Origin of the sequence: Prosthecobacter sp., assembly GCF_014879935.1 — a bacterium.
Taxonomy (GTDB): Bacteria; Verrucomicrobiota; Verrucomicrobiia; order Verrucomicrobiales; family Verrucomicrobiaceae; genus Prosthecobacter.
In genome coordinates, this window is sequence record NZ_JACSRD010000124.1 from 57,672 (window position 1) to 103,400 (window position 45,729).

A 45,729-nucleotide genomic window follows, 5' to 3' on the forward strand; every position below is an offset into this window, starting at 1 on the left:
TTGCGCTGCTAACGCAGCTCTGGGGAACCTCAAAATGACCATGAGACTCTTCCTTCTGCTTCTTTCGGCATTCGCCATTCCTCATTCATCATTTTCGGCGCAGCCGAACATCCTCGTCATTCTCGCCGATGACCTCGGCTACGGCGATGTGCGTTGCTACAACGCCGAGGCGAAGGTCCCGACGCCGAACATCGACAAGCTCGCGGGCGAGGGCATGCGCTTCACGGATGCGCACAGTCCGGCCACGGTTTGCACGCCGTCGCGCTACAGCCTCATGACGGGACAGATGGCCTTTCGCGTGCCGGGCGGCGGCACGGTGTTTCAGGGCACGGGCGGGCCATCGTTGATCGCACCGGGAAAGCTCACGCTGCCGGGGATGTTGAAGAAGCAGGGCTACGCCACCGCCGCGGTCGGCAAATGGCACATCGGGCTCACGTTTCGCGATCAGGCCGGTGAGGCGATCCACTCCGGCGAACGCGCCGCCGTGCAGCGCATCGATTACTCGCGCCGCATCGAGGGCGGACCGCTCGATCATGGTTTTGACCAGTTTTTCGGCACTGCCTGCTGCCCCACCACCGAGTGGCTTTACGCCTTCATCGACGGCGATCGCATCCCCGTGCCGCCCACCGGTCCCATCGACAAATCGAAGCTCCCAAAGCATCCGTATGCGAATGATTGCCGCGCCGGCTTCATCGCACCCGACTTCCCGATGGAGGAGGTGGATCTCGTTTTCTTGAAGAAGAGCCGCGAGTTCATCGCGCAGCACGCACGCACTTCGCCAAAGCAGCCTTTCTTCCTCTACCATGCCACACAGGCCGTGCATTTGCCGTCCTTCGCCGCGCCGGATTTCCAAGGGAAATCGAAAGCCGGGCCGCATGGCGACTTCATCGCCGAGTTCGACCACATCGTCGGCGAATTGATGCGCGAACTCGAAACGCACGGCCTCGCCGACAACACGCTCGTTTTACTCAGCAGCGACAACGGCCCCGAAGTCGCGAGCGTCGTCCACATGCGTGCCGATCACGCCCACGATGGTGCCAAACCGTGGCGCGGCATCAAACGCGATGCCTGGGAAGGCGGCCACCGCGTGCCTTTCATCGTGCGCTGGCCCGGAAAGGTCAAAGCGGGCACCACCAGCGATCAAACCCTCTGCCTCACCGACATTCTCGCCACCGTCGCAGCCATCACCGGCACCGAATTGCCCCACGATGCCGCCGAAGACAGCTTCAACCTGCTCCCCGCCCTCGAAGGCACCGCCACCGCTCCCATCCGGCCGTATCTGCTCACCCAAGCCTTTGCCGGTCAGCGCACCCTTTCGATTCGTCGCGGTAATTGGAAATACATCGCCCACCGCGGCTCCGGCGGAAACAACTACGACAGAGGCGAACTGAAGCCCTACGCCCTACCCGACACCGATCCCGAAGCCCCCGCTCAACTCTACGACCTCGCCACCGATCCCGGCGAGACGACGAATCTTTACTCCAAGAAGCCGGAGATCGTGAAGGAGCTTCAGGCGTTACTCGAACAATCGAAAACCACCGGTCGCAGCCGGTCCTAGGCACCGGTTGCGAATGTGGTGCAGCCGTCCCGGCTGCCTCCGTCCGCTCCGAATCGGCCATAAATGGACTGAATTAGACTGGAAAATGGACATTCGGCCTTCGCTCTGCTCACCAGCGCCATGCTGAGCACTCTGCTGGAGGCACATGGGTCTGGTGTTTCTTACGAGGAGGCGGTAGCCGCCAATTCTGCAACAGGCTGTTGTAGAATCGCGTAACCAAAATGGCCACAGCTTGTGGCCAAATTGAAGGGCTTGTCACTCAAAGAGCAATTCTGCGACAGGCCGTCGCAGAACTTAAAGGCAAGACGGTAACCAAACGAGCCCCTTTAGATTCTGCCACAGCTTGTGGCAGAATTGTCCGGAATCATCATAGACGATGCTTATTCGGGCCACTCACTAATCCGCTGCCATGCTCGCTGTAGTCCGATCTGATAAGCATCACGGTTCGGTTGCCTTGCGAGCACGTTTGCAGTTCCCAAGGCTTTGTCAGGCCAAGAATGAAGGCGCTTTGCCAGTCCAATTTCTTTGGCGGCTTGCTTCATAGCTCCTAGTGCGCCAATCGCATAGTCCTGCCAAGCTTCGCGAGTCGCGAACACTTCGGACCGAAGCTTGATCCCGAGGCTTCGAGCATGAGATGCGATGCGCATTACATTGTCTGCCCGAATATTGATTGGCTCATGAAAAATCGTGATCGGATCGACTTCGCGAATGGCTTCAAGCGTGTTACGAAAGTCGTTCACATCACATTCAGGGTAGGTGGGGGCTATTGCGACATAGACATTCAATCCTGAGGCTTTCGCGGCAGCCAGAGTCTCGAGCCGCTTCGACGGTGCCGGAGCATGTGGTTCGTAGATGCGGGCCAGATCGTTGCGCATAGTCGGGAGGCTCATGCCAAACAAGAGGCGGCTTCCGAATGACTTGAAGAGATCAAAGTCTTGCTTCGCGAGAGGACTCCGCGTGAGTATCCGAACGCGAAGGCTTGAATGATCCCTGATCAGTTCAAGTGACCGAGTGATCAGATAGCGAGCAGCAGCCATGAGCTGACGCTGCCTGATTGGATTAGGATGGCGAATCGTCTGATATGGATCGGTGGTTGAGCAATACATGATTGCCCGGTTCCCGTCTGGATTGAGCTGACTCTTTGGCGTTTCTTCCGCCGCCCTGAGCGAGGAAAGGAACTTCTTTTCGTCCCACCGACGTAAAAGAACGTATTCGCCCCATTGAGCGTCTGGATCCTCGATTCCGTGCCGTTCAAGGAGGGCACCCATTTTGATTGTCGCCGCACTGGGCACATAGCAGAACCGGCATGCATGCGAGCAACCAATCGCGATGTTGAATGACCAGTTGGAGAGGCTTTTGTGGATGAAATTGTTGGGTTGAATCGTCGCTGGCACGTCCCAAAAGTCCACCGGCTCCCGTTCGGGAGACGGAAACAGGTCGTGATTTATGACCTTGATGGGATTCCGGGCTGTCAAAGTAGCTGGCATGGAGAGTTAGGGTCTGAGGACGTCGTTGGCTATCTTCACTGCGGTCGCATTCTTTGCAGCAAAGCAAAGCAGATAGAGGCTGGTGCCAGAATCATTGCAGAGTTCGAGCGGATTCGGCGCCACATGCTCAAACACAGTCTTGAGACGTTCGTTGAAGTAACGTCCAATAGACTTGATCGTCGCCACCTTTTGAGTCGATGACGAAATGCCGAATAAATCAGATTCGGACTCTTCTTTGTAAAACTCAGGACGCCAAACGGACTCTGGAACACCCAGAAACGCATCCAATCTCCGCTTCCATGCCTCAGGGATGTCGCCGTGCTTGGGAAGCATACGATTGACGCCAATTCCTGCCGGAAACAGCAGCCACATATCTATGGCGTTGGTCTCAGCCACAGCGCGAATCGTGTCCCAGGTAACCTGCATTCCGAATGGGTAGAGAAACAGCACGGCCCGGCGATTGCGCCAGTTCCATGTCGAGCAGATTTGCTGAATCTCAGCATTTGCATCTCCAGCTCTTGGCTCGATGCGATCTGCGAGGCTCGGATAGTCCGCCTTGAGTTTTGCCAGTTCGGCCGCTTTGGCCTGATCCTTCTCGATGAAAACATAGCGCATGAATGCGGGCATCGTCTCAAGAGCCAGCCGCACCGAACTACCGAGGAACGCTTGGGTTTCGCTGGATGCTACTTCTGGCAGCAACTCGGCGAATGAGTCCTCGCTCGCTTCTGTGTCTTTTGGTGTGTTGTAGCCGGTTCCAGCAAATGCGTCGATGTAGCAATACTCACACCACGTTTGCCTCTTCATGATCTGCACATAGGCATGCAGATACTTGCGGAGCCGTTGCAGCTTCTCCGCTGTCCACTTTCCTCCAAAAGACTGTTTGGCTTCGGCCATCGCTATTAATTAACAATCGTGAAGCATTCTTGCTAGTGCAATCTGCATGAGTGTGACAGACGAAACCAAACCGGGTGCGGGAACGCTGTTCCGGTAGTGGCCTGATGCCCAGCAGCCGAGAGGGCTGCACCACCTTCTCCCTGTGCCCGTTTGCTCGCCTTGCGCTGACAATCTTGCCAAGACGCGGCGGGCTGGACGCGACAGAATGAGGCTGGTGAAATCGGTTCTGACACTCTTTGCGATCTCGGCGCTCTTTGGCGGCCATGCTTTGGCGGCGGAGAGCAGGCCGGACGTGCTCTTCATCGCGCTGGATGATCTCAATGACTGGATTGGCTGCCTCGGCGGGCATCCGCAGACGAAGACGCCGACTCTGGATCGGCTGGCGGCCAGCGGCGTGCTGTTTCGGAATGCCTACACGGCGGCGGCTTCGTGCAATCCGTCGCGCACGGCAATCGTCAGCGGGCGGCCGTCGCATTGCTCGGAGCTTTATCATAACCTGCAAAAGATGCGCGAGCATGTTCACCAGTTCGCTGAGCTGCGTTGCCTGAGCCCAAGAACATAGCCCTTGTCCATAGATCGAAACCATGACCCCCGTCTCTATCTTCAACGATGTCATCGGTCCCGTAATGCGCGGGCCGTCGAGTTCGCACTGCGCCGCTGCACTTCGCATTGGGCGACTGGCGCGTGATTTGATGGAGGGTGAGATCACGGAAGTGCTCGTCGAGTTTGATCGCGCAGGCTCGCTCCCTACCACGCACGAGAGTCAGGGGAGTGATATGGGGTTGTTTGGTGGTTTGCTAGGATGGGAGGCTGATGATGAGCGTCTGCCAAACTCCGCGCAAGCTCTCGCCGACGCTGGCGTCAAGCTGCGCATCGAAACCGTCGATGTCGGCGATCCGCATCCGAACACTTACCGCCTCACGCTGAAGAACACGCGTGAAACGCACACCCTCATCGCCATCTCCACCGGCGGCGGCATGATCGAGGTCATCGAGATCGACGGCGTGCCGCTGCACATGGACGGCGGGTATCACGAGACGCTGATTTGGAATAGTGGCTGCGACTTTAGTCGCATTCAGAATGATTCGGCTAAAGCCGAAACCACTTTCTCAGAGGATGAGGTCATTATTCACGAACTCGGAGACAAACAGCTCATCCAAGTCAAAGCCGCCACTTTTGCCCCTTCCGTCCTTTTGGTCCCTTTAAGCCCTCTTTCCGTCAAAAAGCTCTCTCCCGTCCTCCCCGTCCCTTCTCGCAAAAACCTCCACGTGCCCTTCACGAGCTGCGCAGCCATGCTCGCCCACGACGGAGCCCAAAACACGCCTCTTTGGCAGCTCGCCATCGAATACGAGCGTGCTCGCGGCAGCTTCACCGAGTGCGAAGTCATCGACAAGATGACCGACATCGTCCGCATCCTGCGCAAATCCGTCGCCAGCGGCATCGCGGGCACGAGTTACGAGGATCGCGTGCTGCATCATCAGAGCGGGCGTTTTGCCGAGATGATGAACGCAGGCCGTTTGCTCGATGGCGGCGCGTTGAACCGCATCATCCTCTACGTCACCGCCTTGATGGAGGTGAAGAGCAGCATGGGCGTCATCGTCGCCGCGCCGACAGCCGGCGCGTGCGCTGCCTTGCCCGGAGCTGTCATCGCCATGGCCGAGTCCATGAATCAAAGCGAGGAAGACATGGCCAAAGCGATGCTCGCCGCCGGATTGATCGGCGTGTTCATCGCCACACGCTGGACCTTCGCGGCCGAAGTCGGCGGCTGTCAGGCCGAAGGCGGTGCCGCAGCCTGCATGGCCGCCGCCGCGCTCGTCACGCTCGCTGGCGGCACACGCGATCAAGCCATCGCCGCGGCCTCAATGGCCTTTCAGAGCATGCTCGGCCTCATTTGCGATCCCATCGCGAACCGCGTCGAAGCCCCGTGCCTCGGCAAAAACGTCATGGCCGCCAGCAACGCGCTCTCCTGCGCGAACATGGCCCTCGCCGGCTACGATCCGCTCATCCCGCTCGATGAAGTCATCGACGCCGCCAAGGCCGTCGCCGAGCGCATGCCCCGCGAGCACCGCTGCACCTCCCTCGGCGGCCTCGCCGTCACCCCGACCTCCCTCGAAATCGAAAAACGCCTCGCTGGCCTCAAGAAAGGCTGCGGGAGCTGCTCTTGTCATTGAATCAGGCAGAGAGCATGGGGGTGACGGGGGCCTGCCGCCGTTCTCAGATCACATCAGCGTGAAAAACTTCGGTCAGTTTGCAGAGTTCAGGTAGAGTAGTTGAGTCCTCTGAACTCAGTCAGAGCAGTCCATAGGACTGCACCACATTGTCTTCGGCAAAATGACTCCGTCACCTTTCCCCTTCAAAACGTCATGGACCTGCGAAGCATAGTTCGCGACGATGACCTCCACCCCGCCACCCAACCTTCACGCAGCTCAGTTTCACACCACGCGATGGACTCGCGTGTATTTGGAAAAGGCGGACTCCGAGGATGGGCGCAGGGCACTGACGAATCCGCCAGCCATTGGGAGAGTAGTAAGACGAACGTGATGGATCAGGAAACGGTGATCAAAGCCGCAGACGAAACCCGATGCGATTGAAGCCAGCAGTCACGCCGAGGAGCACTAGGCCGCATGTGGTGGCACGAGTGAGTGCGCTGGCTAGGCTGGACTGACTCAGCGCATGATAAGCTTTATCGAGATGGGCTAAGTCGAGACCAAACGGCAAGGCCTCGGACAGAAAGTAGGCGAGTAGCACATTCTGTCCTGCGGTAGATAGCGGCTTGGCTATGGCGGCAACACGATTCACATCGGTGACGAGATACAGCATCAACCAGAGCGCGGCGGTCACTGCGCATGCCCACAGACAATAGCTGGGTGTCGCTGCGTTTTTGTTGATGCCGTAGGCATCCTGCAACAGCAGCGCTCCGGCGGAAGTGCCTATGATGAAAAACAGGGTGAACCGAACACGCTCCATAACATTGGGCATTGCAGGGGCCTTGAGGATGGACGCAAGCAGCACGCCGCCGACGGTGATTGCTCCCTGGGCACCGAGAGTGTCCCCGATTCCAACGATCTTTGCCAGCCAGCAGTCGTCGAAAGCGTGTGCATCATCTGCAACAAACAAGCCCAACAGCAGCATCATGCACCCAAGCAGCGCGGTGCGATGACCGCGAAAAACGAGGAAAACGATGGAGCCTACCAGGTAGTCCCAGCCGATGAGACCGAGGATGCCCCACCATTGGGATCGCAGGCAAAAGGGTGAGAGGGTGAGGAGTCGCTCGCCGTGAGGGCCGATCCAAACATAGCCGAGCCACAAAAGCGCTATGAGTCCGATCCACCGCATCCATTTGATAGACCCGAATGCAAAGATGGTGGAGACGAACATCATCACCACCCACAGCGTAGGCGGCCAGCCGAGCTGCGTGGCATCGGGTTTTCCGTTCACCATCAGCACGCCGATGAACAAGAGTGACCCCGTTCGTTGCAGCACATGCAGCATGGTTTTCCAAATGCGCTCGCCATTGTCGAGTCGCGAACCAAGCGCGAACGGAATGGACATGCCGACGATGAACAAGAACGCGGGCAGCACGAGGTCCACAAACGTCATGCCTGTCGCGTCCTTGTGCCGTAGCTCGTAATGCATCATCCAGTCCGGCACGATGTCTCCAACGGAGGCGAGATCGTTCACGAAGATCATGATGAACATCACGAGTCCACGCAGTGCGTCGATGCTGGTAATGCGCTGGTTCATTGTGACGAGGGCGTTTTGCTAGCGATGATAGAGCAACTCTAACACCTCGCAATTCGTCATGGTGATGGCCTTCAGGAGCAGTGGATAAGGTTCGCCGGAGGGATCGAGGATGCCTTGCTTCCAGCCAGCGGGCGGGCCGTCTTGGAAGATGCGGGAGGCGAGCTGGCAGCGGTTGTAGCCGATGAAATACGGCTCCGTGAAGGCAGCGCGGAGATAACGGGCGTAGAGTGCAGCAGCTTCGGCTTCGTCTCGCAAAGCACCGCCCAGCACCTTCTGCGTGGTGGGCGTGAGGAAATTGGCGACGTGATCCGCATTGATGATGGGCCGCCCCGTGCGCTGATGGATGTCGCGATACGTCATAGCGTCAAAGTCACCCTCAAGCTGGATGGCGACGACGGGGAAGTATTTCGCCGATCTCTCCACCACCGGCATGAAGAGGCGCGAGCCTGCAAACCGCTCGCCGAGCACGAGATGATTCGGATCATGTCGGCGGAAGGCCTCGGCGGTGAGGCGGTAAGATTGGTCCGCGATCTCAGCGGTGAAGGCGAGTTCAGCGGCTTTGAGGTCCGCAGCACCTTGGGTGGCCTTGTCATACGCCAGCTTGCCAGGCGAGCCGGGTGGCAGACTTCGGAAAAAGGAAAGCCAGCTCACGCCTTGCTTCTTTTCCTCGATGTCCAGATATTCCCAGTTTCCCCAGCGCGGCAGGTCGATGAGGTAGTAGCCGAGGAGAAAGCGGTTCTCCCTCAGCTTCCCGCAGGACTCCGCCACGCGTTTGTCCAAGTCCGCCGCGAACTCCGGCGCAAACACATCCACATACTGCGGCGGGCCGAAGACCGTCACGCCCGAGGTCTGCGTCTGCTTGAATGCAACGGAGAAAGGCATGGTCTCCTGCAACTGAGGCGGCGCATCATAGCCCGCGTAGTTAAAGCCCCAGCCACGCACCAGTCTCTCCACATGCGCAGCAGCCGCCTTCAGGCTGCCAGCGTGGCGTTCTTTGACAAAGTTATGCTCCGTAGGTCGCAGCTTCTGCGCTCCACCGCTAAAGTAAGTGCCAAGATGATTCACGCCGATGGGGATGAAGCCGTGCCCCTCCGGCGTGATGAAGAACCAGCGCCCCTTCACCTCCTCCAGATGAAACCAACCGGTGGCCTTACCCTTGATCGCCATGGAGCCGCCGTAGCGGTCAAACTCCTGCGCGTGGAGATGTGTGATGCTGAGACAAAGAAGTGCGAGGAGGGATTTCATGAGGGTGTCTCGGTTTGTTTATAGCGTGCGTAGCGCTCGCGTTGCTCGGGAGTCAGATGGGCGGGATCAAAACGCGGATCGGGCACTTGGTTGATCTTGCTGTAGATGACGTTCGCCATGTCCTCGGCGCTGCGGAGGATGACGGCGGCATTGGCTCCCTGGAAGAGATCATGGACCGTGGCGGTGAAGAGCGCCAGCCAGTGATCAAAGCTGGCTTTGCTCATATCTGCCGTGCTGACCAGCTTCGCGTGGACGGCGAGAGGGTTCCCTCGGAAGGTGCCAGCGCGGAAGAGCACCGTGTCCCAGAAGTCATACATCTTCGGCAGGTGCGTCTCCCAGTTCACCTGAGCGATGTCGTTGAAAATGGGGCCGAGCTTTTCATCACGGCGGATACGGTCATAAAAGGCGTCCACGAGGCGGATGATGTCTGCGCGGCAGGTGAGGTCATGAAGAGGTGATGCCGAAGTCATTTGGGATTGGGTTTTGCTGGGGCTGCCGGATTGCTGGCACTGTGAGGACGCAGGATCTCGATAAGGCGGAGAAGATCCTCCTCACTGATGTCCACAAAGGAATCAAGCGAGCGGAGAGCGGCCACGATCTCTTCATGGGTGGGCGGATCTGGGTCCTCAGGCCGATGAGACGAAGGAGGCAAAGCGGGCCGGTTGAAAGCCGCCGGGTAGCGCCGCCAGGGAAAGAAGGCATTGATGAGCACAGCGAGTAGCACCATGACGAACGCATTCGCCATCACAGGCATCAGGACATAACCGAAGCCCAAGTCGTGAATGGCCTTGCCACCGAGAACGGACGTCAGTGCGGTGGCTCCTCCGGGCGGATGGATGCAGCGGAAATGATGCATGGCTCCGATGGCGAATCCCACGGCACAGGCGGCGGACAAAGCAGGGTGGTCAATGCTTCGCGCGCAGAGCACGCCGATGAAGGCGGAGAGCAGGTGCCCACCCAGCACTGGCCATGGCTGCGAGAGCGCCCCATGAGGCACGGCAAAGAGGAGCACGGCACTCGCCCCCATGGATGCGACCACCGCTGTTCCCCCTGCGCCAGGGAGCGCATAAGTCGTGATGCCGACCAGGGCCAGCAAAGCAAGCCCCCCTCCAAGGGTGGCAACCAGCTTCTCCGCGAGACTGACTTCGATCAGCTCAATGCCGAGCGAGCGGTGCAGATATGGAAATGAACGCATAAGTGGAGGACGAACGAAGGGCGCTCTCACTGGGGGATTGGACCAAGGAACTGGATACTGAGAGAACTAAAGAAATGCCGCCGTGCGCACTCCCAGCACACACGACGGCATGTCACCAGCAAGGGTATGGACAGACCTTAGCTGGCCTTCTTCGGTCTGCCGAGGACATCATCCTTGGTGGTCGCCACGACAGCGATCACCTGGTCAATGAGTTCCTGGCTGACTTTCAGATCTTTGAGCGTGGCGATGAGGTTTTCCGCGATGGCGTTAAAATGCTCTTCGGTGAGTCCCATGCCATCGTGGGCTTTCCGCATGTCCTTCCCGGTCCATGGGAGCGGGCCGCCCAGTGCTGCGGAGAGGAACTCTTTCTGCTTCCGGTGCTGCTTCGGCATGCTGATGTCTTCAAAGAAGTGATTCACCCTCTTGTCCGCGAGCACCTTCACGTAAAACGCATCCACAGCAGCGTCGATAGCCTTCCATCCTCCGAGCTTGTGGTAGAGGCTGCTCTCACGGGCTGCCACCCATTTCGTTTTGCAGGCTTCCTGGGCGAAAGACCACTTACGGCCCTCATACTCAGTGGTGATGGCAGGATCGACTGCTTTGCCGCTAATCGGGCAGACAGTGTTGGTGGCGGACTCGCTGGCGACGGCTGCCGCATCTGCGGCAAAGGACGTGTTCACGAGCAGTGTCATCACGACGGCGGTGGTGGCGAGGGAGGCAAATCGATCTCATGGCTGACTGTTTTGGTTTTTTGGGTTTGTATGGTCCGGGCATTTTTTCGACCGGTATCATTAAAAGAAGCATAAACGATACTTCTTTCGAGCCAGCTACGATCTTGTCGCTTTTAGACTTTCGATGGCACATCAAGGGCACTGAGTGCATCGTGTATCTCTGCCCAGCACGCCACCTCCTCACCGCCATGAAACTAAGCCTTTACAGTGACTACTCACTTCGCGTCCTCATGTTCGCCGCAGTGAAGGGGGAGGCATTCCAACTCGAAGAAGTCGCCACTGCCTTTGACATCTCAAAGCATCATGTCGCAAAGATCGTCCAGGATCTCTCCAAGCTCGGCTACCTCGACACCCGGCGCGGAAGAGGCGGCGGCATCCAGCTCGCCAGATCGCCAGATGACATCCGCATCGGCAAACTCGTGCGAGAAACGGAGGATCAGCCCATCATGGTCGAATGCTTCGATACCGCCACCAACACCTGCCGCCTGGATGGCTGCTGCAAACTGAAAGCAGCTCTGGCGAAGGCCCAGAAGTCGTTTTACGACAGCCTAGACGCACACACCCTATCCAACCTCGTCAGCGGCCCACAGCGCAGCCGTATGATCAAGATGCTGCTGCCGGGTTGAAAGTTCACTGGTTCGGTTCCTCCACCGCCATTTAGCAGGGCCAGTCGTTCTCAATGCTCCGCAGGTAACAAAACAGACAGATAGCCAGAAGCAGTTCAGGGTTCAGGCTGAATGCCATGCTCCTCATCCAGATCACGGATGCTCTCGATGATCTCGTTCAGCTTCACGCCCGTGGCCGTCAGTGCATACTCCGTGCGAGGCACCTTGCCTGCGATCTCGGTGCGCGTGATGAGGCGGTAGTCCACCAGCTTGCGCAGCCGTTCGTTGAGGATCTTCGTGGAGATGCCCGGAATGAACCGCTCAAGCTGCCCTGGGCGTGCCACCCCACGCCCAATGGCCGCGAGCACTGCCGCCGACCACTTGCAGCCCACCACATCCTCCAGCCGACGATAGGCCGTGCGCTCCGTGAGCGGCAGGTGTCCAGGTTTCTTCGTGGCGGCTGGTTTCGGTTTCATGCGCATTTGTATCATCCCGGTCGTGATGCGGCCAGTGGGCACAAAACGGTGCCCACCCACGCAATAGTGCCCTCTTTCGCGATTTCGCATCCCGCCTTCTGATGGCGGCGACATCCACTGCACCACGCAGCGTCCTGTCACTCAACCCAACAAACACCAAGTAAACATCCACATGAAAACCAAAGCCACATTCTTCCACGCCGGTTGCCCCGTCTGCGTCGCCGCCGAGCAAAACGTCGCCGCAGCGCTCGATACGAGCCGCTTCGATGTCGAGATCGTCCACCTCGGCACCGCCAAGGGCCGCGTCGCCGAAGCCGAGGCCGCCGGAGTCAAATCCGTGCCTGCCCTCGTCATCGACGGTGCCGCCTATCACATCAATTTTGGCGCGGACCTCAGCGTCCTGAAGTAACCGCCGCCAAAGTCCCCTGTGTCGCAGTCGTCTGGCGGTCCATCCCGACACTGCGGCACAGGCAGGACTTCTACCACTGGAACTGTCGTGCCCAACGCGCCAGACAACCACGAAGCCCACGACTATGCCGAGCGCATCCGCGAACGGTTGCCGCGTCGGCTTCAGGAACTCCGGGAGGCCGCCGGTTTCACCAAGTATGGCCTTTCTCGTGAGAGTGGCGTGAGCCGCGAATACATTGGCAAGATCGAGCGAGGCAAAGCGAATCCAACACTGCCCGTCACCGCGCAGATCAGCCATGGACTCGGCATGACGCTGGAGCAGTTCACGCACGAACTTGAGGACGAGGACGATGCCGAGTGAAGGCACGTCACCTATGATTGACTAACGCTTTGCCGGGAGCCGTGGTGGAATAGCGGGCGTCGCACCCAACGCCTGCCATGCTGATCCCTTCCACCAGTCCAGCTCGCTTCCCGCTCACGGGAGACGCCGTTTTGCCTTCGAGAGAGGTGTTTTCGGCTTTGGGAGGGCTATTCCACCTCAAAACAGCCATCCCGCGCCGAATGGTAGCCATACCGGACGCCACTGTAGCGCTACCGGCACTGCGGGTAGCGACCCCGCGCCGTGCGGTAGCCATCCCGACGGAAATGGTAGCGATACCCAGCCGTGCGGTATCCCTACCGAACGAAATGGGATGGTTCCCCGCACGAAAAGGTAGGCCTACCGCGCGGCAGGGTAGAGCTACCGCCGCGATGGGTAGCCATACCCTGGCCAAAGGTATCGCTACCGCACAGCGCGGTAGTCATCCCGCGAGAGCGACCGGCCACCCCGCACGCGGCGGTATCGCCCCACTTTTGCAGACCATTCAACCCCGAACCTCGACTCCATGAACTGGGATAACGGCCAATGGGACAGCGGCACCTGGGACCAGCCGTCCGACTATTTTTCACCCCAAACCAAATCGAACAACCGCACCAAAATGAGAAGACAAACCTACTACCCCAGCCGCATCGGCGACCAAGTGAACTGGCTCGACAACTATGCCGTGAAACTGCCCATCCACGGAGCCGCCCTCGGCGTCGTCGCGGGCGACATCACCGCCAGTGTGAACGACGCCAAATACGGCAACTACGTCCTCGGCACCTGGCTCGCCGCCGTGCGCAACTTCTCGCCCTCCACGACGGATGCCGTGGATGACGTGCTCGCAGGCTCCGGCTCCGGCCCGATGGTGCTGCCCACCTTCACCGCGCCCGCCCTGCCCGCAGGCGTCACCGCCGCCATCCCCGGCGTGCTCACGCGCATCTTCGCGCTCATCGCCAAGATGAAACTCAGCGCAGGCTACACCGAAGCCATCGGCACCGACCTCGGCATCGTCGGCTCCGCCGAAACCGAGAAAGCGCTCCCCAAGTTCAGCGCCGAACTCATCCAAGGCGGTGGCTGCCAGTGCGTGAAGCTCAGCTTCTACAAATACAACCACATGGGCGTCTATATCGAAGGCCGACGCGGCACCGGAGCCTGGGAGTTCCTCGCCATCGACACCGAAAGTCCCTACATGGACGAACGCCCGCTGCTGGCCGCTGGCACCCCCGAAGTCCGCGAATACCGCATGCGCTTCTGGGACAAAGGCACCCCGAACGGCGACTGGACCGATGTGGTGAAGGTCACCGTCTCGCCATAGGCGAGCCAGCGAAATGTAATCCAGAGCTTTAGCTCGCCACAAGGACACCAACCGACAAGACACCCTCTAACGAGCTAAAGCTCACAATTACATTATGCCCTTCGATCCAACAAAGCCCGCGAACAACTCGCCTGCCTCCAGCGCGGAGATGCGCAGCCAACTCACTTCGCTCAATGCCGACATCCAGCAGCGAGCCACCCAAGCCGATCTCGCCAACGCCATCGCGAATGCACTCCAGCAAACCAGCGCCAACACCAACGGCGTAAGCAACTTCGGCCAAGGGGCCGATGGCAGCTACAACCAGACCCAGATGCAGGACCTTATCAACAAGGTGGATGAGCTGATCAACGCGCTGCGGCGGTGAATGGGGCTTGGGAAATGGGGTTTCGGCCTTAGCCGAATCTTCTTGAGGCGGTTCGGCTAAAGCCGAAGCCAGTTGGTGAAGCCGTCCAGAGGACGGCACCACACTGGCTGTGCCTGATTGCCTGCGCAAATCGGTGAATCGTGCCAAGACGGGGTGCGGTGGCTGCGGCAGAGTGGATGCATGGCCGATGGCGATGCTGGATGGATAAAAAGCAGAGTCGGGTGCCTTTAGGAGCCTTGCTCTTGCTCATGAAATCCACTTCTCTTCCCATCGCTCTCGTCAGCCTGCTCATGATCATGGATTTGCCTGCCAAAGACATCGCTGAACTGCAACGCCTCGCCGCGGGTGGCGATGCGAAAGCGCAGCTCGAACTCGCCATCGCTCTTCGTGATGGCAAAGGCATCGCCAAAAATGATGCCGAGGCCATGCAATGGGCGCACAAGGCGGCGGATGCCGGTTTGGCTGATGCGTTCGACTTTGTGGGCTTTGCTTACTTGCGCGGAGCCGTGGTGAAACGGAATCCGCCGATTGCCATCGCCTACTTCAAGGCAGCGGCGGATGAGTCAGCCGCTGCGGCCTTCAATCTCGGTCAGTGCTACTTTGGTGCGCAGGGCACCGAGCAGGATTGCGCGAAGGCGCTCGAATGGTGGAAGAAGGCAGCGGAGAGAGGTCATGGCCGCGCCGCAGCCGTGGCGGCGATGGCCTACCATGCGGGTGAAGGCATTCCGGCCGATCCCATGCTCGCACGAAAGCTGGCCGAGCGTGCGGCGGAGCTGAATGATCCCTCCGGCCTCGTTTTCCTCGGTGAGCTGCATTTTCAAGCAGGCGAGATCGACGCTGCCAAAGCTCAGTGGAACAAAGCAGCGCAGCTTTTCCCCACCACCGCCACGGGCCATCCTGCACAGCCTTCCGGCAACGCCTCGGCACAACAAGCCGCGGATCTCTTGAAGCTCATCGAGTATCGCCAGCGCAAAAGCGAGCCGGGCAAGTTCGCCTTTGTGCAGATGCCGCACATCCTCCAGGGCTACAACAACTGCGGCAGCACCGCCTGCGCCATCTTCGCCCGCTTTCATGGGCATACGCTCGGTGGTTGGGATTACAAAAAGCTGTGCCCTTCCCCGCTCGGCACCGGCACGGACTGGGGCCACTTGCTCGACGCCTCGGCGAAGATCGGCCAAAAGTGGAAACTCGTCACTTACACGCCCGATGACAAAGGTTTCGTCGAAGCCACCAACATGCTGAAGAGCGAACTCGATGCCGGACGGCCCGTGATCGTGGACTTCAAATACATCGGCCCGCAATACCCGAACGGCAGCGCCGGACACACGCTCAATGTCTGCGGCTACATCGCCAAAGAGGACCTCTACATCCTCTGCAATCCCGCCGTGGCCACACCCGGCCTGCAACTCATCACCGCCGACGATTTGAAGAACTTCTGGCGCTCCGATCACTACGGCGCGCTGTCGAAAGGCGTGCTCTCACGGCCTGCTTTCATCATCGACCGCTCATGAAATCGGGCTTCGTGGTCTTTATTCTTCTGCCTACTAAATCTGGCTTTTCAGATGCAGCTTACATGGTCCATGTGCGTCCGCCCGACGACTGCTCACGATCAAAGCAACCTGATCCCATGGCTGACCCACATCTGCCATTCGGCGGCTTGGTGGAGAAAGTCGATGTCCCGCTGCGAGAGCGGCTTGTTCTGCTTCTGCAAGGTCCATATCCGTTGCGCCTCCTCGAGGGGATCGGTTGGGGGACGTCTGAGTTCATGACGCATTTTGCCCGACAGATTCCCGCCCGGCAACCCCTTGTTTCATTCTGATTTCACTCACCCGACTGCTCATGCTCTCCCTCATCCGCGTGTTCGCGGCACCAACTGCGTCCTCACTAACGACCGACATTCCCGCAAACAACGCATCAGTAATTTGAGGCTTGCCCATCCCTGAGTTACCAAACGTCATGAAAAAAGCTGCCTCATTTATCTGGCGAGACAACTACCTCGTCGCGGCGAATCATGCGTCTTCGGAAAAACTGTTTGGCGAGAAAGGACTGCGGGCACTCTGTTATTGCACACTAACCGGCAAAACTGATGTGGAAGCTGGGCTTACAGGTCGGGTAGGCGATGAGTTGCTTGATTACTATCGAGATGAGAAGTTGAGGCACTATGAGAACCGCAATGCTCTACAAGAGCACGTTGGGCTCGAGAGCCAGATCTCCGGAGACTACAGCGGCAGACTATTCCTAGAACTCCTTCAGAATGCCGTCGATGCCATGTCGGATAGGCCAATCGGCCACAAAGGCCTTGGTTTTCGAGTGACGGCAAAGTTTGCTGAGTCCATTCGCGTTCACTCGGGAGGGCTTCATTTCCAGTTTTCTCGCGAGCGTGCTCGAACTCTGGTCAAAGAACGCACGAAGGGTGAAATTGATGAGCCGTTGCACCTGCTCTCCGTCCCGGACTCGTGTGATCTTCATTCAGAAGAGCCTTTCATCCGTGATCTGGTCGATATTCAGAAGTTTGACACTGTAGTCGTCTTGAAGATCAAGAGCGAAAACGCCACAGTTCTGAGGGCTTTGGAACAACAGTGGACAGAGATTATTCGCAACCCAAGCACAATGCTCTTTTTGCCCTCTGTTGAGCAGATTAACTGGGTAAAGGAGACGACGACAACTTCATGGGAAAGAAAGTTGCTCACTGAAGGCGAAGGGCGAGTTACCCTCGTAGTGGACGGAACTCAGATGGAAGAGTGGCGGATAAAAGGCGATGCGGAGCAAGCCCAGATTGCCATCCGCTATGAGAATGGTGCACCAGTGCCGCTGACGACCAATCATGAGGACAGCAAGAACATCCGCACCTTCTTCCGGACCGCCGAGACCAATCCAGTTCCAGCACTTGTTCTGCATCTGAACTTGCCGCTTGAGCAAAATCGGGAGCGTTTCACGAAAGAGGCCGTGGAGAGCAGACCAGATGTAGTAGACTCTGCTGCCGCTTTGATTGCCGACTTCGTTGCTGAGTTTCCTGATTGCGGGACGGCTTTGGATTTTCTTCGCTGGCCAGAAGGCGTTAGTGAAGTCGCAGGCTTGGATTGGAAGGTGGTCCGCCCCTTATGGTCCAAAATCAAGGATGCTGTCCGCAAGCAAACTCCCAGTGGCTATCCTGAGCACATTTGTTTCGAGAAGCTTCGCTGTAAGCCCGAGAGTCATGGCTTTGAAGCTTGGGAGGAGGCAAAGGCCTTCATGATCGAATCCGCTGGGATAGAGTGGCGGGAGCACGGCTTCCTTCCACATAAAGCAGAGAATTGGGCGCGGTGTCAGACACTGCTCCGGATTGATGGAGTGAGATGGACTTCTGCTGCTCTGAAGAAGCTTCCTCTTTTTCCCGCCGAAGGCAGCGAAGCTCTGCTTTCGCCAGCATCGGCTAGGATCTTCTCACGCCCGAAGTTTGAAGTTGAGATTGTTCCACCTGAGATCGGGGCACACTTCGTCACAGAAGAATTTCAGCTATCGTGGAAACACTTTGAAAGTGAATCGTCGAACAAGCTGATCACTGATCTATTCGGGTTGCACCGGTTTTCCTTCGAGAGCGTTTGCCACGAATGTGTCGTGCCTGCTCTGAAATCCAAAAAGAGCAGTGACCATAAGCGTTTGATCAACTTCTTGCATAGCATTTTCCCGCACGATGATGCAAAGCATAACAAGCCGTTTGATTGGAACAATCCCGTGCAAGCCGGACTGTGCGATCATCTCGAAGTCTGCTGTGATGACGGACAGTGGAGAGAAGCTCGGCTGGTTTACGCATCAGAACCTTGGGGAGCGTCCGCCGCCCTCACCGAGTATAGCAAGCGAGAGGTTCGGGCTGTCCTGGCAGAGCCACCAGCAGAGCTTGGCACCGATGATCTCGCGTCTTGGAAGCGGTTTTACTCGTGGATTGGTGTATCCTGGTGCCCCAAAGTTTTGCCAATCATTCCTCTTTCTGTGGATGACCAAGCCAGGTCGAGGATGGGGCTAATGATGGTGGAGCCAAATTTTGGGTTTCGCGAATTAGCGGGTATCTCTTCGCCCGAGTGGAGAAAGTATTGCAGATCATTTGTTGCTCAGACCGGGAGGCCCAACCGTCTTCCCTCTTTAGAATACACTTCTCGCATGAAGCGAAACTGGCGGCTTGATTGCGATTTATCCGCCGTGAAAGTTCAAGGTCTCTTGCCGTTGCTCGAGGAGAATTGGATCTACTACGCCCAGTATCTCAAAGCCAAAGGGCACCGTTCAAGCAGCAAAAGCGAAGATCACGATAAGGAACCTTGGGAATCTGAATCCTATCTCCTCTGGAGCTTGCGTGTGCATGGCTGGGTGCATTCAAAAAATGGCCCGGAATGGCAAAGTCCTTCCAGCCTTTTTGTCGAGGGTTCCGTCACGAAACAGATTCCAGATTATATTCCACGCCCTGCTGTTGAGCCGAGAAACGCAGATTTCAGCAGAGCATTGGGCTTTTGCCGCTCATGGGAACAAGTCGATGAGGGGTTGTGGACTCAAATGCTCGACACAGCTTTAGACCTGCCCGCCGCCAAGGTCGAGAGTTGCCGTGAGCGTGTTATCAGGCTTTACCTAGCTTATCTCCAGCAGCAATCCCCCAAACTAACGCGTCGTTGGTGGGCAATTATTCGCCAGTCTGATGGGCGGGGGGACCAATGGATCACCCCTGAAAGTGATACGGTGCTCTACTACATGGATGAGCCGCACCTTGATTCTTTAAGCCTGCCCAATATCCACCTGTTTCCTGTCAAACTTGAGAGGCGCGCCGTTGCCGAAGCGGCCGAGGATCGCATTGGAGCGAAGCCTCTCTCGCAAGCTCTGATTGGGACTGTCCTTGAGCAACAGAACCACCAACCTCTTGAACAACTGATTCGTGACCGCCTTGGCGAACGTTTGGAAGTAGTCTGCTATTTGCTGGCTTCCACGAAAAGCCCAGGGGAGCGTGAACAGGTGGCCCAAGAATTATTCACAGCCATTCAGCAGATCGATATTCACTGTTTACAGCACCTCAACGTTCAGTTGTCGCTGGAAGATCAGGAATTGGGAACGAATTCCCAACTCGAATACTGGATAGATCGGCAAGAAGCCGTCATTCTCTACATCAATGGCCACCTTCTGAACGGAGGCGAACCCATTTTGTGGGACATTCTTGCGCGGGGGCTGGCCGCTTGCCCAGGGGTATGTATTCCTCCTGCCGAGCGTTCCTCGGTTGAAAAATTGCTTGCCGCGCCAACTCGTGTTTTGCTGGAGCGCGAAATGCGGAACTTGGCACTTCCGCTAGATCAGATGTCGCAACTTCTACGAGTGGCTGAATCACCCACGACTGCCGCAAATTCACCCTTTGAGCGAGTTGGGCAGGTGGATGACGCCGCCAGAATTGATGTTGTGTTGGAGCCAGGCTTAGATCAACCAAGCGTGAACACGGGCATTCCCAAGGAATCAAGCATCCTCGACGCAAGCCGAGTAGCACTGACAGGCACGAACTCCGAGCCTCGTCCCAACCGCAAGCCACAAAACAGGTCAAGAACGTCGGGACAGCAACGCCAGGACCATACAACTGCCCGCAACGCAGAAGTTTGGCTGCGAGAAAGACTTCGCCACCATCTGGCTGGGAAGCCATTTCATGTGGATGAAGGTGTGCATCGAGATGACGAAAATCGGGAGTCGGATATTCGTATCCAAACCGAGGATGGGGGTTTGGACTTTCACATTGAAGTAAAACATTTGTCGGGACATTTGATCTACTGGTCTGAGGGTGAGATCCACAAAGCAAAGAACAACTCGCCACGCTACTTCATGGCTTTGCTCTGTGGGGAGATGGAGCCGTTCCAAATCACATGGCTGTGGGACCCCTTGGAACGGCTCGGCGAGTTTCCCTCACAAGTTGAATGGATCTGGCCAGAGAGCCGAGAATCCGTATTTCATCCGCCAGACAATGACTGGCTTGAGGTCGGCTCTCCTCCCAAACGGCCAGAAGCGGCCCCCAGACGCAGCCATCGGATTGAGATTCCAATCCACATTCTTCAAGGATCCGAAGACCCATTCAAAGAGCTGGATGGCAAGCTTGCATACTTGGCTGAAATTCATCCGCATGCAGAGGGCGCGTGTTAATCCAAAGTCAGCGTCTAAAACCAAGTGATCTACCTTTAATGCACAAATTTTATGACTGTCCCTAGCGCTTCTTTCGCCGCCGCAAAGTTGATCACCATGAAACAACTTCTCATCGTTATAGCATTGCATTCTGTCACCCTGGGTGCCGCACCACGCGATTCGCTGCCCCTCGATGCACCGGAATGGCCTCTCAATTATCGTCTGCATCTCGAAGGCGCGGCGAAAGTGAAGCTCAGCGATGAACTCACGCTCTCGCTCGATGCGAAAGGTCCGCACGACATCGCGGTGGAGCATCCGGCGAAAGGTGCGCCGGTGCTGCGGGTGTGGAGCAATGGGAAACTCGTGCGCGGGCCGGAAGATGTTCCTGCGTTTGCGAAAACGGGTGCGCAGGACTTTCCGGACACGGGGCTCGATCTCGGCGCGGACTTCACGGCGATGGCGGAGTTTGAATCGACGGGACAGGGCACGCTGTTCTCGATGTGCGCCCCGATGGGGAAGTGGTCGCCGGATGCGAAGGCGCTCTTCATTCGCGGCGGCAGGCTCGTGTATGACATCGGCTGGCTCGGCGCGATCAACACCGGTCCGAAAGTGAATGACGGCAAGCCGCACACCGCCGTGCTGATTGTCAGCGGTGGCACCGCGAAGTTGTGGCTCGATGGCAAAGAGATCGCGGAGAAGGCCAACTTCACGAAGCCGGATCAAAAAGAGCATGTTTTCAAAGTAGGCCGTGCCGCGCCGAACTTCGCTGGCGACTTCACCAATGGCAAAATCAGTGTCGTGAAGGTTTGGAAACGGGCGTTGCCGAAAGGTGAGATCGCGTTGCTCTTCAAAGACAGCGGCGCGGGCGCGAACACGCCCGACTTCACGTATGCGCCGAAGGCCAGCGGCAAACCGGTCATCGAAGGCGGCAGCGTTTGGGTGCAGGCGCTGGAGCGCAGCGATCACGCGGAGATCGTGGCCGGATGGAATGCGAAGACGCTCGAAGAAGGCGCGACGATTTATAAAACGCTCTGCGTCGTGTGCCACGGCACGAAGGAGCAACCCGGCTCGCTGCCCACCGCGCTGCGATTTGCCGAAGGGCAGTTCAAAAACGGCAGCGATCCCTTCTCGATGTATCTCACGCTCACCAATGGCTTCGGCCAGATGGTGCCGCAGCCCCAATACACCACCGCGCAGAAGTATGCGGTCATCCATTACATCCGCGAGACCTTCCTGCGCCCGCACAATCCGTCGCAACTCAAAGAGATCGACCTCGCCTCGCTGCCTCGAGGCCTCGCCCGCGCCGAGGCAGAAAAGATCGACACCACACTGCCGCCGTATCAACGCATGGAACTCGGCAACGCGCTGTTTTGGACGCTGGAGGTCGCTGCGGACAACATCGCGCAAAAAGGCATCGCCATCCGTCTCGATGACGGCCCTAGCGGCGTGACGAAAGGCCGCGCGTGGATGGTTTACGATCACGACACGATGCGCGTGGCCGCCGCGAGCACCGGTGCGTTCGTGGACTGGAAAGGCATCGCCTTCGATGGCAGCCACGGCACGCACACGAGCCTTATCGGCGAAAAACAGTTCGTTTTGCCCGTCGAGCCCGGCTGGAGCCTCAGCGGTAGTTTTGAAGACACACGCGCCGCAGCCAAAGACGGCAAAAAATACGGCCCCGTGGCCGGTTTGCGCTTTCTTGGGCTCTACAAGCATCAAAACCAAAGCGTCATCGCCGCGAGCATCCACGGCACGCGTGTGCTCGAATCGCCCGCATGGATGGATTACGGCTCCACGCCGATCCTCGTGCGCACGGTGAACGTCGCCGAGGCCAAACAGCCGCTTTTCCTTCGTGTGGCACCCGACAGCATGAATGTCGTCTTGAAGGGCGAAGGCGAGTTGAAGCGCGAAAACGGCTTTTGGGTCGCCAAACTGGCATCGGGGGCTCAAACGCGACTTTTCATCTCCCGCGTCGATCCGGCCTCGCTCGACACGATGGCGAAAAACTTCGCCGCGCCGCTCGATCTGGCTCCGCTGACGAAAGGCGCTCCGGCGCAATGGCCGCAAACCGTCACCACGACCTCCGTGGCAGGCAAAGACGATGCCGCGTTCATCGCCGATGACTTTTCGCTGCCCGTCGAGAATCCGTTTCAAAGCTGGATGCGCCCCGGTGGCTTCGATTTCACGCCCGATGGCAAGGCGGCCATCGCCGCGATGTGGAATGGCGATGTGTGGCGTGTCGATGGCTTGATGGCGAAAGCGCCTGCTACGCTGACGTGGCGTCGCATCGCCAGCGGCCTGTTTCAGCCGCTGGGGGTGAAGTATCGCGATGTAGAGCTGTTTGTGCTTTGCCGCGATCAACTCGCCAAGCTCGTCGATTTGAACGCGGATGGCGAAACCGACTTCATCGAGTGCTTCAACGACGACGCACAGGTCACCGAGCACTTCCACGAGTTCGCCATGGGCCTGCAAACCGATGCCGCAGGCAATTTCTACTATGCCAAGTCCGGCCGCCACGCGCTCGACAGTGTCATTCCGCAGCACGGCACGCTGCTCAAGGTCGGCGCCGATGGTGCCAAGACCGAAATCCTCGCCACCGGCTTCCGCGCCGCGAACGGCGTGTGCCTGAACGACGACGGCACCTTCTTTGTCACCGACCAAGAAGGCTTCTGGACGCCGAAGAACCGCATCAACCGAGTCAAAGTCGGCGGCTTCTACGGAAACATGTATGGCTACACCAGCGTCACCGACGAATCCGACTCCGCGATGGAGCAACCGCTTGTCTGGGTGACCAACGACAAAGACCGCAGCCCCGCCGAGCTCATCTGGGTGCCGAAAAACGCGTGGGGCAATCTCGGCGGCTCATTGCTCAACCTCAGCTACGGCACCGGTCGCGCCTTCATCATCCCGCACGAGGAAGTGAACGGAAAATGGCAAGGCGCCGTGTGCGAACTCCCCATGCCCGCCTTCGCCACCGGCATCATGCGCGGTCGCTTTGGCAACGATGGAGCCCTCTACACCTGCGGCATGTTTGCGTGGGCTGGGAATGCGACTTCACCGGGTGGATTTCACCGCATCCGCCGTGGTCCGCAGCCCGCGCAAGTGCCGCTGGCGGTGAGGGCGGCTAAGGGTGAGATGAAGGTGACATTTAGTGACCCGATTGACCGGATTGACTGTGCGATGAAGGTCTGGTCCCTGAAGCGCACGAAGAACTACGGCTCAAAACACCACGATGAACACGAACTGGCGATTCGAAACGTGAAACTGAGCGAGGACAAGAAGACCATCACGCTCGACATCCCCGATTTGGCTCCGACTTGGTGCTACGAACTCAAAATCGGTGACCGTGTGCTGCACGGGACGATTCATGAGCTGAAGTAGCGGCCAGGTTGCTGCTTGCTCCGGTTGCCGACGCTAGCTAGTCTGCCGCATGGCATCGGAACTCACGCCTGAATACATCGCCACGCTCCGCCGGATGAGCGGGGCGCAGAAATTGCGCACGGCGTTTCAGCTCTACTGGGGAGCAAGAAAAATCAAAGCGGCACGCCTTCGGCAACAGCATCCCGCATGGACAGAGGCACAGGTGCAACAGCGAGTGAAGGAGATCTTCATGCATGCAACCACCTGAGCCATACCTGATCTTCACGCGGAAGCTGCAGGAGCTGGGTCTACGCCACATGGTGAGCGGCAGCATCGCAGCCATCTACTATGGCGAGCCTCGGCTGACGAACGATGTGGACATCATCGTGTTCCTGCGTCGCGAGGATGTGCGACGTTTGATCAAAGCCTTTCCTGAGGATGAGTTCTACTGCCCGCCTGTGGAGATCATCGAGTCGGAACGCACACGCGACCAACGGGGCCACTTCAACATCATCCATCACGAAACCGGCTTCAAAGCAGACATCTACCTCACCGGCCGCGATGAACTTCATGCCTGGGGTTTTGCCCATGTGGTGACTGCTGACTTGGATGGCGAAACCATCATCTTCGCGCCGCCGGAATATGTGATCGTGAGAAAGCTGCAGTTTTTCCGTGAAGGCGGTTCTGCCAAGCACCTGCGGGACATCCAGCGCATGCTCGCCAGCCTCGGTGACGAGTGGCCACGCTCGGATCTCATGCAGATGATTTGCGAGCACCGCCTCGAACCCGAGTGGAGCAAAGTGGAAGCATTCGCTGAATGACCGACAACAGGGTCAAGTCTTCGGCTTGATCTCCAAACCGCTCAGCCATGGCGCGGTGATGGGTGGGGGCATGCCGCCGAAGGGTTGATAACCCGGGAGCTGGATGACGCTCATGCTGTGCGGCTGGCTGGCGATGAAGAACAAAGTGTCGCCGCAGTCGGTGGTGGTGATCATTTTGGCTTTGTGCTCCTCCGTGGGCTGCACGGGACGCAGTTTGACCAGCGGGGTGAGTGCCTCACCGGGAGCGTATTCGGAGAGGATGACGCCGTGGGCATTCAACTGCATGCGGGCGGTGAAGAGCAGGCCATGCACGGCCCACTTGCTGGCGGTGTAAGGCACGCCGGCATACGAATCGTAGCCGTGACCCGCGGTGGAGGAGACCACGACGATGCGACCGCCGCCATTCGCGGCCATGGGCTTCGCGACGGCCTGGATCACGTTGACCACGCCGAGGACGTTGATGTCCATGACCTTGCGCCAGCTTTCCTCGCTGGCAATGCGGGCGGGATCGGCGTGCGCCATGAAACGGTCGGGCGTGTTGATGCCGGCCGTGTGGATGAGCGCATCGGGCACGCCTTGTTTGAGCACTTCATCGAGCGCGGTGGCCACGCTGGCGGTGTCGGCCACGTCGCAGACGATGGGGATGATGTTTTTCGAGAGCGCGGCGGTTTCTTGGAGCGATTCCAGCGTGCGGCCGAAGATGAAGGTCTTCGCACCAGCGTCTGCGAAGCGCTTGGCTGCTGCCTGTCCCATGCCACCGCCACCGCCGGTGACGATCACGATTTTGTCTGTCCAAGTTGGATCCATGATGCGACGCTAGCCCGTGCCCGGTCATCGTCCAGCATGGAGAGGATCATTCCGCGTCTTCGCCCGTGAGCTGGTGCTCCAGCCGGTCGCATTCAGCGGCCAAATGGCGTGCGTAAAGTTGAAACTCATGCGCACTGAGTCCGGCCTTGGAAACATGGCAGTTGCCGGTCAATCGGGCGGCCTCATCCAGCATCAGCCCACAGAGCGAAAGTCGCCGATTTCGATGCGCGGCAGCGAGGGCAGGCTGGTCACGAAAGGGCGATCCTGGCGGAAGATCGCTCGTGTTTCTGAGGATGATCCCAGTCAGCAGCCAGTGGTCGCCGCCATCCGTCACACTGAGCCGATGGGATCTTCCATCGGCAAAACGGACACGCAGGGAGCGTGCTGAGATCACCTGCACATCTTGAGCACGGGTGAGCAAGCGCTGCCAGTCGTTGGATGCGGACGCGGTACTACTCATGTTTGAGATCTTGGTGGAAGACGCGCAATCTCTGGTCCAGTTCGAGCAACAGGCGCTCGACGTGATCCGCCTGCGTGGCGACACGGAGGATCATCTGGCGAACGCGCTCGAGGTCGTGGGCTCCATCCTTCCCCAGCAATGCCTCATCTTCGGCCGTGAGGTCGTAGCTGTGGTCATCACGCCCGGTGAGCACGGCACCAAGGCGCAGACCACAGAGTCCGTGGCGCAAAAGAGCCTCATCCAGCTCGTGTTCATCACAAACCCGGCCCACCGGGCTGATGCAGCGGATGAGCGGATGTTCTTCAAACGAATGCAGCCAAAGGCCAAAAGGCTGTTGCCGCCTTGATCCATCAGCTTGCGGCAGGAAAATGGTGCCGAAGAGCCGATGCTTGCCTGCTTCTCCGGGCTCGATGGCTTCCATTTGAAGATCCAGCGCCATGTCCAGACGCCAGCGCAAATCTTGAAAGCGCCGGCTCATCTGCACTGCCTGCTCAGGACTGCGGGCCAAGGTGCGGACGGGGCCTTGAAGATCGCCCGGCTGCACATCAAACGCGGTCTGCAGCTCCGTTGTGACGGCGGGCACAGGATGGTGATGGCGGAGTATCTCCTCGCTGACTTTGAGGCGGCTTTCCTCACTCTGCGGTGCTTGCAGGCCCTCGTGCATGAGTTCGAGGAAGGTGTTCATGCGCTGGAGCAAGCGGCGCACTTGGAGCACCTCGATGGTGTCCTCCAGATGCGGGTAGTGGACCTGGAGCCTGGCAACTTCAGGCGCACTTTGGAGTGTGAGCAGTCGCCGCTCCGTCTGACTGCGCACCCGGTCGATGCGCCCCGTGCGCTGCTCGGTGCCCGAGGAAGTCCAGGAGATGCCGTAGTGATGAATGCGCGAACAGAAGGTGTGCAGGTCCTCACCTTCCTGGAGGACGTCCGTGGTCACGAGCACGAGAGGGTAACCAGGCATCCGAAATTGGGACACTAGACGCTGGCTTTTCGCCTTGCCCGCCATCCCTCCGACTGGCTGCTGATTCCCGAGCAGGCGGGCAAGCTCTCGCCGCGCTTCAGCGAGGTTCATGTCCTCCCGTTTCGGCAGATTGACATCGAGGATGAGATCAAAGTGCGCCGCGATGTCCGCCAGCTCGTCGAAGGCCGCCCATGCACGTTCTTGACGCGGGGTCAGTCGCTGCTGCTCGATCAAATCGAGGAAGCGACTCTCCAGCCCCTGCTCTTCATCCGCATCTTCTCGCGCACCTGCATCCAAAGTGCCCAGCTGCCTCACCGCGATGGCGTGAAGATCAATCCCGGCATGGCCGAGGCGCAACGCGGACTCCAGCAGGGCGGCCCGCAGTGCCTCCGTGCGGAAGCGCTCCTGCGGCCCGGCTTTGCGGTCAGACTCAGGCCAGAGCGCCGTGCGAAGTGCCGCTCGTGACGGTCGGCGCAGCTCGCTGAACAGCGTGGACCGGTTCAGCAGTCGCGCATCATCAGGCGGGATCTCCGGCGCCCGTGTGACGGCGTGCGGCTTCATGCCGGCGAACAATTCATGAAGAATGATGCGCGCCTCTTCCGACTCAGGTCCATCCACCAGCGTCAATCGATCCAAAGCTACGGCCTGGAGTGCCTCAAAGACCATCTGCCGTGGCAGTTTCCGGGCTTTGGTGTCCAACCTCAGACGTGCGTCCCCCACAAGTTCGGCCGAAAGTTCCGACTCGGGCTTGCCCAGGCGTTCCGCGAGAGTGGCGAGTGTGGTCTCCGCTTCACAGCCCAGCAGGGCTGCGACGTGATTATGCTCGAAAAAGGTTCCCTGGCGCAGGCGGCGTTGCAGCGCCGCGCCACTGAGAACTCCGCGCGGCCCCTCGCCGCGATAGAACCAGGCGAAAAAGGTTTCCGCGCTGGATTTATCGTCCTCTTCGTTCGGCAGAATCCCGCCCGCTTGCTCGCGATGTTCGGCCCGTTCACGCCGGTATCTGTGGAAGAGGCTTTCCACCCTGGAAAGCACCTGTGGCACGCCTTGAAACTCAGATCTGAGCCGCTGCTCCAGCCAGTCGTCATAGGTTTCCTCCAGCTTCAGTTTCAGCTCACGCACGCTGGCCACTCGGCGGACAAAGACGAGCGCTTTCTCCCCGGTGTTCCAGTTTTGCTTCAGACCGTCGCGCAACGCGTCCATCTTTGGATGCGGCAGCTCTTCGTTGAACTGCGCACGGTAGGAACGGGCCAGCGAGTTGATGCTGCCAACGTCCACACCCTGGCGTTCGGAAAGGCTTTCCGTCTGCTCGATGCCGTCAAAACGACTTTCATCCGGGCCGTTCTCGTCGGCTGTTCCAGGTTCAATTTTCCCTCTTGAAGCGAGTGTTTCATGAAAGCTTTCAAACGAGGCCAGCATGCCCATCTGAAAGGAGGCTCCGAACTGCGGGACTCCGATGATTTCCGCCACCTTTTTCTGCACCAGGGCCAGAACGAGACGCTCACGTGTGCCCGTGACGCGGACGGGCTCATCGTGCTCCATCACCCCGCCACGCCGCCACTCCCGGCGATAGAGATTTTTCGTGAACCGCCTGCCATCCAGCTCCAGTGCCGTGACACGGCGGATGAGGAAGCGCCGGGCGATGTCCTTCTTTGCCTCGTCATCCAGAGCTGGATCGCGAAGCTGGGGAAAATGCCCGCCGCGGCCCAACACCTGAAGCTGGTTCCAGAGCTGCATGTAACTCTCCTCCACTGGCGTGGCAGAGAGCATCAGCACATGTGCGGCGCGGCTGCCATAGCCGGGGAAGGCATCCCTTGGTGGGGAATCCAACGCATGACCGAGCGCGGCGGCGAGCACGCGGTTCCTTGCAGCGCTGTGCGTGCGCAGGCCATGCTTCAGGTTATGCGCCTCATCCACGATCACGAGATCGAAAACGGGCAGCGCACAACACACACAACGGGCAAAGGCCTCCTTGAAGACCGAGCTGTCCTGAATGCGCAAGTCCAGCGCCGCCGCGTCCAGCCAGGGGAGATGAGCGCGCAGTTCATCACGCATTTTCCGTGCTGCCTTGCCGCCGCAGGAATCGTCACCGCGCAACTCGCCCAGACCGAGACTGAAACTCGTCATGCGGACAAAAAACACGCCATGCGAATGCAGGCTCGTCTGCTGCACCAGATCCAGCAGGCTGTGGCACTGGACCAGTGGCATCGCGGGGCGTCCATCCGCCGCCTTCACCCGCAGATCGGCAAAGCGGACACTGTGCCGCACGAGGTTCCGCAGATCCTTCTCCCACTTCCGCTGGATGTTTTCACGGGGAGCGATCACCAGCACGCGCCGACGGGGATGGTGGTGCTGCATCAGTGCGAGCACGGCCAGCGCCACATAGGTCTTCCCCATGCCCACTTCATCCGCCAGATAGGCGCAACGGTGCTCCGCCAGACGGTTGTGCAGCGCCACCGCTCCTTCGAGCTGCTGCCGTGCCCGCGCTGGCGAGTCCATGCGCGCATCCAGATCCAGCAGGGCTTCCGCTGCCTCCATCGTCAGGCGCGACAAGGTCACGCCTTTCATGATGCAGTCACCTCCCCCGCACGTTTGAGGAAGCCCTTTTCGAACCAGTCGAGAAACGCCGCTGACTCGCCCTGGGACAAGATTTTCCCCCTCAATTTGTCAGCGAGGGCTTCCACCCGCAGCGTGATGGCCTCAGCGTGTGGTCGCTGATCCCGCCAGAGATCGACGTGCCTTGTTCTCAGATGCTTCAGGCTCTGCCGCGCACTCAGCGCGATGACGTAGCGATCCACCACATCCTGCAGGGGATCCTCCGGCTGCTCCAGGCGGTCCAGCAGCCGGTGCAGCGAATCATGTTTTCTCCCGAACAATCGCGCCACCGCCAGACTTGGGCGGTTTTCCTCCATCGCCTTTCCCACGCTCTGCTCCAGATGATGGAAGGCGTGGAAGAAACCCGCGACACGATCAAACAAAGACTCCGCGCCCTTCGGCAAGGACGCATTCGCAGGCAGGGTCTCGCCATCCGCTGAGGTCGCGAGGATGAGATCACGCAGCCGTGACTCCAGCCAGCGGTTCCGCTGGTCCGCCGTCAGAAGCGCCCAGTAGCGCAGGATGTCCGCCGCGTTCAGCCGTTCCAGTTGCGAGGGCTTGTGCGTCTGCACCGCGTCCTCCATGACGAGAAACACCGTGCCACGCCCGGCGTCGTCATGAACAGTGAAAAGGGATGTCGAATGCAGATGTGCGGCGATTTTTTCCGCCAGCTCAGACGCCAGCGTCAGCCATCCCCGCGGTCTGAGAGCGGGCACGGCTCCGAGTGCCACGCCTGACACGGAGAGCACCAAACCCGCCGGCGGGTCATCGCCTTCCCAGCGTGCGGAAGCTTTCTGAGTCGCCCAATCATACCGCAGACTGAAAGCGGCCAGCGCGGATTCGTCCAACGCAGTCTCCAATGGATCGGTGATTGTCGTGGCATCCGCGTCAGGACGCTTCGAGTCCACTTGGAGAAGAAAATCCGGCCTGCGTGTGCAAGGCCGCTCAACGATGAAAAGGCACTCCATGTTCCCGCCCTTCTGCCATGCTGCCCGGGTTAGGTTGGCGGAACCGAGCACCCAGATCTCACGCATCGGCCGCGCACGGAAAAAGCGATACAGCTTGGCATGGACCCCGCGCGCCGCGGCCTGCGCCCTGTTTCCGGCTCGTGTCACTTCGCCAGGCAGGGAGGACCAGGAGGTGTTTTCGAGCCCGCGAATGGCGTCGTGCAGACTGCGTGAAACTTTTGGGGTTCCCGCGTCATCTTTTGGCATGAAAACCCGTGTCTCAGGCGGACACATGGCCTCGATGATGGCATCCAGAGGCGCGGCGCTGTCATCATGACTGAAGAAGGGAGAAATAACCTCCAGGTTCATGCCGCGCAGCACTTGCGAAAACTCGTCGATGAAGGTGTCCAGCAGCGCGGCGCCGGGTTGTTTCCACAAGAAACGCGCATGCAGTGTGTCGCTGCTCTGGCGCAGGAAGTCCGCCCCCATCTCCTGCTCCAGAAAGCGCACAATCTCCCCCGCCGCCTCACCTTCAAATCGCTGAGTGAAACGCACCCCGGGCTGAGCCGGTGGCGCTGCCGGACTCTGCGGTGCCAGCCATTTGAGAAACGCGACAAGGTCCTCTTTGAACGCGCATCTGTCCCCCGACCGCAGCACCTCCAGGTGCGCGCATTCCACGTTCTGCCACCAGCCGGACTCCGTCAGATTGGCGGAGAGACAGGCCACGATCAGCTCACGCGGCGGGTCTGCATCCGCAGCCTGTGCTTCATCACGCTCAGCCTCGACCAGAAGACAGACCATCTTCGGATGAAAGCATGCCCCCATGCGCACGGGATGCCTTGCAAAGTCCAGCCGGGCCGGGCCAAAGCGTGCCGCACATTCCAGCGCCTGCGGATCATAATACACTGCCGCCCGGGTGCTCAGGCTGTGCAGCGCCTGCTCCATTTGCACCGTGCGCAGCACAGGCAGGTGACTGACTTCTTCATCAAAGAAGAGGCGCAGCACCTCCTGCTCGAAAAAGCCCGGATCAAAGCTGAACGTGGTGAACAGGGCCGTCACCAGCCGTCTGCCCTGCATGGCACGTTGCAGCTCCTCGGAGAGCACATGCTGCGGAATGCTTTGAGTGGACTGGCTCATCGGGTTTCAATCCTCCTTCAGCGCCGCAGCCACCACGGCCAGCGAGTCCAGGAAATAACTGTGCGTCCACAACTCGGACAGACGCGCCCGACTCACCAGTGCCGCCGGCTTTTCCTGCGCATGAACTCGCAGCGCACCAGCCTCCATGGTGATCCAGGCGCTGCCACCGCGTTGCTTCATCACGTCCGAACACAGGCCGGTCACCTCAAGCACCAGTTGGCGATAATCCGCCGCCTTCATTGCCTCCGCCATTCGCAGCCAGCCATCCGATGTGCCGTTTTTGAAGTAACCGCGCAGCTTGGCAAAGGCATCCACCTCCAGTTTCGCAAACGCCGTGCCCCATTCCTGCCTCAGATCCTTCTCAACTGCGGCCAGCTTTTGACCATCACGCCCCAGCAGCCACGAAAACAGCCACACCGCAGGTGCCAGCACGGTTTCCGCCACCCGGACACGTTCCAGATTCTCCGCCAGCGTGCTGCTATGACCCGCCGCGCGATCACGCCACTCACGCAGCAGGGGAGGCGAAAGTTCGGGGCGACTCACGCGCAGCACCTCCGGCATGGTCAGAACCGCCAGACGCTGATCTGCCGACTGCTCGAGCAGGTGCCGAGTGTAGAAAGACCTTTCCAGCTTCGAAAAGTGTGGCTTCAGCACCTCAAGCGCGATCACATCCACCAGCGGCTCCTTCTCCAAAGACACCCGGCAGAGCGGCTGAGCGAGCTTTGCAGCCAGTGGTTTCAACCTCGGCCAGCACACGGATTCAAGCATCTTCCAGGCATCGGGCGTCGGACACACCGCCTTCGTTTCGACAAGGCCGGACTTTTCTGAAGGCATCGAATACAGCCCCCACAGTCCATATGTCTTCTGATTGCTCAAAATCTGATGTTCGCGTGCTGCTGAGATGCGCACATTGCCTTTCTCCGCCTCCATGCGCACTCGCTCGATGCCGCGCAGGGCGGCCTCCTTTCGAAAATGAAACGCCCGGCTGTAGGCCGCCCACTGCTCCCAGCGCAGGAAGATCGTCACAGCAGACTCCTCCCGGCCTTCCAGGTGCTGGGCGAAAGCATAGCCAATCATCGTCGCCGTGAAATCCCGCACCGCAGTTGTCACCGTCGAGAGATTAGGCACCACCTCACGCCCGAGCAGAGTCCACACTGCCTGCACTCCCAGCGGATCACGCGAACCCTTGATGCGAGCATTTGGATCGAGTTGTGTCAGGAAGGGCATTAGTCCGAGACTGGTTGTATTGGGCGGCCCGGGAATGCTAAAGAGCACATTTGGGGCGTCCAGCGGTGGCGATTGGCAAAAATCGCGGCGTGGACCGCCAAAGCGTCCAAGATGACTAGCTTCGATACGCCATGTTGTGCGTAAACATGAGCAAATCAGTCACCATCCTCGGCGCGGGCGTCATCGGCCTCAGCACGGCGCTTTACTGCGCCCGCCGCGGCATGCGGGTGACGATCATCGATCAAAAACCGCGTCAGCGCGATGGGTGCTCGTTTGGGAATGCGGGGATGATCGTGCCGAGTCACTTCATCCCACTCGCGGCGCCGGGAATGGTCGCTTTGGGCCTGAAATGGATGTGGAACCCGGAATCGCCGTTTTACATCAAGCCACGGCTGGATGCCGATTTGATGAGCTGGGGCCTGCATTTCTGGAAAGCGGCCACGAAGGCCCGTGTCGAGGCCGCCGCGCCTGTTTTGCGCGATTTGAGCCTGCTGAGCCGCGAGTGCTTTGAGACGCTGGGACTCGATTTCGGCCTCGTGAAGCGTGGTTTGCTCATGCTGTGCAAAAAACAGCAGACGCTCGATGAGGAAGCGCACATGGCGGAGAAGGCGAACGCGCTCGGCATCCCCGCCGAGGTCCTGGATGCGAAGGCGACCGCCGCGCTCGATCCGGCGGTGACAATGGACATCTGCGGCAGCGTGTTTTTTCCAAAGGACTGCCATCTCGCACCGGGCAGTTTTATTTCTGCGGTGGAGGCGGAGCTCGTGCGACTCGGTGTGACGTTTCTGTGGGAGACGGAGGTGAGTGGCTTTAAAACAGAAAGCGGAGCACTGCGGGCGCTGAAAACCTCACGCGGTGAAATCGAAAGTGATGAGGTGGTGCTGAGTGGTGGCGTGTGGTCGGCGCAGCTCGCGAAGGAGCTCGATTTGAAGCTGCCGATGCAGGCGGGCAAAGGCTACAGCCTGACGCTGGCGAATCCGACGCAACTTCCCGAGCTGTGCAGCATCTGCACGGAGGCGCGGCTCGCGGTGACGCCGATGGATGGCGCGTTGCGTGTCGGCGGCACGATGGAGATGGCGGGCATCGACGAATCCATCACGCAGCGCCGTGTGCGCGGCATCACGCGGGCCTTTCCGCAGTATTTCCCGGCCTTTGAAGAAGCGGATTTTGCCGAAGTGAAGCCGTGGAGCGGTCTGCGACCCGTTTCACCCGATGGCATGCCCTACATCGGCCGAACGAAGCGTTGGAAAAACCTCACCGTGGCCACTGGTCATGCGATGATGGGCCTGAGTCTCGCGCCCGCGACGGGCAGGATCGTCTCTGAGTTGCTCGCGGATGAAAAATCGAGTGTGAAGCTCGATTTGATGTCACCGGACCGGTTTGCGTGATCCGGCTATAAGTCCGCGAATGCAGCTCGATAAGTCTCTGGGTGACGAGCGCTGTGGAGCAGAGCGCCAAAGTAGAGCAAATCATCCTCGACGAGATAGTAGATGATGTATGGAAAGCGGCGAACCAAGCAGCGGCGGACGCGTCCCTCCAGCACGCGGCAGCGCAGCGGATCAGCCGTGATCTCCACACAGGCATGCTCAACGGTCTGCACAAACCGGCGGCCAAGTTCTTTGTCTTCCGCGCTGTAGCGACCGGTCACACAGCACAGCTCAGCCTGGAAGTGCTCGGAATAGACAACCTTCATGCAGCGAGGCTCCTGGCAGCCGAAAAAACATCGTCATGGCTCAAGCCGCGCTCGCGTCCTGCTTTGAACTCTTCGAAGCGACGCTCGATCTCGGCACCCAGGGTGGCCTCATTCTCCCATTGAGCAGGCAAGTCGGCGTCCACCGTCTGCCAGATGATTTCGGCCAGGAAACGCCGCTCCTCGGAAGGCAGGCGAACCGCATGTGCAAAGAGTTCTTGGGTGGCAGTCATGCGCAGATTGTAGCGGGACGGGACAAGCTTGCCAAGCGTAGGATTTGAGGACGTTGTCGGGCAGGCTGTGCTGAGGCGGCGGACAAGTAAATGTGCCAGCACACGCATTTCACGTCATGTCCGCCTGCGGAAACGCATCGAGTTTCAACTCCGGCTCGCCACATGCGGCGGCGATTTGATTGAGCTGGCGGATCTCGTGGCGGGAGAAGAGGAGGCCTTTGTTGCGGGCGCATTTCCTGGCCCAGCGGGCTTCGAGTTCGCCGGGGAGGAGGCAGTGCTCGTTGCCGTGGGAGAGGATGTCGGCGAGGACGGCTTTGATGTTTTCGGCTTGAGAGAGGCCGCTGGCGAAGGCTCCGCCGGAGAGGGCCTCGGGATGGATGACCTGAAAATAGAAGCAGGGTGTTTGCTTGGCACCGGGCACGGGATCGCGGCCGCGGATGGTAGGCAGCGAGCCGCCGATAAGCGCGGCGAACAATTCATCCGCGAGCGCGAGGCCGTAGCCCTTGTGCTGGCCGAAGGGCACGAGCGCGGCCACTTTCGATGGATCGGTGGTCATGCGGCCGTCTTTATCGAGCGCGAGGTCGGGCGGCAGCGATTTGCCCTCGCGTGCGAGCTGCTGCACGCGACCGAGCGCGATGACGGACGTGGCCCAGTCGATCACGATGGGAAAGCCGACGGCGTCGATGGTGGGAAAGCCCCACGAGTGCGGATTCGTGCCGAGCGTGGCGTGTTTGCCGCCGAAGGGCACGACGCCCGTTTTGGCGGAGGTGCAGTTCGTGTAGGCCACGTAGCCGCGACGCGCGGCCTCCATGACGTAGCCGCCGCCCCAGAGGTAGTGAAACGCGTTGTCCACGGACACCTGGCCGATGCCGTGGCGATCCGCGAGCGCGATGCAGGTCTCGATGGCCTGCTCGGCGACGGGCTGGCCGAGTTTGCGATTGGCATTCCACACTTCGGTGGCGGCGAAGCGTCCCGGAAGTTTTTCAATCACAGCACGCGGCACACAGCCGCCCACCTTGGAGCCAAAGTGATCGTCGAGGCTCACGGCCTTGATGCCGTTGTGCGTGCGCACACCATGCCATGAGGCGCTTTGCGCAATGCGCACGGCAGACTGCGTCTCGTCTTCGTCATAGCCTCGTGCGCGATACGCGGCGGCGATGATCGCATTGTGCCGCTCGACGGGCACGACGTGCATGATTTCATCTTCGGCGTTCATGTGTCTTTCGAAGGCCGATGGCCCAGACCGAGGCCGAGAATGATGATCGCGCTCACGCACATCGACGCGGCGAGCACGTAGATGCCGGCTGTGAAGGAGCCGGTGCTCTTTTCGATGCTGCCGAGCAGGTAAGGCCCCATGAAGCCGCCGATTTGGCCGATGGAATTGATGAAGCCGATGCTCGCCGCGGCGGCGGTCTCGGTGAGGAAGATGCTCGGCAGTGCCCAGAAGGCCGGTTGGTAGCCTTTGACGCCCGCGAAGAAGATCATGAAGCACACGATGGTGAGGGCGAGATTGCCCTTTGTCAGCGGAGCGAGTGCGAGCGCGGTGAGGCCGATGATGATCGAGAAGGCCGCGTGGCAGCGTCGCTCGCCCGTGCGGTCGGAATTCCAGCCGATGAACAACTGGCTGCCCAGTGCGAGACACGGTGGCAGAATGACCAGCCAGGTGATTTGATTGAGCTCGAGCTTGTACCACTCCTTCAAGATGCTCGGGAAGAAGAACTCGTAGCCGTAGTTTGCAGTGACGCTGCAACAGAACGCGAGCGCGAGCAGCAGCACTTTCGGATTCCGAAACGCCTCGCCCAAAGTCATGCGCTTGCCTTTCGAGCGGCGTTGCTTCTCTATGTGGAGTTGCTGCTCCAAGGCAGTGCGTTCTTCATCGGTGAGCCATTTGGCCTCGCTTGGCCGATCGGGCAGCATGAAGAGCACCACGAGGCCGAGCACGACCGCCGGAGCGCCCCAGAAGATGTACATCCACTGCCAGCCTTCGAGGCCGAGGAACTCCGGATGATGCACGGTGACGCCGTTGATGACTTCATCGGTGCCGATTTGCAGCAGCAGGTTGGAAATTTTCGGGCTCACGATCTGCGCGACGGGTGTGGCGATCAAAAACCACGCGACGGCGCGTGAGCGATCCTGATTCGGAAACCAATGCGTGAGGAAAACGAGCACGCCGGGGAAGAACCCCGCCTCCGCCAGTCCGAGAGCAAAGCGCACGCAGTAAAATTGCATCGGCGTCGTCACCGCCGCGGTCAGCGCGGCCAGAACGCCCCATGTGACCATGATGCGCGACATCATACGCCGCGCGCTCCAGCGCTCCACGAGCAACGTGCCGGGCACTTCGAGCAAAATGTAGCCCCAGAAGAACATCCCCGCGCCAAAGCCGATGACCGCATTGTCAAAGTCGGGCAGGTCCTTCGCCATCGTGAGCTTCGCGAGGCTCACATTTGCCCGGTCCACATACGCGATGACGTAGCAGACAAAGAGCAGCGGCAGCAGCCGCCAGTAGGCTTTGCCCCGGGCGCGGTCCAGGGCGGAGGTGTCAGGTGTGGTGGGCACGGTCGGGAGAGCGGTGGCGGTGGTTATCGTGCAAGTGGGTGCTTTTGCAATGGATGGTGTCGCGTCGTTCGCCACTGGAACCAGGCCAAAGCCTGATGAAAGACGTGCCTGGCAAGCAACTTTATCCTTCCAGCCGCTACAAATCCCCCTTCATGGCTGCCCCATCCCCCAAAGCCCTCATTCCACTGCCTGTCCTGTGGTTGTTCACTGCGTGTGCCTTTGCCGCACCGGCAGAACATCCTGGCAAGGCCCTGTATCAAAAACTCTGCGCCGAGTGCCACGGGGACCGTGGACAAGGCGTTGAGAACGAATACGACGAGACTCTGACTGGCGAGAAATCGCTGGAGGCGCTCGCCCGGCAGATCGACCGCACCATGCCGGAGGACGAGCCGGAAAAGACGACGCCGGAGGATTCGAAGCTGATCGCGGCATATATCTACGAAGCGTTTTACTCGCCAGAGGCCCAGGCGCGGCTGAACCCACCGAAGAAGGATCTGGCCCGGCTCACGACTGATCAGTTCCGCAACAGCGTGATGGATGTGATCGGCCGCTTTCGCATGGGACCGGGCTTTGACCGTCCCGTCAGTGCGGAGCAAGGGCTGAAGGCGTTCTATCGGGGCGTGGAACTGCCGAAACCGGGCGAGAAGGCCGTGGACACCACGCCGAAGCAGGGCATCAAGAAAAAGCGGCCCAACAAGACGATCGAGAAGGTGGAACCGGTGATTGCTTTCCACTGGGGTGCCGACAGCCCGGACAAGGCCGTGCTGGAGGCAGAGCAGTTTGAGAACCGCTTTGAAGGCAGTGTGATGGCGACAGAGACAGGCGTGTATGAATTCGCCGTGAAGTCGGAAAACGGTTTCCGTCTTTACATCAACGACACGTCGGACGGTGATGCGTTGATCGACGGCTGGGTGAGCGCCGGACCGCAGGTGCGTGAGGAGAAGAAGTCGATCTACCTCGTCGGCGGCCGTGCCTACCGGCTGCTGCTGGAACACTTCAAATTCAAAGAGAAGTCCGCCTCCATCGAGCTCTGGTGGAAACCGCCGCACGGCGTGAAGGAGCTGATACCCGCGCATGCTCTGCGCACGGACCGGCCGCGTGAGCTCATGATCGTGAGCACCGAATTTCCGGCGGACGACAGCAGCGGCGGCTATCCACGTGGGACGACCATTTCCAAAGGCTGGGACCAGGCGGTCACCGACGCGGCGATCTCCACTGCCGAAAAAGTCATCGAGAACCTCGACGAACTGGCTCAAACCAAAGCGGGAGCCCCCGATCGTGGCGACAAACTGCGCAAGTTTGCCAACACCTTCGTTGAAGCCTCGTTCCGCCGGCCCTTGAGCGAGGATTTGCGCCAACTCATCGTGGAATCGCAGTTCAAGACAGCGAAGGCGTCCGAGACCGCGGTGAAGCGGATCGTGATGCTGACGCTGAAGGCGCCGCAGTTCCTCTATCCGGACGTGTCGGGTGGAACCGCCGCAGATGACTTCGACACCGCCTCACGTCTGGCTTTGACGCTGTGGGATTCCGTGCCGGACAAGAAACTCGCGCAAGCGGCCGCGGCCGGGAAACTCAAGACCCCGGAGCAAATCAAGGCCGAGGCCCAGCGGATGCTGGCCGATCCGCGCACGAAGGCAAAACTGCACGGATTTTTCCACCATTGGCTGGAACTCGAACGCGCTGAAGGTAGCAGCAAGGACCCGAAGGTTTTCCCGGACTTCACGCCGGAGGTGCTGGCCGATCTGCGGGAGTCGCTGCTCCAGTTCGTTGACGACGTGGTGTGGAGTCCCGCGTCTGACTACCGCCAGCTTCTGCAGGCCGATTACCTCCTCCTCAATGAGCGGCTGGGCAAGTTCTATGGCAAGCCAGTGCAGGGCGATGAATTCCAACGCGTAAGCTTTGACCCCAAACAACGCGCTGGCGTCGTGACGCATCCGTATCTGCTCGCGTCGCTGGCCTACACCAAGCAGTCATCGCCCGTGCATCGTGGCGTGTTTCTGACGCGCAACATCGTCGGCATGTCGCTGAAGCCGCCGCAGAAGGCGGTGGTTTTCGAAGACAGCCATTTCAATCCCAAGCTGACGATGCGCGAGAAGATCACCGAGATGACCCGCAATGGCGCGTGCATGTCCTGCCACCGCATGATCAACCCGCTGGGCTTCAGCCTGGAAAATTTCGACGCCGTGGGCCGCTGGCGCACGAAGGACAACAACAAGCCGGTCAACCCGGTCGGAGAGCTGGCCACGGATGATGGCAAGACCGTCCGCCTGACCGGGCCACGTGACATCGTGAACTACGTGGCGGCCAATCCCAGCGGCCATCGCGCCTTCATCCGTCATCTGTTCCATCATTTGGTGAAGCAAGAGCCCGCGGCCTACGGCCCGAAGGTGCTCGACGACCTCCAGAAGTCCTTTGCAGCCAACCACTGCAGCATTCAGAAGCTCATGATTGAGATCGCGGCGGTGGCGGCAGCCGCAGGGCAGTGATCTGAGTGACAAGTCCCATTGGTGGTGCTGGAGGCGCACGCAGAGGCGGATCTGCGCCAATGTCCCGCCCGTGAATGATCGAAAGACAGCCGCACGCTGCTGGCGTAGAGGGTCGCCATGAGTGATTCTCTGGATCGATTCGTGCGCGATGCCATGCAGGCACATGATGGGACCGACTCCAGTGACCTGGCCACCGTGGTCACAGGGCTGCCGTTCAACCAAGGTGAACCGACAGGGAGCACAGGCCCCCTGCCCGGTCACACTGTGCAGGGATTCGTGGCTCGTGGCGGCATGGGAGCGGTGTATCGGGCGAAGCAAGTGGCCTTGGATCGCGAAGTGGCGGTAAAGGTAATGACAGCGGAGGCGGAATCGCCAGAGATGGCGGAGCGGTTCCGGCGGGAGGCTCGGGTGCTCGGACGGCTGGAGCATCCGAACATCGTGCCGATTCACGATCTCGGCACGGATGCGGACGGGCAACTCTTCTACACGATGAAGCTCGTGAAGGGCCGCACACTGCAGCACATCCTTAATGATCTGCGCCCGGAAAATCCCGACGCGCTGCGCGAGCACCGGCTGCCTGCTCTGCTGACGATCTTTCGCAAGGTGTGCGACGCCATCGCCTTCGCGCATTCCCAGGGCGTCATCCATCGCGACCTGAAACCGGATAATGTGATGGTGGGCGAGTTTGGCGAGGTGCTGGTGATGGATTGGGGACTGGCGAAGCTGCTGCGCAGCAATGACGAAATCAGAATGACGAATGACGAAGGTGCTTCCCCAGAAGGCATTCATTCGTCATTCGACATTCCTCATTCGTCATTCCGCGCCGAGGAAAACTCGCCTTCTCTCGCGACTCTCGCCGGCGCGGTCATGGGCACTCCGCAATACATGAGCCCGGAGCAGGCTTGGGGGATGATCGATGATCTGGATGCGCGGTCGGACATCTTTTCGCTCGGTGGCATCCTGTATGCGATCCTCACGCTCAGGCCGCCGGTGGAAGGCAAGACGCTCGATGAAGTGCTGGAGAAAGTGCGCACGGGCACGATCACGCCGCCGACGGCGTTCGGTGCCGCCACGGCATCAAAAAGCGCGAAGACAAAGAAGGGCGAGGTGCTCGAAGCGAAGAAGATCACGCCGTTGCCGCATATCGTCGGTGGTCGCGTGCCATCGGCGATTTCGGCGGTGGCGATGAAGGCGCTGCGCTTGCAGATGGACGAGCGGTATCAAAGCGTGAAAGACCTGAGCGCGGACATCGAGAAGTATCAGGGAGGCTTTGCCACCAGCGCGGAAAAAGCGGGTGCGTGGAAGCAACTGACGCTGCTCATGCTGCGGCACAAAGCGGTGACCGCCTCACTCGTGGCGATGGTGCTCATCAGCATCGGCTTTGTGATCAAGGTGATGGCGAGCGAGCGGAAGGCCACGCGCCATGCGGAGATCGCCACGGCGAACGAACATCGCGCGAACGACAGTGCCGCGGAGTCGCGCCGCTCACTCGCGCGGGCACAGATCGCGCTGGCCGATGCGGCGGCGACGAGCCTCGATGCCGCAGCCATGAGGCGGGCGCTCGATGCCTGTCCGGAGGAGTTGCGCGACGACTCCTGGCGCTATCTCGACAGCCGCGTGGATTCCTCTTTCTGCGAACTCGACAAGATGCACGGACCAATCTTCCGCGCGATATTCACCCGCGGTGCGAACGGCGGCGACTGCCTGCTGCTTCAGGAGTCCGGAACCAAGATCCTCGTATTCGATCTGGTGAAGCGGGCGGTCACCCGCACGATCGAGACAGGCATCAGGCGCCGGATGACGGGCAGCCTCAGTCTCGATGGTCGCGAGATCGCCGTGGCATCCGGTGATCCGCTGGAAGTGAAGATCTTCGATGTGGCGACGGGCGAGGAGAAGTTTCGATACTCGGACCCGACGGTGAAGAACGGCGAACTCACGGGTCTGACCCTCAGCGCCGACAACTCACGGATCAGCTTTTCGCTGAAAGCCGCCAGCCATCCAAACTACCTGCACTCGGTGGACCGGGCTACCAAGGCAGTCCGGTGGAGCATGAAGAACGTGATGATGTCGAAGGCATCTCCGGATCGCACATTGCTCGGCGTGAGCATTGACAACACGATTCACATCCTGCGCGAGGACTCGGGAGAAAGAGTCTGCGCGATGGAGCCGAGCCGCGCTTTCATTTGGGACATCGCCTTCAGCCCGGATTCCACGCTGGTCGCGGCAGGCGATCACCATGGATTTGCCAGCGTGTGGAACGCGGCGTCGGGAGAACGCCGGCAAAGGTTTCGCGTGACGAACGGACGCGTGAACGGTGCGGCGTTCACCCGGGATGGCCGGCTCGTGACGCTGGCGCAGCTCACGGCGGATGAGAGTTCGCAAAGGGTGATCCAAGTCTGGAACCCTGACAACCTCGTGGCGGTCGAGACACACTTTGCCACAGCGGCCTACACCTACGCGCTTTCGATCAATCCCGAAAACGGCACCATCTGCGCCCCGGGTCGCGTCACGAAGTTCTGGAGAACGCCGGTGCATGAACAGGTGGTCGCGATCAATGCAGGCAATTCGTGCTTCTCGGTCCTGTTCTTTGGCGAGCGATTTCTCCTCACTTCCGGGGCAGGCAAGTATTTCGAGTTTTGGGATATGCAGAAGCAGCCGCCGGTGGTGCTCAACCTCATGCCGCGCAGCACGAACTCGGGCGTGGTCAATGCGACGCGTGACCGGGGATTCTTCACGAATTTCCCTCTGAAGAAAGTGGTGCGGGCGAGCCTGGATGCGAGCGGCCAGCCGAAAGTGGAGCCGGGACCCTGGAACATGGTGGGGCATGCGATCGCCACTGACAAGACAGGCACCGAGGTCATCGTCGCGGACAATCCCGTGTTGATGCGCTATGTGGCGGACAAGCCTGATCCACTGCTGAAATGGAGGCTTGATGGTGTGGTGCGGTGGAAGCACGTGGCGTATGCGGATGGTGACACGAAGCTGGTGTCGGCAGGCTCACGCGAGCGCGCAGCCGGCGAGGAGACGGATGTGCTGGCTTTCTGGGATCGTGAGACGGGACATTTGCTGCACAGGATCGATGTTCCTACTGTCCTCACGGCTCTCGCCGTCAGCCCCGACGGCCGCGTGGTCGCCTGCGGCGGGTCGGACAAGACCGTGCGCTTTTATGCGGCCCGGGATTTTCATCTGGAGAGGACGATGCGCGCCCACGACCGGACGGTCACTGCGATTGCGTGGCATCCAACGCAGCCCATCATCGCCACCGCCTCGGATGATGTGGCTCTGAAGCTCTGGGATTCGCGAGATGGCACGCTCATCGGTCACACGCTGGGAATCGGCCGGGCGATCCTTGCCGTCAGCTTCGATGCAAAAGGTAATCGCGTGGCCATCGGCACGGCGGATGAACGTGCGCTCGTGTTTGAAACAGAGAAGCTCCTCGCCGCGCACCGCCTGACGGCTCCCTTGCCAAAGAAGCCGTGATACGCGGCCAATCGGGATGCTATCGTGACGCATCAGCGCCCTTCAGCCACGCTTCAGCCTTTTGGATGCGCCTTTGATCTTCGGCGGTGGGTTTGGGCTTCTTCTTCAGCGAATCGATCCCGCGAGCGATCTGCGCACGTGCTTCGTCCTGTCGAGAGGCATCGTTTCGCCAAACGATGCCGCGGAGACAATCGAGCCAGCCGCTGGCGGCCTTCACATCGGCGGCGAAGTCGGGATTGGTGGTGAGTTTGTCGAGCATGGTTTGCGCGCGTTTGGCGTCGCTTTCGCAGAAGCGTTCGGCTTGCTCGATGAGCACGCGGGCGAAGACGGCGGAGCCTTCGCGGTAGTAGCGATGTCCGGGGACGAAGACGCGTTTCGCGGCCTCGTAGGACTGGCGCGCGTAGTCGAGCTGCTTGTCCCATTGCTGGCGGCTTGCGGCGATGCGTGAGAGCGAGGCGAGGGCGTGATCGGCGACGGGATTGCGGTCTTTGTAGAAGCGTTCGCCTTGGCGCAGGGCTTCCTTGAGGAGCGGTTCGGCCTCGTCGTATCGCTTCGCGTTGGAGAGGTCGTAGCCGAGGTTGTCGAGGCAGTTCATGATCTCGGGATGCTCGTCACCGTGCAGCTTGCGCAGCGCGGCGAGCTCCTCGCGATCGACCTCGATGGCTTTGTCGAGCCGCGCGGTGTGCGCATAGATCACCGCGAGCGCTTTGGGGGCCTGATGCAGCGAATCATTCAGCGGATCGCGTCTCCAGACCTTCATCGCCTGCTCGGCGGAGGCTTCGCCTTCCTTCGCGCGGCCGGATTTGCCCAGTGTCCAGGCGAGCAAGGCGTGACTGGCGGCGGTGCGCGTGTCGTCGTCGCCGAAGAGCCGCTGACGCATCGCCAAAGCCTCACGCACATCGGTTTCGGCCTCCTTCATGCGGCCGAGGGACTCAAAGCTGGAGCCGCGAGCCATCAGCGCCTGTGCCACGCGCTCGTCATCGCCGCGATAGAGCGAGCGACGGAGTCGCAGGGCCTCCTCAGATTGCTCCAACGCCTTTTCGTATTCGTCGATCTCCTCATACGTCTCCGCCATCACCGTGCGCAGCGTAGCGGCGACTTCGGGCTGATCGCGCAGCTCGTTGCCGATGCGCCCGGCCGTCTTGTCGAGGATCTTGCGCATCATCGTCGCGTCATCGCCCATTGCTTTGGCGGGGCCCGCCTGGGCGAGCAGCTCGGTCATGAATTTGGACACCTGCTCGCTATTCGCCAAGGCGACGCGCTCTTTGAAGTACAGCCACGTCGATGCCGTGATGCCGGCGATGAGCGTGAGCAAAATGATCGCCGCAGATGCCACGGCGAGTTTGTTCCGCTGCGTGAAGCGCGTGAGGAGATACCACGTGGTCGGCGGCCGGGCGCTGACGGGCTGCTGGTCGAGGAAGGCCTGGAGATCATCGGCAAAGGCGTTCGCGGAGTCGTAGCGACGTGCGCGGTCTTCTTCGAGCGCCTTCATGACGATCCAGTCGAGATCACCCTTCACGAGGCCGATCAGACGTGGCGTGGGCACACGTCTCGTCTCACCAAGGCGTTGCGCCTGCTCGCCGGTGAGGGATTTGATCCGCGTGCTGGGCCGCTGCGTGTCGCGCTCACGCTTCACACGGCCATCCACGCTGACGCGAAACGGCACCTGGCCGGTCAGCAGCTCGTAAAGAATGACACCAAGGCTGTAGATGTCCGTGCGGGTGTCGAGATCCATGCCGGGGAGTGATTGCTCCGGGCTCATGTAGGCCGGCGTGCCCATCAGCCGGTCCATGCGCGTGACGAGCGTCTCATCGGCGAGGCTTCCGCCGTCCGCGGCCTTCGCGATGCCGAAGTCGATCACCTTGGGCACAGGCTGGCCGTCGATGAGCGAGACGAGCAAGTTGGAGGGCTTCAAGTCGCGGTGAATGATGCCTTTCTGATGCGCATGCTGCACGGCGTGGCAGATCTCGATGAACAAACGCAGCCGTGCTTCAATTGGCAGCGCCTGGTCATCGCAGAAGCGCGTGAGCGAGACGCCGCGCACGAGCTCCATGGCGAAGTAAGGCCGGCCTGAGGGCGTCGCGCCCGCGTCGAAGACCTTCGCGATGTTCGGATGATCCAGCACCGCCAGCGCCTGCCGCTCCGCCGCGAATCGGGCGATCACTTCGCGCGTGTCCATGCCCGCCTTGATCACCTTCAGCGCCACCTCACGTCTCACCGGCTGGGATTGCTGCGCCCGCCACACGGAGCCGAAGCCGCCGACGCCGAGTTCCTCGATCAATGTGTAAGGGCCGATCACATCGCCCGCCGCTTCCACGACGCGAGTGGCGTGCTCATCGAAGTCGCGAAGCGCATGGCCGACGAAGCTGTCGAGATCGGAGGGCATGGTGTGACGAATGACGAAAGGGGCGGCAGGATGATGTGGAGTTGGGCGGGCGATGTGATCGGCCCTTACACATTGATCGAGGAACTCGGCGT

General features: G+C 59.9%; 36 protein-coding genes (1 of these 36 cut by a window edge). 18 read left to right on the top strand and 18 right to left on the bottom strand.

Annotated features, from left to right (window positions below; all coding sequences use genetic code 11):
- Together IAE77_RS10185 and IAE77_RS10190 are read left to right on the top strand one after the other, a co-directional pair.
- Window positions 1-38 carry the 3' end of a zinc-dependent peptidase gene (locus IAE77_RS10185; RefSeq protein ID WP_294225644.1) on the top strand. It extends 1,690 nt beyond the left edge of the window, so the window shows 38 of its 1,728 coding nt (coding positions 1,691-1,728); the start codon falls outside the window, past its left edge; its stop codon occupies window positions 36-38.
- Window positions 39-40: 2 nt separating this feature from the next.
- The gene (locus IAE77_RS10190) at window positions 41-1,558 is read left to right on the top strand and encodes a sulfatase-like hydrolase/transferase (RefSeq protein ID WP_294225646.1); all 1,518 of its coding nucleotides are present in this window, start codon (window positions 41-43) and stop codon (window positions 1,556-1,558) included.
- Window positions 1,559-1,938: 380 nt separating this feature from the next.
- Here the strand turns inward: IAE77_RS10190 and IAE77_RS10195 are convergent, their stop codons facing one another.
- Window positions 1,939-3,045, bottom strand: a complete 1,107-nt coding sequence (locus IAE77_RS10195; protein WP_294225649.1) for a radical SAM protein — start codon at window positions 3,043-3,045, stop codon at window positions 1,939-1,941.
- A gap of 6 nt (window positions 3,046-3,051) precedes the next feature.
- Complete coding sequence (tcmP, locus tag IAE77_RS10200; protein WP_294225652.1) at window positions 3,052-3,939, bottom strand: three-Cys-motif partner protein TcmP; 888 nt, start codon at window positions 3,937-3,939, stop codon at window positions 3,052-3,054.
- Between the two features lie 214 nt (window positions 3,940-4,153).
- On the opposite strand from tcmP, the gene IAE77_RS10205 reads away from it, so the two are divergent.
- Entirely contained in the window at window positions 4,154-4,501 is a 348-nt protein-coding gene (locus IAE77_RS10205; RefSeq protein WP_294225655.1) for a sulfatase-like hydrolase/transferase, read from the top strand.
- A gap of 22 nt (window positions 4,502-4,523) precedes the next feature.
- Window positions 4,524-6,110: an L-serine ammonia-lyase, iron-sulfur-dependent, subunit alpha gene (locus tag IAE77_RS10210; RefSeq protein ID WP_294225660.1), complete on the top strand. Its 1,587-nt coding sequence runs from the start codon at window positions 4,524-4,526 to the stop codon at window positions 6,108-6,110.
- Window positions 6,111-6,498: 388 nt separating this feature from the next.
- On the opposite strand, the gene IAE77_RS10215 is transcribed toward IAE77_RS10210, so the two are convergent.
- The 5 genes from IAE77_RS10215 to IAE77_RS10235 all read right to left on the bottom strand — a co-directional run bounded on the left by IAE77_RS10215 (window position 6,499) and on the right by IAE77_RS10235 (window position 10,815).
- Window positions 6,499-7,683 (bottom strand): DUF5009 domain-containing protein, encoded by a 1,185-nt coding sequence (locus tag IAE77_RS10215; protein ID WP_294225663.1) that lies wholly within the window; start codon window positions 7,681-7,683, stop codon window positions 6,499-6,501.
- An 18-nt stretch (window positions 7,684-7,701) separates the two neighbouring features.
- On the bottom strand, window positions 7,702-8,928 hold the full coding sequence (locus tag IAE77_RS10220) for a hypothetical protein (protein ID WP_294225665.1): 1,227 nt from the start codon (window positions 8,926-8,928) through the stop codon (window positions 7,702-7,704).
- The gene (locus tag IAE77_RS10225) at window positions 8,925-9,398 is read right to left on the bottom strand and encodes a group III truncated hemoglobin (RefSeq protein ID WP_294225668.1); all 474 of its coding nucleotides are present in this window, start codon (window positions 9,396-9,398) and stop codon (window positions 8,925-8,927) included. The genes IAE77_RS10220 and IAE77_RS10225 overlap by 4 nt, the downstream gene beginning before the upstream one ends.
- On the bottom strand, window positions 9,395-10,123 hold the full coding sequence (locus IAE77_RS10230) for an HPP family protein (RefSeq protein ID WP_294225671.1): 729 nt from the start codon (window positions 10,121-10,123) through the stop codon (window positions 9,395-9,397). Before IAE77_RS10230 ends, IAE77_RS10225 begins: the two co-directional genes overlap by 4 nt.
- Before the next feature lie 137 nt (window positions 10,124-10,260).
- Window positions 10,261-10,815, bottom strand: coding sequence for a group 1 truncated hemoglobin (locus IAE77_RS10235; RefSeq protein ID WP_294225739.1), 555 nt, complete (start codon window positions 10,813-10,815; stop codon window positions 10,261-10,263).
- Between the two features lie 227 nt (window positions 10,816-11,042).
- Between IAE77_RS10235 and IAE77_RS10240 the strand changes: the two genes are divergently transcribed.
- A complete protein-coding gene (locus tag IAE77_RS10240; RefSeq protein WP_294225672.1) occupies window positions 11,043-11,480 on the top strand; it encodes an Rrf2 family transcriptional regulator in 438 nt (145 codons plus the stop codon).
- Window positions 11,481-11,575: 95 nt separating this feature from the next.
- Here IAE77_RS10240 and IAE77_RS10245 read toward each other — a convergent pair whose 3' ends face one another.
- Window positions 11,576-11,935: a helix-turn-helix domain-containing protein gene (locus IAE77_RS10245; RefSeq protein ID WP_294225673.1), complete on the bottom strand. Its 360-nt coding sequence runs from the start codon at window positions 11,933-11,935 to the stop codon at window positions 11,576-11,578.
- A gap of 172 nt (window positions 11,936-12,107) precedes the next feature.
- Here IAE77_RS10245 and IAE77_RS10250 point away from each other — a divergent pair, with 172 nt between their 5' ends.
- The 10 genes from IAE77_RS10250 to IAE77_RS10295 all read left to right on the top strand — a co-directional run bounded on the left by IAE77_RS10250 (window position 12,108) and on the right by IAE77_RS10295 (window position 24,678).
- Complete coding sequence (locus IAE77_RS10250) at window positions 12,108-12,344, top strand: thioredoxin family protein (RefSeq protein ID WP_294225676.1); 237 nt, start codon at window positions 12,108-12,110, stop codon at window positions 12,342-12,344.
- Window positions 12,345-12,431: 87 nt separating this feature from the next.
- On the top strand, window positions 12,432-12,704 hold the full coding sequence (locus IAE77_RS10255; RefSeq protein WP_294225679.1) for a helix-turn-helix transcriptional regulator: 273 nt from the start codon (window positions 12,432-12,434) through the stop codon (window positions 12,702-12,704).
- A 523-nt stretch (window positions 12,705-13,227) separates the two neighbouring features.
- On the top strand, window positions 13,228-14,019 hold the full coding sequence (locus IAE77_RS10260; RefSeq protein WP_294225682.1) for a hypothetical protein: 792 nt from the start codon (window positions 13,228-13,230) through the stop codon (window positions 14,017-14,019).
- 94 nt (window positions 14,020-14,113) lie between these two features.
- Complete coding sequence (locus IAE77_RS10265; RefSeq protein ID WP_294225684.1) at window positions 14,114-14,383, top strand: hypothetical protein; 270 nt, start codon at window positions 14,114-14,116, stop codon at window positions 14,381-14,383.
- 248 nt (window positions 14,384-14,631) lie between these two features.
- Complete coding sequence (locus IAE77_RS10270; RefSeq protein WP_294225686.1) at window positions 14,632-15,894, top strand: hypothetical protein; 1,263 nt, start codon at window positions 14,632-14,634, stop codon at window positions 15,892-15,894.
- Window positions 15,891-16,202, top strand: coding sequence for a hypothetical protein (locus IAE77_RS10275; protein WP_294225689.1), 312 nt, complete (start codon window positions 15,891-15,893; stop codon window positions 16,200-16,202). The genes IAE77_RS10270 and IAE77_RS10275 overlap by 4 nt, the downstream gene beginning before the upstream one ends.
- 137 nt (window positions 16,203-16,339) lie before the next feature.
- On the top strand, window positions 16,340-20,518 hold the full coding sequence (locus tag IAE77_RS10280; protein WP_294225692.1) for a hypothetical protein: 4,179 nt from the start codon (window positions 16,340-16,342) through the stop codon (window positions 20,516-20,518).
- 96 nt (window positions 20,519-20,614) lie between these two features.
- A complete protein-coding gene (locus tag IAE77_RS10285; protein ID WP_294225695.1) occupies window positions 20,615-23,878 on the top strand; it encodes a DUF6797 domain-containing protein in 3,264 nt (1,087 codons plus the stop codon).
- Window positions 23,879-23,927: 49 nt separating this feature from the next.
- Window positions 23,928-24,125, top strand: a complete 198-nt coding sequence (locus tag IAE77_RS10290; protein ID WP_294225698.1) for a hypothetical protein — start codon at window positions 23,928-23,930, stop codon at window positions 24,123-24,125.
- Window positions 24,112-24,678, top strand: a complete 567-nt coding sequence (locus tag IAE77_RS10295) for a hypothetical protein (protein WP_294225700.1) — start codon at window positions 24,112-24,114, stop codon at window positions 24,676-24,678. Before IAE77_RS10290 ends, IAE77_RS10295 begins: the two co-directional genes overlap by 14 nt.
- A gap of 12 nt (window positions 24,679-24,690) precedes the next feature.
- Here the strand turns inward: IAE77_RS10295 and IAE77_RS10300 are convergent, their stop codons facing one another.
- The 5 genes from IAE77_RS10300 to IAE77_RS10320 are packed head-to-tail and all read right to left on the bottom strand — an operon-like array spanning window position 24,691 to window position 32,806.
- On the bottom strand, window positions 24,691-25,485 hold the full coding sequence (locus IAE77_RS10300; RefSeq protein ID WP_294225702.1) for an SDR family oxidoreductase: 795 nt from the start codon (window positions 25,483-25,485) through the stop codon (window positions 24,691-24,693).
- A gap of 46 nt (window positions 25,486-25,531) precedes the next feature.
- Window positions 25,532-25,945, bottom strand: a complete 414-nt coding sequence (locus IAE77_RS10305; RefSeq protein WP_294225706.1) for a hypothetical protein — start codon at window positions 25,943-25,945, stop codon at window positions 25,532-25,534.
- Entirely contained in the window at window positions 25,938-29,468 is a 3,531-nt protein-coding gene (locus IAE77_RS10310; RefSeq protein ID WP_294225711.1) for a DEAD/DEAH box helicase family protein, read from the bottom strand. The genes IAE77_RS10305 and IAE77_RS10310 overlap by 8 nt, the downstream gene beginning before the upstream one ends.
- Window positions 29,465-31,579 (bottom strand): hypothetical protein, encoded by a 2,115-nt coding sequence (locus IAE77_RS10315; protein ID WP_294225713.1) that lies wholly within the window; start codon window positions 31,577-31,579, stop codon window positions 29,465-29,467. Before IAE77_RS10315 ends, IAE77_RS10310 begins: the two co-directional genes overlap by 4 nt.
- A 6-nt stretch (window positions 31,580-31,585) precedes the next feature.
- Window positions 31,586-32,806: a hypothetical protein gene (locus IAE77_RS10320; RefSeq protein WP_294225717.1), complete on the bottom strand. Its 1,221-nt coding sequence runs from the start codon at window positions 32,804-32,806 to the stop codon at window positions 31,586-31,588.
- A 146-nt stretch (window positions 32,807-32,952) separates the two neighbouring features.
- On the opposite strand from IAE77_RS10320, the gene IAE77_RS10325 reads away from it, so the two are divergent.
- Complete coding sequence (locus tag IAE77_RS10325) at window positions 32,953-34,194, top strand: FAD-dependent oxidoreductase (RefSeq protein WP_294225719.1); 1,242 nt, start codon at window positions 32,953-32,955, stop codon at window positions 34,192-34,194.
- Between the two features lie 5 nt (window positions 34,195-34,199).
- Here the strand turns inward: IAE77_RS10325 and IAE77_RS10330 are convergent, their stop codons facing one another.
- The 4 genes from IAE77_RS10330 to IAE77_RS10345 all read right to left on the bottom strand — a co-directional run bounded on the left by IAE77_RS10330 (window position 34,200) and on the right by IAE77_RS10345 (window position 37,285).
- A complete protein-coding gene (locus IAE77_RS10330) occupies window positions 34,200-34,499 on the bottom strand; it encodes a type II toxin-antitoxin system RelE/ParE family toxin (RefSeq protein ID WP_294225721.1) in 300 nt (99 codons plus the stop codon).
- The gene (locus IAE77_RS10335) at window positions 34,496-34,729 is read right to left on the bottom strand and encodes an addiction module protein (protein ID WP_294225723.1); all 234 of its coding nucleotides are present in this window, start codon (window positions 34,727-34,729) and stop codon (window positions 34,496-34,498) included. The genes IAE77_RS10330 and IAE77_RS10335 overlap by 4 nt, the downstream gene beginning before the upstream one ends.
- 109 nt (window positions 34,730-34,838) lie before the next feature.
- Window positions 34,839-35,945: an Ldh family oxidoreductase gene (locus IAE77_RS10340; RefSeq protein WP_294225724.1), complete on the bottom strand. Its 1,107-nt coding sequence runs from the start codon at window positions 35,943-35,945 to the stop codon at window positions 34,839-34,841.
- Entirely contained in the window at window positions 35,942-37,285 is a 1,344-nt protein-coding gene (locus IAE77_RS10345; RefSeq protein WP_294225727.1) for an MFS transporter, read from the bottom strand. Before IAE77_RS10345 ends, IAE77_RS10340 begins: the two co-directional genes overlap by 4 nt.
- Before the next feature lie 152 nt (window positions 37,286-37,437).
- On the opposite strand from IAE77_RS10345, the gene IAE77_RS10350 reads away from it, so the two are divergent.
- The gene (locus IAE77_RS10350; protein ID WP_294225730.1) at window positions 37,438-39,771 is read left to right on the top strand and encodes a DUF1592 domain-containing protein; all 2,334 of its coding nucleotides are present in this window, start codon (window positions 37,438-37,440) and stop codon (window positions 39,769-39,771) included.
- A 117-nt stretch (window positions 39,772-39,888) separates the two neighbouring features.
- Window positions 39,889-43,251: a protein kinase gene (locus tag IAE77_RS10355; protein WP_294225732.1), complete on the top strand. Its 3,363-nt coding sequence runs from the start codon at window positions 39,889-39,891 to the stop codon at window positions 43,249-43,251.
- A 19-nt stretch (window positions 43,252-43,270) separates the two neighbouring features.
- Here the strand turns inward: IAE77_RS10355 and IAE77_RS10360 are convergent, their stop codons facing one another.
- Window positions 43,271-45,637, bottom strand: coding sequence for a serine/threonine-protein kinase (locus tag IAE77_RS10360; protein ID WP_294225736.1), 2,367 nt, complete (start codon window positions 45,635-45,637; stop codon window positions 43,271-43,273).
- Window positions 45,638-45,729 lie beyond the last annotated feature (92 nt).

Coding starts and splice junctions, on each gene's coding strand:
- tcmP (WP_294225652.1), bottom strand. CDS start 3,939: ATGGCCGAAGCCAAACAGTCTTTTGGAGGAAAGTGGACAGCGGAGAAG.
- IAE77_RS10330 (WP_294225721.1), bottom strand. CDS start 34,499: ATGAAGGTTGTCTATTCCGAGCACTTCCAGGCTGAGCTGTGCTGTGTG.
- IAE77_RS10270 (WP_294225686.1), top strand. CDS start 14,632: ATGAAATCCACTTCTCTTCCCATCGCTCTCGTCAGCCTGCTCATGATC.
- IAE77_RS10340 (WP_294225724.1), bottom strand. CDS start 35,945: ATGAACGCCGAAGATGAAATCATGCACGTCGTGCCCGTCGAGCGGCAC.
- IAE77_RS10285 (WP_294225695.1), top strand. CDS start 20,615: ATGAAACAACTTCTCATCGTTATAGCATTGCATTCTGTCACCCTGGGT.
- IAE77_RS10260 (WP_294225682.1), top strand. CDS start 13,228: ATGAACTGGGATAACGGCCAATGGGACAGCGGCACCTGGGACCAGCCG.
- IAE77_RS10350 (WP_294225730.1), top strand. CDS start 37,438: ATGGCTGCCCCATCCCCCAAAGCCCTCATTCCACTGCCTGTCCTGTGG.
- IAE77_RS10335 (WP_294225723.1), bottom strand. CDS start 34,729: ATGACTGCCACCCAAGAACTCTTTGCACATGCGGTTCGCCTGCCTTCC.
- IAE77_RS10215 (WP_294225663.1), bottom strand. CDS start 7,683: ATGAACCAGCGCATTACCAGCATCGACGCACTGCGTGGACTCGTGATG.
- IAE77_RS10300 (WP_294225702.1), bottom strand. CDS start 25,485: ATGGATCCAACTTGGACAGACAAAATCGTGATCGTCACCGGCGGTGGC.
- IAE77_RS10275 (WP_294225689.1), top strand. CDS start 15,891: ATGAAATCGGGCTTCGTGGTCTTTATTCTTCTGCCTACTAAATCTGGC.
- IAE77_RS10245 (WP_294225673.1), bottom strand. CDS start 11,935: ATGAAACCGAAACCAGCCGCCACGAAGAAACCTGGACACCTGCCGCTC.
- IAE77_RS10220 (WP_294225665.1), bottom strand. CDS start 8,928: ATGAAATCCCTCCTCGCACTTCTTTGTCTCAGCATCACACATCTCCAC.
- IAE77_RS10290 (WP_294225698.1), top strand. CDS start 23,928: ATGGCATCGGAACTCACGCCTGAATACATCGCCACGCTCCGCCGGATG.
- IAE77_RS10190 (WP_294225646.1), top strand. CDS start 41: ATGAGACTCTTCCTTCTGCTTCTTTCGGCATTCGCCATTCCTCATTCA.
- IAE77_RS10195 (WP_294225649.1), bottom strand. CDS start 3,045: ATGCCAGCTACTTTGACAGCCCGGAATCCCATCAAGGTCATAAATCAC.
- IAE77_RS10315 (WP_294225713.1), bottom strand. CDS start 31,579: ATGAGCCAGTCCACTCAAAGCATTCCGCAGCATGTGCTCTCCGAGGAG.
- IAE77_RS10230 (WP_294225671.1), bottom strand. CDS start 10,123: ATGCGTTCATTTCCATATCTGCACCGCTCGCTCGGCATTGAGCTGATC.
- IAE77_RS10265 (WP_294225684.1), top strand. CDS start 14,114: ATGCCCTTCGATCCAACAAAGCCCGCGAACAACTCGCCTGCCTCCAGC.
- IAE77_RS10250 (WP_294225676.1), top strand. CDS start 12,108: ATGAAAACCAAAGCCACATTCTTCCACGCCGGTTGCCCCGTCTGCGTC.
- IAE77_RS10280 (WP_294225692.1), top strand. CDS start 16,340: ATGAAAAAAGCTGCCTCATTTATCTGGCGAGACAACTACCTCGTCGCG.
- IAE77_RS10355 (WP_294225732.1), top strand. CDS start 39,889: ATGAGTGATTCTCTGGATCGATTCGTGCGCGATGCCATGCAGGCACAT.
- IAE77_RS10240 (WP_294225672.1), top strand. CDS start 11,043: ATGAAACTAAGCCTTTACAGTGACTACTCACTTCGCGTCCTCATGTTC.
- IAE77_RS10360 (WP_294225736.1), bottom strand. CDS start 45,637: ATGCCCTCCGATCTCGACAGCTTCGTCGGCCATGCGCTTCGCGACTTC.
- IAE77_RS10325 (WP_294225719.1), top strand. CDS start 32,953: ATGAGCAAATCAGTCACCATCCTCGGCGCGGGCGTCATCGGCCTCAGC.
- IAE77_RS10235 (WP_294225739.1), bottom strand. CDS start 10,815: ATGACACTGCTCGTGAACACGTCCTTTGCCGCAGATGCGGCAGCCGTC.
- IAE77_RS10210 (WP_294225660.1), top strand. CDS start 4,524: ATGACCCCCGTCTCTATCTTCAACGATGTCATCGGTCCCGTAATGCGC.
- IAE77_RS10310 (WP_294225711.1), bottom strand. CDS start 29,468: ATGAAAGGCGTGACCTTGTCGCGCCTGACGATGGAGGCAGCGGAAGCC.
- IAE77_RS10305 (WP_294225706.1), bottom strand. CDS start 25,945: ATGAGTAGTACCGCGTCCGCATCCAACGACTGGCAGCGCTTGCTCACC.
- IAE77_RS10225 (WP_294225668.1), bottom strand. CDS start 9,398: ATGACTTCGGCATCACCTCTTCATGACCTCACCTGCCGCGCAGACATC.
- IAE77_RS10295 (WP_294225700.1), top strand. CDS start 24,112: ATGCAACCACCTGAGCCATACCTGATCTTCACGCGGAAGCTGCAGGAG.
- IAE77_RS10320 (WP_294225717.1), bottom strand. CDS start 32,806: ATGCCCTTCCTGACACAACTCGATCCAAATGCTCGCATCAAGGGTTCG.